Origin of the sequence: Oceanospirillum sp. (assembly GCF_048265165.1) — a bacterium.
GTDB lineage: Bacteria > Pseudomonadota > Gammaproteobacteria > Pseudomonadales > Halomonadaceae > Oceanospirillum.
This window is the reverse complement of sequence record NZ_JBLXCD010000007.1, coordinates 1-57,671: the sequence shown is the minus strand read 5'-3', so window position 1 is coordinate 57,671 and position 57,671 is coordinate 1. Positions and strand designations below refer to the sequence as shown.

The window sequence follows — 57,671 nt, the reverse complement described above, 5'->3', positions numbered from 1 at the left end:
TAAAGCTGGAGACTTTGACATACTCATCAGCAGAGTGAATCTTGCCACCCTGGACACCCAGGGTGTCGATATTAGGAATACCCGCTGCCGCAAGGTTGTTGCCATCACAGCAACCTCCGGTAGGCAGCCACTGGATCTGCATACCCAGGTCAGCCCCGCAATCTTTAGCCAGCCGGAACAGCCTTTCGTTAGCAGGTGTTAACACTTTAGGTTTGCGGGTAAAACCGCCATGCAGTTCAATCAGAATGCCTTCACGGGCGTGAATGTTAGCAACAATCTCCGCCAGCCGATTCTGACACCAGCGCTCATCCTCAGGTTGTTCCAGTCGGATATTGAATTTAGACACACACAGATCCGGTACAATATTGACCGCCCCGCCGCCTTCGATAAAGCCGGGATTGATCGTCACGCCATCACGCTGACCGTTCAGATCATCCAGCATGACGATAAAGTCCGACATAGCACGAATCGCATTACGCCCCAAATGATGTTCACGCCCCGCATGGGCTGCACGGCCACGGATCACAACACTGAAGTTACCGCTGCCTTTACGCTCACCGGCCAAATTGCCATCGGGGAAACTTGGCTCGTAGATCAAACCTAAATTAACGCGCTGTGCCGCCTCGGCAATAAGAGGCGCACTTGCCGCTGAACCTATCTCTTCATCGGGGTTAAACAGAATCTCCCAACCGATACGTTCAGCAAACGGACTACGCTCCAAGGCCTGAATAGCCGTCAACATCACCATCAGGCCGCCTTTAAGATCAGCAACACCGGGGCCGTTCAGCGTATCGTCATCCAGCCAGGTGATGGTCTGGAAGTGGTGATCAATGGCAAATACGGTATCCATATGGCCGCAGAAAAAAATCTGCAACGGCGCTTCCGGGCGCTTACGAATACGGATCGCATCCCCCAGAGGAAACTCTTCAACAACGCCTTGATTATTAACGCTTTGGAAGGGAGCCACCTTAATGCGCTCAACCTCGCCAGCTAAAGGCTCGCAAATACGGATCAGCTCATCGCCCACACGGTTTACACCGGCGGCATTCAGGCTGCCTGAGTTGATTTCAGAAAGGGCAATGGTATTGGCCAGCATGGTGTCGTGCTGTGAATCGATCCACTCAAGCCATTGGGTAAAGTCGTTACTCATCTCAAGACATCCTATTTTGCGTTGTCTCCATTATTGTTGAAGCGCGCAAGAGTTTCTGTCCGGGATGCGACCTTTTTTTTAGATTGGGGACATAGGGGGGGAAAATAAAGGGGAGATGAAGAACGTCTTTTTACACCTAACATTCACGGAAACAGCTTGTTCATGAATTATGAACATTTGCATTCTGCAGGTAAAAGTTATCAACATCGGAATCAATAACTGGGTTATAAATTCTTTTCGAAAGGCGTAGCACACTACTATCGTCTTTCAGGTCTGACAAAAGCACATTATCCAGTAAATGCTCTCGCCAGTAACCATCTGTGCACAGGATAAGATCTTGGCTCCCATTCCATTGAAATGGAACAAGCTCAGGTGAATCAAAACGTTTCGCTTTATAGCAGCGTGTAAGCTGGTGCCGTGCGCTTACTGCCATCTCAGTTGCAGAATCATGTTGAAGAAACTGAAACTCCACTGTGTGTGGCAGGTTTAACCAATCGATACCCTCACCTTCCGCCCTTAAACCAGCCCTGACATCCCCTACAAACATCAGCAAACCTTTCCGAGCCTTTGTATCTACAACCACTAGAGAATAACTCGCTTTTTCGTAAAGGTATTGCAAACGAAGGGATCGCCATTGACTCTGGATTTTCAGTATCAAAGATTCTGAGGAGAAAAGATCCTCCGGTTCAACAAGCTCAACACAGCGCTTAGCCCATAAATTTGCAAATTCATAACTTTGTCCGCTTTCAGCTGCATCCACAACAACAATCCCGATCACAGACCCGAATGAAACTATTGCCGCCGCATCAGAATTATTTAATCTTTCCTGCCCCTTCTGACTGCGCCACTCCATGTGCATTTTTATACCCCTGCCATTTCTTCAATACGCTGATAGAGGATATTTTCACGCTCATCAGAACCATCAGCCTGACTGGAAACAGCATATTCAAACATGCTATTTTCAAGTAAAGTTCTGAACTCTTCTGCTATATACGCTCTTACATCTTCAGGTCCTTGATGGATTTCATCAGTAAGTTCTGGGCGACCATCAACAACATTCAGAATGTCCTCAAGATCACGACTCCCCAAAGTATCGCCACCGCCTCTTCCTTTCCAAGCCTCTAACTTAGTGGCAACAAAATATACCGGGTCAACAAGGCGAATAACCACATCATCATTCAATCGATGATCTTCAGCGTGCTCAAGAGCATTTCTATACCAGCGGTTTGTAAACCCCAAAACGGCTTCATCATCCGGCATAAAATCAACTCTCAGCTGACCTAGCTTCATTGCACAAATAGGCTCATCCTCATCCCCTGGTTCAGGCATAGCGTTTCTGAAGCCATTCACCTGAAGTTGACGCTGAAGCTGGTTGAAACCGCTATATCCAATAACATGGATAATCAAATCGACATCATCTGTACTACGGATATTTTCCAACGTCACTTCATCTGTAACAAACAATGCTGTTGTACAACCTCCGACAAAGGCCACCTCTTTCCGTAAGTCGCTCCCTAATGCCTCTGCAACCTGAATCAACATCTGTCTTTGCGTGACGTACTGGCTCATGCGGGTTTCATCCTTTTCTGAAGCATCTCTTTGGCAAGGTTAGCTTCCCTGGGCTGACCAATTCTAATAGCATCAACAAGTGCTAATAGAGCATACAGTTCAGGATCTTTTCGAACAGCAAAAGGAACCGACTTATGCAAAGGCTCAATAGCAAGCCCCTTACTATGACCCGATGCATCTGGCCATACAGGAATTAAGTCACCTGCACTAATAAGCATTTCATGCAAAACTGGAGCAGCGAATGCGGTTCCTATACCCCTTACTAGAGTCCCGGGTTTTACATGAAAAAAATACTTAGCCCCCGAGATCAAAACCTCTTCCAGAGCTACATAATTACAACGCGGGACACCATATTTTCTGTCTTTTTTGGCAAGCCCTATATCAATACAGCGCTTCAATGATTCATTGACTTGAGTCTTACTAATCCCTGTTTCCAATTCTAAAGCGCGAGCTGTATACACCGTTGCCCTGAATTGCTCTGCATTTACACTATCTAAGAGGCCTCTATCTTCCAATTCCTCATCCCAATCGCACCAATCCAACGGCCAAGCATCACGCACCCTATCAAAGCTTGATCGAGGCACTTCTTGTTTTTGCAAAGAAATCAGTTTCAGCATCAGAACAACATCTTGACTTTTCATCACTCCTCCAACAACAGACGTCCTAAAAACCGGGACACAGGACAAAAGTTACCTATAGCACAGAAAAAAGCAAGACCTAACATACCCAAAAAAACGGCCATGGGTTTTCACCCATGGCCGTTTTAGTATTACCGCTTTATTCGGGCTAGATTCTTACGCCTCAGCAGCTTCCACTACCTTAGCAATGGCTTCAGCCAGTTTTGCCATACCTTCACGGATATCCGCTTCCGGGATAATCAGAGATGGTGCAAAACGCAGTACGTTAGGGCCTGCGACCAGCATCATCAGACCTTCCGCGCGAGCTGCAGCCAGGAATTCACCCGCCTTACCGTGCCATGCTTCGATCAGTTCTGCACCGATTAGCAGGCCGCTGCCACGGACTTCTTTGAAGATGCCGAAACGCTCATTCAGTTTATTCAGTTCTTCATTGAAAATTGCATTACGGGTTGCAACGCCGGACAGCACTTCAGGAGTGTTGATAATATCCAGAACTTTCTCAGCGACGGCACAGGCCAGTGGGTTGCCACCGTAGGTGCTGCCGTGAGTGCCAAAGCCCAGGCTTGGAGCCACTTTATCGCTGCACAACATCGCGCCGATTGGGAAGCCACCACCCAGAGACTTAGCGGTTGTCAGTACATCCGGTACTACGCCACTTTCCATATAGGCATACAGATGACCCGTACGACCTACGCCGGTCTGTACTTCATCAAATACCAGCAGTGCATTGTGCTGATCGCACAGCTCACGAACCCCTTTCAGGAATTCAGCATTACCTGGAATCACACCGCCTTCACCTTGAGTTGGCTCAAGTACGACGCCACAGGTTTTATCGGAGATGAGGGCTTTAAGTGAGTCCAGATTATTAAACTCAGCGTGCTCAATAGCTCCCGGTGCCGGTTCAAAACCTTCACGGTATTTTGGCTGACCACCGACAGAAACAGTAAACAGCGTACGACCGTGGAAGCCCTGCTTAAAGGAGATAATCTCGTTCTTCTCGGCACCAAAGTTATCGTAAGAATACTTACGTACTAGCTTGAAGGCCGCTTCGTTAGCTTCTGCACCGGAGTTACAGAAGAAAACCTTGTCCGCGAAGGTGGCATCGGTCAGTTTCTTCGCCAGACGCAGCGCAGGCTCATTAGTGAAGACGTTACTCAGGTGCCACAGCGTATCAGCCTGTTCTTTCAAAACCGACACCAGCTCAGGGTGACAGTGACCCAAAGCATTTACCGCAATACCACCGGCAAAATCGATATATTCGTTGTTGTCCTGATCCCATACGCGAGAGCCTGCTCCGCGAACCGGCACCATCTGCTGAGGGTTGTAGTTCGGCACCATAACATCATCAAAAAGAGCGCGGTTCACTTGCTGTGTAGTCATATCAACCTTTACCTTGTTAGCTCGAATGCCATAATCGAGCGAGCTGTTTTATCATTTTCAGCGCAGACACTTTGGGGTGAAAATGGCAGCCTGGTTCTGCACTGAGTTATTGTAAAGCACGTGGTTAAAATTTCGTGCCTTCTGATTGAGCCTGAAACGACTATGCTTTCCAGATAAAACCAGAAGATTTTCTGGTTACAGTATCGGTAAAAGTGAGCTGGGATAACATAGCCAGATTTGTTATAGCGCGACACAAACTTGCTCTAAGCTGACATTTGTTAATCTGTCAGCGGCTATCAGTTCCGTAAAACGGTATTCTACAGTTGGTTTGAACCAAATATGCCAAATACGCTCATCCAAGTACGCTGTCTGAGACGAACATTCAGGAGATAGCCCCGTTGCAAGCCAGTCAGTCAGGACGAACCAAGAGTTTCACCGCTAAAGCCCGGCCAAAGCGCTATGGTTTTTTGCTTGTACCCAACTACTCCCTGATCGCTTTTTCATCAGCGATTGAGCCTTTGCGTATGGCAAACTGGATAACCGGTGACGATTTATACGAAACGACACTGATCAGTCATGACGGCGAAGCGGTCGCCAGTAGTTTTGGGGTGCAAACACTCGTTAATCACAGCCTGAATGACCTGCCAGAGTTAGATGCTATTTTTGTCTGTGGCGCAAGTCCTATCGCTAGAACCGGTAATGATGCCATTATCGCCTGGCTACGTCAGCAAAGAGACAACCAAATGGCTATCGGAGGCATAGGAACCGGTTCTTATATTCTCGCCTGCGCTGGACTTTTAAACAATCATAAAGCAACGATTCACTGGTGGGATATCGACAGCCTACGGGAAGATTTCCCGCATACTCAGGTCACTAATAACCTGTTTGAAATCGACGATAAACGCTACACCTGCAGTGGTGGCACGGCGGCTATGGATATGATGCTGTTTCTGATCCGCCAGCAGCATGGGATGGATCTGGCTGCATCTATTTCAGAGCAGTTTGTTTGCGAACGTATGCGCACCGGAGATGACCCCCAGCGTATCCCATTGAAAGCCCGGATTGGTGCCAGCCAGCCCAAGCTGATCGAGGCCGTCCAGCTAATCGAAGCCAATATTGAAGAGCCTTTAAGTGCTGATGACCTAGCTCGGCATGTAGGCGTTTCCCGACGCCACCTGGAACGCCTCTTCAAAAAACATCTGCAAACCGTACCTTCCAAATATTATCTGGAACTGCGACTGGAACAGGCCCGTAAACTGCTACGCCAAACTGACAAACCGATTCTTCAGGTTGGGTTATCCTGCGGTTTTGCCAGTGCCTCCTACTTCAGCACTGCATACCGTAATCACTACGGTCTGACACCCAGAGAAGAACGTAAACGCCTGCAGGACCAGGAGGAAAATATAAATCCACATCCTGTGGTAACTCAGCGCTCTCAGCTCATCTGATAAAAGTCTTCATAACGCGGCATTTATCAGCAGCGGCCTGATATCTCGACAGAGTGGCGCCGATCCTCTACATTTGGTCTCTATTACCCCTGAATATCAGCCCCATAAACCTTAGAAGGATCTGCCGTGTCCCGGTCTACTAACTCTGTTCTTTTTTTCACTTTTTTTACGACGCTGTTGCTGAACGGTTGTGCTGGCATACCGTCAACAAGTAAGCAGTCTGTTAGCATTGAACAGATTCCTTTTCAGGATGAAAATTTTAAAGCCTGTGTACTTGAACAGAAGACTTCCGACCCGGCTGAAATCACCGAGCTAGACTGCAGCCTGCGCAATATTCAGTCTGCAGATGAACTTTTTTACTTTCCAAACCTTCGGAAACTGGACCTGAGCCTTAATGAGATCAGCTGGCTGGATATTCGGGCAAACAGTCAACTCGAGAGTCTGAAGCTGTTTCCGTCAAATAACCTGAAGGCAATGAAGTTCAGCCATTACCCTCAGCTAAGAACTCTGGCTCTTGACGGCAGAGATGGAGAAATTGCTGAAGATGCTCTGAAGACTATGCCTGCACTGGAAGAGCTGACATTAGGCTTTGAAGACATGACAAAGCTGAAAATCCATCAACCTGAACTCCGCTCACTTAGTCTTCTTAACAGCAAATCCCTGAACAAACTGATCCTTAACACGCCGTCTCTGGAAGACTTTTACAGCGACCGATCCCAGCTTAAATGGCTGGATCTTTCCAGCACTCAGAAACTGGTCAATCTGGAGGTTCGGAAAACGCCTTTGCAGAAGCTCACATTGGATACGCAGCCAGATCTGGAAAAGCTCTGGTTGCAGGAAGGTAATCTGACAACTATTGAACTGGGAGCGACTCCAAAACTGAAGCAACTAGCGATCAGTCATCAACAACTAAAGACGATTGACCTGAGCCAGGCCCCCAATATCCGCGAACTGGAGCTGAATAACAACCGACTGACAGCGTTGAATTTAAACGGCCTGCGACAGCTGAATCGCCTGAATGTAAAAAATAACCCTTTGCCAGACCTGTACAAGGCTCTGGGTAACAGCAGTTTATTTCTGTATTGTATTGATGCAAACCAGCTGGACTACACCGTTGAGGTTTTCAGCCTGGACTGCCGCTTAGGGGCTGATATAGACCCTCATGCGTTTAAAGTACTCAGCAATCTTCGCAGCCTGAAACTCCGCCTTTCTCCAGGTGTTGAGCAGCTTAACCTGAGCCACCTTTCGGGTCTTGAATCTCTGGTTATCCATAGCCAGAAGCAGGCATTAAAAAAGGTGCTTCTGCCTTCCAGTCGTTATCTGACCGACATTGATCTGAGTAATAATCTGCTGAAAAGCATTACGTTGCCAACACTCCCTAAATTGCAAAAACTAAATCTGCTGGAGAATAATCTGACTGGGTTCAGGTTATCAGCCCAGCCTCAACTAAAGCAGCTGAGGCTTACTGGAAACCCTTTGAAACATGCGCGGTTCGCAACGCAGCCTAATCTGGAAGCCCTGTTTATCAATCAGACAGCAATTAAAAACCTGCAGCTTACTAACCAGCCTAAACTTAAAAAGCTGATTTTGAGTAAAGGAAAGCTTGAAAAACTAAAACTGGATCTACCTGAGCTAAAAGAGTTGGATCTGCGCTGGAACCCTAACCTGAAAAAAGAAGAAATACTGATAAGCCCCGCCACAATAATGTCACTGACACCACAGAAAGAGACACCGACAAAAAATGAAGCAGGCAATCCTTCTCCATCACCACCACCGATTGCCTCAAACTAAGATACCATTTCACCTGCAGGCACCCATCAGGGGGTGAGCACTTCAACAGGCTGAATCCTCTGACAGAATAAGATCTGCCGCTTTGCTCGCAATAGCCAGTGTCGCGGCAGTCGTATTGCCACTAACGAGGTTTGGCATCACAGATGCGTCAACCACTCTCAGGTTATCCATGCCGTGAACCCTTAGTTGATGATCAACAACCGCATCGGTGCCACTTCCCATTTTACAGGTGCCAACGGGATGGTAGATGCTTTCGGCAAACTGCCGAATGTAAGCTTCTTTTTCCTTATGGGTCTGACACGCCTTACCCGGTCGCCACTCTTTTTTACCAAGCCGTCTTATTTCCGGCTGATTCAATAACTCCCGAGCGCTGTCCAGTGCCCGCACCATACCTTTTATATCTTCGCCTTCCTCATCACTCAGATAGTCAGGTTGTAACAACGGCGCATCCTGATACTGATCAGAGCGCAATCCGACATATCCTCGACTTTTAGGGCGTAGCAAACAGGCTCTCAGGGTATAACCGAAATAACGTATAGTTGGTGCCAGATTCAAACCATGCTCTACTTCCAGAGCCGGTAAAAAGTGGTGCTGAACATCTGCTCTGGACTGATTAGGGTCAGTCGCTAAAAAAGCACCGGCTTCTGCAAAATTCGAAGTTAGCACGCCCTTGCGTTTCGGGTAGTCCAGTACACCTTTAATTCCCTTTGGCCAAAAAACAGGATTAAGGGAGACCGACCGACAGCCTTTCTCCAGCCAACTCACACTGATATCCAGATGATCCTGAAGATTTTTCCCGACACCCTCCAGCTTATGCTGCACGCTGATATTGTGCTCTGCTAACATCTGCTCCGGCCCAATACCGGAGAGCATAAGAAGCTGAGGGGTGTGCAGAGCGCCCGCTGAAAGAATGATCTCTCCGCTGACCGGAATATATAGCTCATGACCCGCGACCTTATAATAAAGGCCACAAACACGCTGATTCCGTATTTTTAAGCGTTGTACACGAGCGTTGGTAATCACCGTCAAATTACGCCGCTCAGAAGTTGGGGCGAGGAAAGCTTTAGCGCTACTGCAGCGGCTACCATCACGCTGCATCACCTGATAAGGGCCGACACCCCACTGATCCTGACCATTAAAATCATGATTCAAAGGCAACCCTAATTGTTGTCCGGCTCTAAGGTAAGCTTCAGATAAGGGGTTAAAATGCCGCAATGCCTGTACCGACAGCTCACCGCCTGCACCGTGCCAGGGATCTGCACCGCGTTCAAAATCCTCTATTCGTTTAAAGTGAGGCAAAAGCTCCTGATAGTGCCAGTCATGCCGGATATCAGGATTGAAACTTTCTGCCCAAAGATCAAAATCTTCCGGCTGCCCCCGTGTATAGCACATCGCATTAATAGAGCTACTTCCCCCCAGCGTTTTGCCTCTGGGCCAGAATAGCCGGCGCTGATTCAGCCCTTTCTGGGGTTCAGTATAAAGCGCCCAGTTCAGCCGCTTACTACGCATTAATGCAAGAATTCCGGCCGGAATATGAATCAGGGGACTCGTATCAGCAGCCCCTGCCTCCAAAAGCGTAACCTGGCAATCCGGGTTACGGCTTAAACGTTCAGCAAGAAGGCAACCTGCAGCACCGCCGCCTACAATCACATAATCCATCATGGTTTCTTCGGTCTCTTGTTATTGTTATCACTATAGTCCGTTTTTTGTCTGCACCTGAAGTCATCGACGGCTAGCGTCATATCAGAGTAATCAATGCCATGGAAACAATCAAACATACGTTCGATTAGTACAGCTATCAGCATAGGCACTCTCTCCAGAGCCCTATCTAAAAGCACACCAGCTTTGCTAGCCAGCGCGACAATTTGTCTTAGCTTTAAAATATAATAAGATGCTAAAGTAACAGGGAATACTATAGGTGAGCACAGTAATGACTTTCTTTACCGAGTTAAAACAGATCTCTCGTAAGGCCCTGTTATTGTTACTGATAGCTGGGGGAGTTATCGGATATGCTCTGGCACCAGATGAGGGTTTTGGCGTGCGCTTTGAAAACCGAAGTGCGCAAATGATCACAGCTATCAAGCTGGACTTTGGCAGTGCCGACGGCCAGTCCAGCCTGCAAACATTCCGCCTTGCTTCCGGAGAGTCCCGTACACTATTTCTGAATCACCCTTCAGGGGCCGGGTTTAATGTTCAGGTATTCTACGCAGATGGACAGAAAAGAGAGTTCTGTGCACTGAAAGGCAATAAAGATTTAAGGCCAACCCTGGTGTTGCAACCCTGAGCACACAAGACGTTAGCTTTGCAGAGCGAAGATATCTGGCACACAAGTAGCAGACCTCTCCTCCAAAAGAACGATCTGCATAGCATCAGGTATACCGTGCTTTCGGAGGAGGGGAAAAATATATCAGCTATTTGTTGATTCAAAAATCTTATCCGCATTTGCTTCAACAAATCCTTGATATACCACACCATCAGAGTCTGGATAACGCAGGGCAAACTCGTAAAAGCAGGTCGGAATTTCGTGTTTCTCACCACCGGAAAACTCGATCTGTTTACGGTCAGCCATAGTTGAGCCCTGCTCCAGCAGTGCAGCAGGTGATCCTTTCACTTCACCCCCCACAGTATTCACAGCATAGCCCGCTACTTTAACACGACCGAGGACATGTTGAATCTTATCCGTTGCCTGGAAGTCCGTCACGCTATTCAGGTGATTGATACTAACCGTAAAGTGATTCACGCGAATACCGATCGCCAGTAGCCAGGCACCGTATTCAGTTTCCTGCATCAACTCGTTGTAATCATCAAAGCTTGGGGCGCTCCAGTGACGTGAGGACCAAAATACACTCTGATCAACCGGCTCTGCAGTGATCTCTGTAATGTATTTCGCCAGGATCTTTTGGGCGGATTCACTCAGTTGCTCAGTGAGTAGCTCAGAGATAAAAATTTTCGGTACAGAGGAATCCGGATGGATATAACTACGGGCACGCAATTTCTTTGCTTTAAACTGATATTCATCCTGCAGGCTGTATCCCATCGCCAGTACCAGAGGTTCTAGATTTTCCAGCTGCAGCGGTGTATGGGCAAAGGTGCGAAAAGCAACATGATCATTAATCACTTCGCCATCCGTGTTTTCAAATACCTTACGGATCACCTCTGCCTGAGGTGTGATAGCAATATAGTCCTGCCAAAGATTGTCAAAAAACTGAACCGGATTCATAGGTCACCTGGAGTTGTACGGCTGATAGCCTTTTTGTTTTAAATGTCACTTTAAGCGTAGCTGCCGCTTAAATATAGCCTGTTAGCAGAACAGGCTGTTCACGGCGATTGCACTTCTATTCTGATAACAAATAAATCCATCAACAAACAAAAAAACTTAACCCCATAATCAATATAAATTTACCCTTACAGCTCTAGGATGATCTTGTAACCAGTCCTGCATCCAATCAATAAACGCTTTGACCCTGGCATTTTCAGGTGCGATCTCTTTATGGGCCAGCCAGTACCCCGGCATCAGCGCAGGATTTAATCGACTGATTGGTTGCTCACCTAATGGCGCAACAAGTCGCCCTGCTGCAATACCATCCAACGCATCGCCTGTTGATATCATAGCGACTCCCAACCCCCGGTTTGCCGCTTCAAGAAGCCCAGCATGACTGTCTAAAGGAAGAACTTGCTGGTCTACTGCAGCATCGACCTTCAGTATATCCAACACACGTCCCCATAGCGGAACAGATAACGGAGTGCACAGTAGTCGGTGATAAATCAGATCACCCGCCTGACTCAGGGGAATACGCTTCGGTAGCTCTGGTGCACAGACAATCAGCTTATCATCCGTTAACAGCAGCTGCTGTGACTCAAAACCCCACTCACCAAATCCCCACTGAATGGCAAGGTCCAGACCTTGAGCTTCAAAATCCGGAAAAGCTACAGAGGTTGATACCTGAACAAGGCAATCAGGGTAAGCGGCTTCAAATTCCGACAGGCGAGGTAACAGGCAATTCACCGCAAACCAGGGCGATGAACTGACTCGAATGACAGGTCTATGGTGCTGGCCGCAAACTTCATCCACACCACGCTGCATCAATGCCAGGCCTCGCTCCACATAATCCAACAGTTGCTGACCGGAATTCGTAATGACGATGCCGGACGGCTTCCGTTCAAACAACTTCAGGCCCAGCTGATCTTCAAGGGACTTAATCTGTAAACTTACGGCCTGAGGCGTAATGAAGAGTTGCTGGGACGCATGTTTAAAGCTGCCTAACCGGGCAGCAACCGAAAAGATCTGAAGGGCACGCAGTGATGGAAGATATTTAGGCATAGCGGATTAACCTGATAGCGCACGGCAGGTGTGACTCTTGCAACTTCTGTCTCCTGCCAAAACGTAAAAACCCGATGCTTTCACATCGGGTTTTCTTAACGTAAACGTAGGTACTTCACTTAGGATTAAGCTTTGTACGGATCACGCAATACGATGGTTTCTTCGCGATCTGGGCCAGTAGATACAATATCAACCGGAGCACCAACCTGCTCTTCCAGGAAGGCTACGTAATCGCGGGCAGCCTGAGGCAGCTCATCCATAGTTTTTGCACCAACCGTGGACTCAGTCCAGCCCGGCATCTCAACATAAACCGGCTCAACGTCACCAAAAGCAGATGCATCAACGGGCAGATCCAGTAAGGTGCCATCTTTCAGCTTATAGTGCGTGCAAATCTTAATCGTTTCCAGGCCATCCAGTACATCCAGTTTTGTCAGACAGATACCAGAGATAGAGTTAACCTGAACAGAGTAGCGCAAGGCGACAGCATCAAACCAACCGCAGCGACGTGAACGCCCTGTTGTTGTGCCAAACTCATGGCCTTTTGTTGCCAAATGCTCACCACAGCTATCAAACAGCTCCGTTGGGAACGGGCCGGAACCTACGCGAGTGGTATAAGCCTTGGTAATACCCAGAATATAATCCAGATACAAAGGGCCAAAACCGGAACCTGTCGCAGCACCACCAGCGGTGGTGTTAGAGCTGGTTACAAACGGGTAAGTACCATGGTCGATATCCAGAAGGGAGCCCTGGGCACCTTCAAACATGACATTATCACCGTTCTTACGGTAGGCATGCAGCTCGCTGGTTGCATCGCAAACCATCGGGCGCAGCTCTTTTGCCATTTCCGTGCAATCTGCGATCACTTTTTCTGCATCTACCGGCTCTTCTTTATAGAAGTTTTCCAGCATAAAGTTATGATAGGAGACGATCTCACGCACTTTCGCGTCAAATATTTCCGCATTCATCATGTCGCCAAGACGCAGGCCACGACGAGCAACTTTATCTTCATACGCTGGACCGATACCACGACCTGTTGTACCGATTTTATCAGCACCACGGGCACGTTCACGAGCCTGATCCAAGCGCACATGGTATTCCAGAATCAATGGGCATGACGCACTCAGACGTAAACGATCACGTACCGGTACACCACGCTCTTCCAGCATACGAATCTCTTCTAACAGAGCATCAGGAGCCAGTACAACGCCATTGCCAATTATGCAATTCACGTTGTCGCGCAGAATGCCTGAAGGAATCAGGTGCAGCGCTGTTTTTTCGCCATTAACCACCAGAGTGTGGCCGGCGTTGTGGCCGCCCTGAAAACGGACAACTGCAGCAGCGGATTCTGTTAACAGATCAACTACTTTACCCTTACCTTCGTCACCCCATTGGGTGCCTAGTACTACGACGTTTTTACCCATTACTGCTTTCTCATTCACTCGAACTCAGACTGTAAACAGTCTCGCCCATGCAGGCTGATTAAAAAATTCGGTTAATTGGTTCAACAACCCACTGGCCATCATCTTTAAGGACCAGCTCACTGTCGCAACCCATCTCAAGTGCACTGACATTCTGATCAGGTAAACCACTCACCACCCGGGTGCCTTCACTGCGCAAAGCCCGAATCGTAGAGAGAAGCTCCTGATCATCGCTGTAACCTGCCGGCGCATACACACCGGATACGGGATCATTTTTTTGTAAGAGTTTTGCCAGAATTTTCAGGTCAGCACTAAAGCCTGTTGCAGGCCGTGCGCGTCCAAATACTTTTCCGGTTTCATCATATCGACCACCTTGGGCAATCGCATGTGAATAACCTGGAATATATGCCGCAAATACCATCCCTGTGTGGTAGTTATAACCACGCAGTTCCGCAAGATCAAAGTTTATCTCAACATTTGGATACTGGTTTTTAATGACGTTAGCCGTCTGCTCCAAACTGGTCAGGGCCTCTTTAACAGATGCCGGAGCATCAGCCAGCTCAATCTGAGCCTGGGCCAAAATATCTACACCACCGTTCAAACGCGCAAGACGTGAAATCATACCTCTCACAGACTCATTAGCAATATCTCTTGCCACTATTTGATCAATTTCGCCATAAGCTTTATGCAAAATTGCATCAAACAGTGTTTTTTCCTGATCTGAACTAAGGTTTGCTTCACGAATAAGCGCCCGATAAATGCCTACATGGCCCATATCCAGATAAATCTTTCCGGCACCCGCTGTAATAAGCGCGGAGATCATCAGCCCCAGAATCTCGCTATCACTTTCCAGCCCCTCATGACCAAAAAGTTCAGCTCCAAGCTGCATAGGACTACGTGAACCCAGCATGCTGCCAGCTTTTGTCCGCAGCACATTAGCACAATAGCAGAAACGAGCAGCACCTTGTCGCTTCATGGAATGAGCATCCATCCGGGCAACCTGAGGTGTGATATCCGCTGCAACACCCATCATCCGACCCGTCATCTGGTCGGTCACTTTGAAGGTTTGCAGATCCAGATCGTTACCACTGCCGGTCAACAGAGACTCAAGATATTCAGCTGGAGGCGGGAAAACAAGGTCATAGCCCCAGCTATGGAACAGATCCAACAATTCACGACGAAGCTCTTCAATCTGCCGTGCCTGAGGCGGCAGCACCTCTTCCATGCCATCTGGAAGTAACCAACGATCTGCAATGGTCATAATTCAGCCTGTTTTTTTATCTGTATCTATCCATCACCGGTCAGACTAGAAGCCTTTCCAACCCAGATATATCCGAGTCTAAAGCAATGACTTACCCGTTATTTTTTCGGTACCCGATGGTCATTAAAGCTGATACTGACGCCTGATCAACTCCGCACCAGGTACAGTATGATCAGGCCGATCAACATGCTGATCGCCCCCATCATACGAAGATGCTGATCCGGCACCTCAGCGATTGTTGCAACCAACCGGCGCCAGCGGGAAGGATTTGCAAAGGGGATAATCCCCTCTATAACAAACACCAGGGCCAGCGCACTAACCAAAACCTGCCAATCCAACAGAGTATCTCCACAAAAGCGGGCTAATTTAAGGGGCAGCCTAGTACTGCTTATCCACCCTTTTGCCGGAATCTGCACACAAAAAAACCGGGATGAACCCGGTTCGACACATTCTACCACGATTAGGATTTACAACCATGGTTTGCCAGTGGCTTTTATTAAAAAAATACAACAGGCATAGCCTTCCGGCGGACAAAAAAATACCCCGCAGCCAAAAAACTACGGGGTATTTCTAATCGTGATTAAACCTTATTGCGATTTTTTCATATAGTTGAAGAATTCACTTTCAGGCTTAAGCACCATCACATCGCTCTTACTGGAGAAACTATTACGGTATGCCTCCAGGCTGCGGATAAACGAATAAAACTCAGGGTTTTTGGTATAAGCATTGGCATAGGTTGCAGCAGCAACCGCATCGCCTTCACCACGAATACGCTCAGACTCACGGAACGCCTCTGCCAAAACCACCTGACGCTGACGATCTGCATCCGCACGGATACCTTCGGCAATCTCTTTACCTTCAGAGCGGTGCTCACGAGCCTCACGCTGACGTTCCGTATTCATTCGCTCAAATACGGCATGACTTACTTCAGGTGGCAGATCGATACGTTTCACACGTATATCGCGAATCTCAATACCCAGTTCATCCTGAGTAATGGTATTCAATCTGACCGTCAGTTCATCCATTAACTCGTCACGCTCACCGGAGATCACTTCATACATGGTGCGCTCACCGAACTGGTTACGCAGACCTTCATCCATACGAGGTGCCAGCAGACGGGCCGCTACTAACTCGTCACCGGAGGTGGCTTCATAGTATTGCTGCACGTCAGCAATACGCCATTTAATGAAGGAATCAACAATGACCGCCTTCTTCTCCAGCGTCAGATAACGCTGAGGACGGGAGTCCATGGTAAGAATACGGGCATCAAATTTACGGATTGTATGAAGAACCGGCAGCTTAAAATGCAGACCGGGCTTGATATCTGAATCGATGATTTCACCAAACTTCAGTTTAATGGCACGCTCAGTTTCATTAACGATATAAAGACTGTTCGAACCGACTAAAGCCAGAATGGCAATCAGGATAAGTGCCGAAAAAGACTTAGATTGCATTAGCGACCCTCCCTACGAGTTGAAGTGGCATTGGAATTAGCACTTTTTTCGCGCAGACGCTGCAGAACGCGATCAGCCAGTTCATCAATTTCAGTGTCAGAACTCAGAGACGGAGCGGCTCCGGAGAAGCGACTCTGATCGGTTGAGCTCATACCCGCACTACGGGATGAAGCACTGCCTCCGACCATTTTATCCAGAGGGATATACATCATGTTGTTGCCACCATCAACATCAACAAGAACCTTACTGGAGTTGGCCATTACCTCTTCCATCGTTTGCAGATACAAACGATCACGGGTTACTTCAGGTGCTTTTTCGTACTCAGTCAGAAGCTGCACAAAGCGATCGGCTTCACCCTCGGCCCGGGCTATGATCTCTTCTTTGTAACCATTAGCCTCTTCGATAACACGTTGAGCTTTACCGCGCGCTTCAGGGATGATGCCATTAGCATAAGCTTCAGCCTGATTTTTCACACGCTGCTCATCCTCACGTGCTTTAATTACATCATCAAAAGCAGCCTGTACTTCATCCGGTGCCGATGTGCTCTCTACGTTAACAGAACGCACTTCAAGGCCTACATCATAGCTATCCAGGTACTGCTGCAGCCGTGCTCTCACGCCCTGACCTAAAGCTTCACGCCCTTCAGTCAGAATATCATTCATTTCTGAAGAGCCAACTTCATGACGCAGAGCAGAGTCTGTCGCATTCTCAAGACTCTGCTCGGGATTACGCACATTAAGCACAAAGTCTCTCGGGCTGCCAACACGGTACTGAACCGACAGGTTAACCTGTACGATATTTTCATCTTCAGTCAGCATCAGTGCACGGCGACTCAGGGAACGAACCTTCGTCACGTTCACAGTCTGTACGGTATCGATCAAAGCCGGATTCCAGTTCAGACCTGCACCCACTGTTTCATAATATTCACCAAAGCGTAAAACAACCGCACGCTCTGCCTGATCTACACGATAGAAACCTGCCACAGCCCAAACAGATGCGGCAACCACCAGAATGATACCAAGCAGGCCGAAGCTGGCAGACGGAGATGGACTGTTGCCACCACTACTGCTTCCGCCATTGCCACCGCTACCACCTTTTTTGCCGCCAAGAATACCACCAAGACGGTCATTAAACTTCTTCAGGGCTTCATCAAGATCCGGTGGTCCCTGGTCGTTGCGGCCACCATTTTTGTTATCGTTACCCCAGGGATCACGATTATCATCTTTATTGCCACCCGGCTCATTCCAAGCCATATCTATCTCCACTCTCCGAGAAAACTGACAACAGCTTCCGTTAAAGTTACGAATTGTTTTATGGCACAGCGGGAAGCTCAGATCAGCTCCCACTGCGCAAAAATGGCTTACTGTCTATGCGGGCTCCATACAGACTCAGGAAAGCTCTGCATCAGAATCCAGCATAAAATCCTCAACACCATAGTTTGGAAAATAACGCTTAGGATCAACACCCACACGACAAAGCATCTGGATAAAGTCTGCTTCCGGCAAACGCACCTGAAGCACAAACTCCCCCTGATCGCTGACGTTTTCATCGATGATAGCGCCCTGCTGATATAAAAGCGCGCGCAAACGGCCTTCAGAAGGCTCAAGCGTCAGCTCACCTTTGAAAATATCATCACACAGACGCTCACCAACCGCCTGCAAAACCAGATCAAGCCCTTCACCATTGACCGCAGAAATCCAAACCCGTTCAGGCTCACCCTGATCATTACGTTCGATACGGGGTTCATAACCGGGCATACGGTCAATCTTGTTATAGATCAGAAGGCAGGGAATATCGTCAGCCTGAATCTCCTGCAGAACTTTGTTCACTTCGCGAATATTGCCATCACGATCATCATCTGCAGCATCAATCACATGCACCAGAAGCGTTGCTTCCTGAGCCTCCTGCAAGGTTGCCCGAAAAGCTTCCACCAATTTATGGGGTAAGTGACGAATAAAGCCAACGGTATCCGCCAATACAACTGGCCCGATATCCGGCATAACAATACGACGCAGAGTCGGATCAAGCGTTGCGAACAGTTGATCCGCAGCATAAACATCAGACTCTGTTAGTGCATTAAAGAGCGTTGATTTACCCGCATTGGTATACCCTACCAATGAAACAGATGGAATATCAGCGCGGCGCCGGGAGCGACGGTTCTGATCCCGTTGTTTGCGGACTTTGTCCAGACGCTTATTGATCTGACGGATGCGCTCCCGCAACAATCGGCGATCTGTTTCCAGCTGAGTTTCACCTGGCCCGCGAAGGCCAATACCACCTTTCTGACGCTCAAGGTGTGTCCAGCCACGAACCAGACGGGTAGACATATACTCAAGCTGAGCGAGCTCAACCTGAAGCTTCCCTTCGTGGGTACGGGCACGCTGGGCAAAAATATCCAGAATCAGACCAGTACGATCCAGCACCCGACACTGCAGTGCCTGCTCAACATTACGTTGCTGGGATGGAGATAAGGCGTGGTTGAAAAGAACAACTTCAGCTTCATGGGAGGTCACAGCATCACGAATCTCTTCGAGTTTGCCATCACCAACAAAATATTTCGGGCTGGGCTGAGACCGGCTACCTTCAATTAAGGCAACCGGGTCTGCACCTGCTGAACGCACCAGCTCCAGAAATTCACCCGGGTCTTCCCGGTCTTTCTCATCCGGTAAATGGATATGGACAAGAACAGCTACTTCACCAGAATCAGGACGTTCGAAAAACAAGTATTACTCCGAAGATTATTCAGTACCCGCTTCGCCCGGGGCTTTTTCCTGCGCCGGCAGACGAACATTACGGGAAGGTACAACAGTTGAAATTGCGTGTTTGTAAACCATTTGGCTTACCGTATTACGCAGCAGAATAACAAACTGATCAAAAGACTCAATCTGGCCCTGTAATTTAATACCGTTGACCAAAAAGATAGATACCGGCACACGTTCTTTACGAAGGATGTTCAGGTAAGGGTCTTGTAGAGACTGCCCTTTTGACATACCGCTCTCCCTAATTTTAATTTTTGATTATTAGATTTAATTTTGAGGTGATCAACAATAACAGCTTTATCGATAAGCCTTAACAAACCACCAATTACCACAATCCGCTTTGGACAGAACAGAGCACCTGCCTGGAGGGGTACTTGCAGCAATTTTTATCATACCAGTTTAAATAAGGCTTGACTCTAATTTTTTCAACGCTAAATCCCTAAGATTCGGGGCCTCCGCTGGCAGCCAATTCAACTCAGGCCAACTTCTCAACCAGGTTATCTGTCGCTTAGCCAGCTGCCGGGTAGACACAATACCTTTGTGGACCAGGGTATCATAGTCATACTGACCATCTAGGTATTCCCAGGCCTGCCGATAACCCACTGAGCGTATTGACGGCAAACCAAGATGAAGGTCTTTTCTTGCTCGCAGCGTTTCCACTTCAGCAAGAAAATTTTGTGCCAGCATCAAATGAAAACGTTGCGCAATTCGCTCGTGCAGCAGCCGTCGATCCGTCGGATTGACCGCCAGGGATAGCACCCGAAACGGAAAGCTCTCCCGGTTTTGTTTCTGCTCATGCCAGTGCTCAGTCAGGCTTTTACCACTAAGCTCATACACCTCTAAGGCACGCTGCAGGCGTTGAGGATCATTAGGGTGAATCCGTTCAGCAGAAACCGGGTCGATCTCTTTCAGACGATCATGCAGTGCTTTGAGACCATCTTTTTCTGCCCAGGCATCCAGTTGCTCGCGAACCTCTGCATTAGCAGAGGGCAGGTCCGCAACACCATCGTATAGACGCTTGTAATACATCATAGTTCCGCCAGTTAATAACGGAATTTTTCCTGACGCCTGAATATCAGACATTTCCCGTAAAGCATCCTCCCGGAACTCTGCTGCAGAGTATGACTCAGCAGGGTCTCTGATATCGATCAGACGATGAGGAGCACGGGCCAGCGTTTCGGCATCCGGCTTTGCTGTGCCAATATCCATCCCCCGATAGATAAGCGCAGAATCGACACTGATAATATCGCAATTATGTTCTTCACTCAGATGCACAGCTAAGTCTGTTTTCCCTGCGGCTGTTGGCCCCATCAGAAATACGGCCAATGGCTTTTGCCTAAACGACGAAGTATCAGAATCGTGTTGCATAAAAACTCTACTTATTATGAGTTATTCGGGGACAGGTCCGTCGGGCGCAAAGATCTTTATTGACCGCGCAAAAACAGCTTATCCAGCTCATTCATGGTCAGGCGAGTCCAGGTTGGACGCCCATGATTACATTGACCACTCCGCTCCGTTCGCTCCATATCTCGCAGCAATGCGTTCATTTCAGGTAACGTTAGTTTACGGTTTGCGCGTACGGAGCCATGGCAGGCCATCGTCGCAAAGATTTCATTAATATGCGCCTGAATCCGGTCACTGGAACCATATTGCAAAAGATCCGACAGCATATCTCGCAGTAAAGGCTCCACATCCGACTCCATCAGCATGACAGGCAACTGACGAACCACCAGAGACTCGGGCCCCATCACCTGTAGCTCAACGCCAAGTTGCTGAAAAACATGCTGGTGCTGTTCCGCGCAATCCGTTTCTTTGCGACTCACGGCTATCGACAGAGGAACCAGCATCGGTTGGGATTTCAACCCTCCCTCCTGATAAGAGGTTTTCAGGCGCTCATAGATGATACGCTCATGGGCAGCATGCATATCCACCAAAATCAGACCATCTTTCGCTTCAGACAGAATATACACACCATGCAGTTGTGCGATCGCAAAACCGAGGGGCGGAGCACCGGTGGGGTCATCTTCCGGGAGCCTCTGCGGAGCCACGCCAGTATTCCAGGGCTCAATTGCTGCCCCTGAATCCGCCACGTTCTCAGTCTGCATCGCGCCAGCCTGGCGAGAGATCTGCTGATAGCTGTTCAGGTAATCTGAAATACCACCCGGGCTACTCTGAGCCTGAGAGCGATACGGCAAAGCAGAATGATCACCTGAAAATCCATTCCGGTCAAAGCTGTCGGAAGCAGGGCTAATCCCGGACGTTGAACCGTCGCTAAAAGCGATAGCGGTCTGATCCTGCATCGGCTGTTCTGTCGCCACCTCCTGACCCGCCACTCCCGCATGGGTCATATTCGTGGGCGCGGTTGAACCATCCGCTTCCGGGCGAACCTCGGCCAGAGCCCGGTGCAGAGTGCGGAACAGAAAATCATGTACCAGCCGGCCATCCCGAAAGCGAACCTCATGCTTGGTCGGGTGCACATTCACATCCACTACCGCCGGGTCCAGTTCAAGGTAAAGCACGAAAACCGGATGACGGCCATGAAAGAGAACATCACGATAGGCCTGCCGGATGGCATGAACCACCAGGCGATCCTTAACCACCCGGCGATTTACAAAAAAGTACTGCTGATCTGCCTGGCTTCTGGAGTGTGTTGGCAATCCAACCCAGCCCCAAAGCCGAAGCCCGGTCGCTTCGACATCAATATATAACGACTGATTCATCAGGTTCTTACCCAGCAGAGAAGCCAGACGCTTCTCCTGCTCCGCCTGACGGGTTCCTGCTGGCAGCTGGTGGATCGCTTTCTGATTGTGCCGCAAACTCAGGGCTATATCCGGTCGGCTTAAGGCTAAACGCCGGAATGTCTCCTCAATATGACCAAACTCGGTTTTTTCAGTGCGCATAAACTTTCGGCGGGCTGGCGTGTTAAAGAAAAGATCTTTAACCTGAACACTGGTGCCTTTCGGATGGGGAGCTGGTGTGACCTGGGTCGCCATATCACGCCCCTCAGCAATAACACGCCACCCTTCGCCGGTATCCTGAGTACTTGACGTCAGATCCAACCGGGAGACAGAGCTGATAGACGCCAGGGCTTCACCACGAAAACCCAGACTGTGAACACCTTCAAGGTCATCAAGAGTGATAATTTTACTGGTGGCATGTCGGCTCAAAGCCAGCGGCAGATCATCCGGCCCAATACCGGAACCGTTATCCCGAATACGGATAAGCTTAGTGCCGCCTTTCTCCACATCGATATCAATGCGGGTTGCACCGGCATCAATGGCATTCTCCACTAACTCTTTGATAACGGATGAAGGACGCTCAACAACTTCACCCGCTGCAATCTGGTTGGCAAGCCGAGGGCTCAGGACATGGATTTTACTCATATAAACTCTTTTCTATCTGCTTATCCAACACACCGGGGCTATAAAAAAAACAGCCTGAACCAGGATTCGGTTCAGGCTAGATATACTCGGCTTGAGTCTCGGGCTGTCAGGAGCGTGGAATCTGCAATCTCTGCCCTACATATAAGGTGTCTGAGCTCAGCTTATTGGCTTTGCGTAAACTACCTACTGAAATCCTGTTCCGGGATGCAATCCCGGAGAGTGTATCGCCTCTACTGACAACATAAAGGCGATCCTGTTTACTTTTTTCATATGCCAGCAATGTTCCCGGTGGCGGGTTCTTACTGAAGTGTTCTTTTACGCCCTTAACGATTGAGCGTGCCATTTTCCATTGATAACTGGAGCTTTGCAGTTTCTTTGCTTCACCGGGGTTAGAGATAAAGCCGGTTTCGATCAGAATAGAGGGGATATCCGGCGACTTCAGCACCACAAAACCAGCTTGCTCAACATCCCGTTTATGCAGTTTATTAACCCCCCCCATGGAGCGCAGTACACTTTGGCCTACCTTCAGACTATCCGACAAGGTTGCAGTCATCGTCAGGTCCAGCAGCACCTCAGCCAATACTCTGTCTTTATCATCCAGCTTCAGAGAACCTTCAACACCACCGATCAGGTCAGCACTGTTTTCAGAATCTGCCAACCAGCGAGCTGTTTCCGAGGTAGCTCCCCGTTGCGACAGGGCAAAAACAGAAGACCCCCGTGGACGATGATCTTTAAAGGCATCTGCGTGTATGGAAACAAGAAGGTCCGAGCGGAATTTACGTGCTCTCTCTGTACGGGCACGCAAGCCTACATAATAGTCCCCCGTTCGAATCATAGCCGGCGTATAACCGCGCTCTTTTTTCAGCAGGGATTCAACTTTTTTCGAAATGGCCAAAACAACCGTTTTTTCACGTACCCGACCAGGGCCTATTGCCCCAGGGTCTTCCCCCCCATGGCCGGCATCAATGGCGATAATAATATCGCGACCACCAGAGGGGTTTTCCGCAAGCTGACGAACGACTTTAGTTCGTTTAATCTTTTTCCTGTGAACCAGATCAATCACCAAACGGTCGCCATACTGCTTGTTAGGCTTAAGCAGAAAGCTTCGCGGCTGGACTTTGCTATTCAGATCCAGAACCACCCGCATGCCAGTACGATTCTTGACTGCAGTTCGAATTTTTCCAATCGGCGTATCTTTAAGTGATAGCGTCTCAAGGTTCGCTTTTGAGGATACATTATCCAGATCCACCACCAGACGATCAGGCCCACTGAGGCTAAAAACTTTATGCCCGACAGGCTGATCCAAATCAAAAACAATACGCGTATGATCAGGAGCAGGCCAAACACGCACATTTTCAATCTTCGCGGCATGGGCGAAGACAGTCGTCATTATGCAGACCAGCAGCAAAATAAAGGTCTGCAATCCTGATGGTATAGGGCTGTTTTTCCAAGCAGTCATAAATATTTGCCAGGCAGTGATAACGGTTTCATAGATTCTCTATCGGAAGGATGATTACAGCATTGTACGGAGCTGAGCCAAAATTTCAGCCCCTTTTGCCGTATAGGCTTTAAGTGCTGCAGCTCTGCCATCACCCTCCTTTGTCAGTGTCAACTCAATATCAGGTACAGGCAGTATGCCTTCCCCTTTATCCGGCCACTCGATGACACAAAGCGCCTGCTCATCGAAATAGTCGCGAATTCCCATATATTCAAGCTCTTCAGGGTCCGCAAGGCGGTAAAGATCAAAATGGTAAACCTGAGCCATTTCCGTCTCATAAGGTTCCACCAGGGTATATGTCGGGCTTTTTACCGCACCCTGATGGCCATAAGCTGCCAAAATCCCCCGGGTCATGGTGGTCTTTCCCATACCGAGAGTTCCCTGCAAAAAGAGAACACCACTTCCGGCGCATGCCCGGCCAAGTTTTTCACCAAACATCACCTGAGCCTGCTCATTCGGCAGTAGAATATTAACCATATCAGAACTCATTTTTTGTACACTCCGGATTCAGTAACACCCGTATTGGACGGATCAGATCTGCAGCCAGCAGCCCCCGTTCACCAAACTGAGTCGCTAACTGATCCGCTGCCAACCCATGAACCTGCGTCCCTACACACGCCGCATCATAACCGGACAGCCCCTGAGCCCGAAGAGCACCAATCAACCCCGCCAGAACATCACCCATACCACCACTTGCCATGCCAGGGTTACCACTGTTGTTTACCGACAGCAGGTTGCCATCAAAGATCAGAGTACCCGCACCCTTTAACAGAACAGACCCGCCAAATTTTTGCTGAATTCTTCGCACGGCACCCGGTCGATCCTGTTCAATCTCAGCCACAGAACACTCCAGAAGGCGGGCAGCCTCACCGGGATGAGGTGTCAGCACCCAGTTTTTAGCGCTGTCAGACAGTTGCTGCATAAAAGCCGGTTTAGTTGCCATCAGATTCAGAGCATCTGCATCGATAATTTTGGCACATGTCGCCAACATCGCTTTTTGCCACAGCTGCTGCCCCCAGCCTCCCTGACCAAGACCTGGGCCCAGCACAACCACATCACACCACTCAAGCCACTCATCCAGTTGGTGCATTGACGTTAAACCACTCACCATCAACTCTGGCTGACGGCTGATCAGTGCCGTAACATGCTCCGGACGGGTCATCACCTTGACCAACCCGGCCCCGGACCGGGCCGCAGTCTGTGACGCTAACATAATGGCACCGGCAAACCCCAGATCACCACCCACCAACAGAATACGTCCGCAATCACCTTTATGGGCCGTGCGGCGCCGGGGTTTAATCAGGCGGGCAATATCTTCCTGAGAGATCATCTCCGCTGTTTCGCTGACCTGTGCGCGCACCAACTCAGGCACCAAAAGCGGTTCAAAACGACGAATCCCCGCCAGAGCAGGCCCCTCTCCGGTCCAAAGCCCAATTTTTTTGCCGATAAAAGTTACCGTCAGATCCGCCTGAACCGCACAGCCCAGGGGAATTCCCCGATCCGCACACAGACCGGAGGGTACATCCACCGACAACACTGGCTTTTCGGAGCTGTTGATCTGGTCAATGACCGTATCAAAAGGTGCCTTAACCTCGCCGGACAGGCCAATACCCAACAGGGCATCAACAACCACCTGGCCGGTTATCACTGATTCAGGCTGCCAGCGCGTAACCACCACACCACGTTGTAGCGCCCACTGATAGGCCTCCTCAGCTTCACCGGATAAGGTTTTCGGGTCCGTTACCGCCAACACCTGAACCCGCATCGTACGCTTTGCCAGAGCTGCGATCACATAGCCATCCCCACCATTATTACCTCCACCACAAACCACTGTAATGGAGCGGGTATCAGGCCACTGGCGGGTCAAATGACGAAAAGCGGTTCGCCCCGCTTGCTGCATCAGATCGAATCCCGTGGTTCCGGCAGCAATAGTTAAACGATCCAGTTCACGAACCTGTTCTGCACGATATAGACGTTCATGGGAGGGCCAAACGATCATTTAGCGATATTCCTGTAACGTTGGTGAATGGCTTCAGATATTAGCGCCAACATCTGGTTTATTTCTGTGATGTCAGAATTCCGGTTTCTTCGATATCAGGGTGCCGGCTTGTTTTGCCGGGGGGATACGTTAAGCTTAGCGCCGAAAAAGACGCCCTGAATAATGATTAAATTATAGCCTGAGCGCAATCTCTGCCATAGTCGTTTCCCGGTTCATCTTAAGATATTTGTCTCAGGGGAAGCTCATAAGGCCTCACATTGCAGATAGCACCAAACGGTTCCTTCATGTCTGATCCAACCTCTCAGTCCGACCTTAAATTATTGCCCACAAGCAGTGCGCTATCATCTCAAATGCGCCAGCAACTCAGAGAGCAGATCAAAGTCTGGGGCCGTGAACTCGGCTTTCAGCAGATTGGCTTTGCCGATCCGGATCTGGGTGAACATGAACAGCACCTGCAGGACTGGCTGGACGCCGGTTATCACGGTGAGATGGACTATATGGCGAGCCACGGCACAAAGCGTAGCCGCCCGGACGAATTGGTGGAGGGCACTCGTACGGTGATCACCGCCCGCATGGATTATCTGCCCGCCGATGTGGAAACCACACGGTTGCTAAGTCAGGGAGAGAAAGCCTATATCTCCCGCTACGCCCTGGGGCGTGATTATCACAAACTGATTCGCAAACGCCTGACGCAACTGGCGAAAAAGATCGAAGCGGAAATCGGCCCCTACGGATACCGGGCTTTTGTCGACAGCGCTCCAGTACTGGAACGGGCGCTGGCAATGCGCTCGGGCCTTGGCTGGGTCGGCAAAAACGCCATGGTGATTCACCCCAAGGCAGGTTCTTTCTTTTTTCTGGGGGAGGTCATGGTCGAGCTGGATCTGCCTAAAGACTCGGCCTACCCAAAGGATCACTGCGGCTCCTGCAACGCCTGTCAAGTTGCCTGCCCCACCCAGGCCATTGTCGGCGACAAAGTTGTTGATGGTCGCCGCTGTATCTCCTATCTGACCATAGAGCTGAAAGGATCCATCCCTGAATCACTCCGCCCCGGCATCGGTAACCGTATCTTCGGTTGCGATGATTGCCAGCTGGTCTGCCCCTGGAATCGATTTACCAAACCCACTCAGGAATCCGATTTCACACCCAGACACAGCCTCGACAGCGCAGGCTTAGTAGATCTCTTTCTGTGGGATGAAGAAACCTTCCTCAGTAAAACTGAAGGCACTCCTATCCGCCGGGCCGGTTACGAGCGCTGGCTACGCAATATCGCCGTAGCCCTTGGCAACGCGCCGTCAACATCTGACGTTCTTACCGCCCTTATAAGTCGTCAACAGGATGACTCCGAAATGGTCAAAGAGCATGTCGAGTGGGCTTTAGCAATACACAAAGCCTCGCTGCCGGACTAACGACCTTTTTTACTCCCCTCACATCTCCATCTGGCATGACTCCTGCGACAGAGATTCAACAAGGCCAGTATCCGATGCAAATACCCCATTGGAGTGGACTTCTACGCCCTAAAAAAGTGCGCAACCACCAAGCCAACAGAGTAATGCACCTGACAGGTGCAATTTCAAGTTCATGGCCCAAAAACCACCCGTGAGCCCAGACGATTCGAAGCAACCCAGACGATACCGACATGCCAGCATCCCAAAAAGTTTTTAAGGTACGCCGCCATTACAACAAATGGGTTGCGAACCAGACCTTAGAAGATTTTGCCCTACGCTTCACGGCACGTTCAGCCCGGAATATGAGTATTGAGCGGGTCGCCCAAACCGCTCTTGGGGCTACCGCTTTTCTGGCTCTTGAGGGCATCGCCGCTGCCGTAACGTTAAATTATGGCTTTATCAACACCCTGACCGCCATGCTGTCGGTGTGCCTATTGTTTTTTATCACCGGCTTTCCCATCGCCTATTACAGTGCCAAGCACGGCCTGGATATCGACCTTCTGACGCGGGGAGCAGGCTTTGGTTATTTGGGTTCCACTATTACGTCGCTGATCTACGCTTCGTTTACCTTTATCTTTTTTGCCATTGAAGCAGTTATTCTCGCCTCAGCGCTGAATGCTCTGTTGGGAGTGCCTCTGGCGGTGGGCTACTTTATCTGTGCCATTGCAGTCATTCCCATCGTCACCCATGGCATCACCGCCATCAGCAAGTTTCAGGTGGGCACACAGGGACTATGGCTACTGCTTCAGTGCGCAGCTTTGGTCGTTGTGGTTCTCTTTGAATCAGGAGCCGTGCCCGGCTGGATGAGTTATGCCGGTGAGAGTGCCAAACTGCATAACCCTTCATCAGCACCACCTCTGGATGAATTCAATATTCTGATGTTTGGTGCTGCCGCCTCTGTATTTTTTGCCATGGCAGCCCAGATTGGCGAACAGGTGGATTACCTGAGGTTTATGCCGGAGAAAACACGGGAAAACCGAAAGCGCTGGTGGTTCTGGCTGATTATGGCAGGTCCCGGCTGGGTGTTTACCGGCGTGATCAAGATGCTGCTGGGCTCCTTTCTCGCCTATCTCGCCATTACCCGGGGGGTCAGCTTTGAGCAGGCAACCGACCCGACCTATATGTACCAGAAAGTCTTTTACTACCTGACCCACTCCGACGGTTTGTCATTAGTGCTGGCGGCACTAATGGTGATCATCTCCCAGATGAAAATCAACGTCACCAATGCCTATGCGGGCTCCATCGCCTGGTCGAATTTCTTCTCCCGCCTGACTCATTCACACCCCGGTCGCGTGGTCTGGCTGGTGTTCAATGTCACCATCGCACTACTGCTGATGGAGCTGGGCATCTATCAGGCCCTGGAAGCGATTCTTGGCATTTTTGCTATTGTAGCAGTAGCTTGGCTGGGCTCCCTATCCGCCGATCTTCTGATCAACAAGCCCCTTGGATTAAGCCCTTCCTATGTAGAGTTTAAACGGGCCCATCTCTACGATATCAATCCCGTTGGCGTCGGGTCCATGATGCTGGCAACGCTGTCAGGTATCCTCTGCTATCTTGGCTTTTTTGGTGACATTAGCCAGAGCCTGAGCCACTTTATTACCCTGCTGACCTGCTTTATCTCTGCGCCTCTGATCGCCTTTATCACCAGAGGTAAGTACTATCTGGCCCGCACATCACCGGAACTCATGCTAACGCCCTCAGACAACACAACATCTGCCGGTAAACCTCATGGGCACACTCTGCTTCAGTGTGGTGTCTGCGAGAACCATTTTGAAAACGAAGATATGAGTTACTGTCCCGCTTATGCCCTGCCGATCTGCTCCCTGTGCTGCACCTTGGATGTGCGCTGTATGGACAGCTGTAAACCCCACGCCAGGGTTTCCCGACAGGCGATTCACTTTTTATCCCTGTTTTTGCCCCGCAAACTGGTTCGGCAGATTAACTCACGACTCGGGCGTTTTGTCGGTATCCTATTGACTGTTAACCTGATGAATGCAGCCTTGCTGGCTGTTATTTATCGCCAGATGACACCTAAGACACTGGGTGAAACACTGCTGTTAACCCAGACAATCTGGACACTTTTCTTTACCCTGCTGATCGCATCTGGGGTTATCTCCTGGCTTTTCCTGCTGGCCCATGAAAGCCGGGTGGTTGCTCAGAAAGAATCTAACCGTCAGACCCGGAAACTTACCCGGGAGATCGACGCGCACAAAGAAACCGATCTGGCTCTGCAACAGGCCAAAGAGCTGGCTGAGCGGGCCAACGACGCTAAAAGCCGTTATCTGACCGGTATCAGCCATGAATTGAGAACGCCGCTGCAGTCGGTTATGGGTTACGCCCAACTTCTGTCGGATAAACCGAATACTCCCGCAAGCCACCAGAACGGACTAACAATTATTCAGCGAAGCGGGCAATACCTGACCGACCTGATTGAGGGACTGCTGGATATATCCCGCATTGAAGCGGGTCGTCTGGATCTGTTTAAGGGACGGGTGAACCTGCCCCAACTGATTGACCAGCTCACTGCCATGTTTGAGATGCAGGCCAGTCAGAAAAACATCCGCTTTCACTGCCGGATACAGGGGCCGCTCCCCCAGTGGGTCTCTACCGATGAAAAACGCCTGCGTCAGATTCTGATCAACCTGCTCTCCAATGCGGTGAAATATACCCAGAGTGGTCAGGTGGTATTCGAGGTCCGATACCGGAATCAGGTGGCGGAGTTCTCCATTGAAGACACAGGGCCCGGCATCTCAGAATCGGACCTGAGCCGGATATTTGATCCCTTCGAACGGGTCAGAAATTACGATACCGCTCAGCTACCGGGAACCGGACTTGGCTTGACTATCGTTCGTCTGCTCACCGATATCATGGGTGGCGACCTGCAGCATAAGAGCGAACCGGGTAAAGGCAGCTGTTTTCGGGTTTCACTGATGCTGCCTTGGATCAGTGAGCAAAGCCTTTCAGGGTCGGAACCGGTTCAGGATAACCGTCAACTGATCGGCTACGACGGATACCAGCGCACCCTCTGTATTGTCGATGATGACCCGGTCTTACGGGGGCTACTGTCAGATCTTCTGCAGCCCTTGGGCTTTATCATCCTTGAAGCCCATGATGGTGAAAACTGCCTGCGTATTCTGGAAGAGTTGCCCGGCAACCGAACCCCAGACCTGTTTCTGCTGGATATCTCCATGCCTGGTATAAATGGTCTGGAATTAGCCGCTCGGTTGCGCCAGAAAAATATTCAATCGCCCATTGTCATGCTGTCGGCAGATGCTCAGGAACATAACCGCAGCCCGGAATACAAAGCCGCCTTTAACGACTATCTGGTGAAACCCGTCAGCAACAGCGTCCTGCTGAAACGCCTCGGTGAACAGCTGGATCTGGAATGGGTTTATCAGGCGGAAGACGCTCAAATTCAGAGCCCAGAATTAAAAAAATCTGAACAGGGGGCACAAGAAAAATCTGAACAACCGCAGCCCGTCCCGCCAGCTGCTGACGAATCCGGGAGCAATCCTCTATGTGATCATCCGCTACTGCATGAACTAAAAGCCTTTGCCGAGATGGGCTATAAAAAAGGCGTTCAACGGTGTTTGGAACAACTCCGCAGTGAAATCAGCGCCAGCCAATACGACAACTACAAACAGCTGGCGGATAGCTTCCGCTTTCCGGACTTGGCGACAAAACTGACCCAGGATCTGAGTGGACCGGAATCCCCCAACAGCAACAACAATAACAAGGAGCTTCAACAATGACTCTCCCGGTCCTGCAAAAGGAATCATCCGTCATAAGCCGCAGTGATATCATCTTAGTAGTGGATGATTCGCCGGATGCCCTCAGCCTGATCAATGATGCACTGGAAGATGCGGGCATGGATGTACTGGTAGCTCTGGAGGGTCGTCAGGCGCTGAATATCGCCCGCAAGATGAAGCCGGATATGATTCTGATGGATGCCATCATGCCGCACATGGACGGCTTTGAAGCCTGCCGACAGATCAAAACAGACCCAGAGCTGGCTGCTATTCCCGTGATCTTTATGACAGGCCTGAACGACACCGATGATGTCGTACGCGGGCTGGAAGCCGGAGGGGTAGATTATCTGGTGAAACCGATCAACCCCCATGAATTGCTCGCTCGGATGAAGGTGCATCTGACCAATGCCCGACTGACCAATAGCGCACAGTCCGCTCTGGACAGCACCGGTCAGCACCTGATGACAGTCAATAAAAGCGGCACCATTCAGTGGGCTACACCGCAGTCTTACGGCCTTTTGGCCAAAGCCCGTGCCGATGAACATTGGCTGCAGCAGCACTTCACACCCCAGGTTAATCACTGGCTCAACCATCAGCCGGAACCGGATCATCAGTTACGCCTGACCGATCTGGATTACAAGCTGACCGTGCGCCTTGTCAGCCATCAGAGCAACGGCGATATCCTGCTCAAGCTACTGGACGGTGAGCGCCCCACCGGAGCTGCTCTGCTCAAACAGGCCTTACAGCTGACAGAGCGGGAATCGGAAGTGCTCTATTGGATCGCCAATGGCAAAACCAACCGCGATATCGGCGAAATTCTGGAGATGAGTCCCAGAACCGTCAACAAACACCTTGAGCAGATCTTCCCCAAACTGGGTGTGGAAAACCGAACCTCAGCCGCCGCTGTAGCACTGAAAGAGCTGACACACGCCGAGGGCTGAATACTTAACTGCTTAATGTTCCTATAAGTGCACATTAAGGGCGCATAGGTACATTAATGTCCCCGATGAGGCACTTTAAGCCAACTACGTCAAATGACGTACCCCGGTGCGTCATCCTCCCCATACCGCATCTGTGTGCCTTAGCCAATAATCGAATCAACTTCAGAAGATGCTTTTAAGCATCCCAACATTTTGATTGGCACGGGAAGGTACAGCATGAAAATGAAAACTATGGTTGCAGGTGTTGCTCTGGCAATGGGAACCAGTCTGGTGAGTTTTGGTGCACTGGCAGCAGATACCATTAAGGTGGGTGTTCTGCACTCTTTGTCCGGTACGATGGCAATCAGTGAAACCACACTGAAAGACACCGTTCTGATGATGGTGGAAGAGCAAAACAAAAAAGGTGGTCTACTGGGTAAACAACTGGAAGCCGTCGTGGTTGACCCGGCATCTAATTGGCCGCTGTTTGCTGAAAAAGCCCGTGAGCTGCTGACCAAAGAGAAGGTTGATGTAATCTTCGGCAGCTGGACCTCTGTTTCCCGTAAATCCGCTCTGCCGGTTCTTGAAGAACTGAACGGCCTGATGTTCTATCCGGTTCAGTATGAAGGCGAAGAATCTTCCAAAAACGTTTTCTACACCGGCGCGGCGCCAAACCAACAGGCGATTCCAGCGGTGGACTATCTGATGGATGAGCTGGAAGTGGAACGCTGGGTACTGGCGGGTACCGACTATGTTTATCCCCGTACCACCAACAAAATCCTGGAAGCCTACCTGAAATCTAAAGGTGTGGCCGAAAAAGACATTATGGTGAACTACACACCTTTTGGTCACTCCGACTGGCAGTCCATTGTTTCCGATATCAGCAAGTTCGGCAGCATGGGTAAAAAGACCGCGGTGGTTTCCACCATCAACGGCGATGCCAACGTGCCTTTCTACAAAGAACTGGGCAACCAGGGCATCTCCTCTGAAGATATCCCGGTTGTCGCCTTCTCCGTCGGTGAAGAAGAGCTTTCCGGTATCGATACCAAACCGCTTGTTGGCCACCTGGCCGCCTGGAACTATTTCCAAAGCGTGGATACCGAAGCGAACGAAGCCTTTATTAAAAAATGGAAAGCCTTTATCGGTGATAACAAACGAGTCACCAATGATCCGATGGAAGCGACCTATATTGGCTTCAAAATGTGGACTCAGGCAGTACAGAAAGCAGGCACCACAGATGTTGATTCTGTCGAGCAGGCGATGATCGGCCAGACAACAGCTAACCTGACCGGTGGTACTGCCAAGATGAACAAAAACCACCACCTGAGCAAACCGGTTCTGATCGGTGAAATTCAGGATAACGGCCAGTTTGAAGTCGTTTGGGAGACCGAAGGGGTTGTACCTGGTGACGCTTGGTCTGACTTCCTGCCGGGTTCCAAAGATCTGATCTCGGACTGGACGGCACCGATCTCCTGCGGCAACTACAACGTTGTGACCCGTACCTGCTCCGGTCAGAACTACTAACCCTCTCCTCACTGACTGCTCCTTAGGAGCAGTGCTGCGGTAGCTCCTGAGATCCTTGCTCTTCACAAGGATTTCAGGCTTTTCGCGGTCATTTTTCAGCCTTTCCTCTACCCTTCATCGTTTCCCGAACACCGATGAACCAGCAGGAAAACCTAAGGCAATAAGGAAAAGTGACCGCCGTTTTTCTGGAGTCCTGTTGTGAAACGATTTCTCACCCTTTGTGCTTTGCTCAGCGTCTGTCTGAGTTTTGGCCTGACCCAATCCGCTCAGGCCAGCTCTGCCACGGTTAAGCCTTTGCTGGCTGAACTGACCGAAAAGAGCCTGACCAAGGCGATCCCTGTGCTGGAACAACTTGAAGCCACAGGCTCCGACCGCGTGCTGCCGATTTTTCAGGCGATGCTCGGCGGTGATCTCTACTACATTAAAGCAGACCGACAGGTGATTGCTGTTAATGAGCTGAACGGAGAAAGTCAATTTGTCCGCATGCTCAATGGCGAGGTGATTCCTGCGCTGAATAAAAGAGCCATCAAAAAGATTCGGGTCAACAACAGACTTCGCAGCTACCTCAGAGGGGCGATTGCCCGTTTGCAGCTGGCATCAGATTCGGCCTCTGTGCGGGAAAGTGCCGTACGCAGCCTGTTGGCTGACCTGGATGCCGACACAGTTTCCATGATCAGCGAGCGCCGCCTTGTTGAAGAAAACATAAGTGTTAAAGCGATGATGGATCTGGCGCTGGCGATCCACAAGCTGAGCAGTGCACCTGAGGCTGTGGATAAACTGAACGCCATCAAAACTCTGGAAGGTAGTCTGGAAAATGATGTCCGCAATCTGCTGAACCGCTATGCCACCATGTCACCGGAGCACGTTGATTATCATAAAAGTGTCAGCGCAGCGGCGGCAAAAGCTCTGGTGAGCATTGAAGACAAAATCGAGTTTTACGCCTTTATCGATCAACTGTTTTTCGGCCTGAGCCTGGGCTCGGTTCTACTGCTGGCTGCGATCGGTCTGGCTATCACCTTCGGTGTGATGGGGGTCATCAATATGGCCCACGGTGAGATGATTATGCTGGGGGCTTACACCACCTATGTGGTTCAGCTGCTGATGCCGAATCATATTGAGTACTCGCTATGGGTTGCACTTCCTGCCGCCTTCGTAGTTTCGGGCCTGATGGGTATCGCAATTGAGCGTGGCGTTATTCGGCATCTCCATGGCCGTCCACTGGAAACCCTGCTGGCAACCTTTGGTATCAGTCTGATTTTACAGCAACTGGTTCGTACCATCTTCTCCCCCCTGAATCGGCAGGTAGCATCGCCGGAGTGGATGAGTGGCTCACTGGAAATCAACCCTGTGCTCTCTCTGACGCTGAACCGGCTTTATATTCTGGCCTTCGCCCTGATCGTTTTCTTTCTGCTACAGCTGATTCTGAAAAAAACCAATCTGGGTCTGAATGTGCGGGCGGTTTCCCAGAACCGCAATATGGCCCGGGCCATGGGCGTTCGTTCCGCCCGGGTTGATGCTATGACCTTTGGTCTGGGTTCCGGAATCGCCGGAATCGCCGGTGTAGCCCTCAGCCAACTAACCAATGTCGGTCCGAATCTAGGACAGGCTTACATCATCGACTCTTTTATGGTGGTGGTGTTTGGTGGTGTCGGCAATCTTCTCGGTACCCTGGTAGCGGCTTTCTCACTGGGTATCGCCAATAAGTTCCTGGAGCCGGTTACCGGTGCGGTTCTGGCCAGTATTCTGGTTCTGGTCTTTATCATCCTCTTTATTCAGAAGCGCCCTAAAGGCCTCTTCCCGCAAAAAGGGAGGGCTGCAGAATGAGTACCTCAACGATGATGCAATCCCTGTTTAATCCTCTATTTAAAGACCGAGGGCAACCTGGTGGCCGTGTCGCTCCTTTTGTCATCATTCTGTTTGTCGTCACAGCTCTGGCCTCCGCGTCTAACCTGTTGTTGCCAGAGTCCTCGGCGCTGCATGTCAGCACCTACAGCATCACACTGCTGGGTAAATACCTCAGTTACGCCATGCTGGCTCTGGCGGTGGATGTAATCTGGGGTTATTGCGGCATTCTGAGTTTGGGGCACGGTGCTTTCTTCGCCCTAGGCGGCTACGGCATGGGTATGTACCTGATGCGCCAAATTGGTGACCGCGGTGTGTACGGTCACCCAGAACTGCCGGATTTTATGGTGTTTCTCGACTGGCAAGAGCTACCTTGGTTCTGGCTGGGCATGGATCAGTTCTGGTTTGCCATGCTGATAACGTTACTGGTGCCCGGTGTTCTGGCCTATATCTTTGGTTGGCTCGCGTTCCGTTCACGGGTGACCGGGGTTTACCTTTCCATCATGACCCAGGCACTAACCTATGCGCTGATGCTGGCATTCTTTCGTAATGAGATGGGTTTTGGCGGTAACAACGGCCTGACGGACTTTAAAGATCTGCTGGGTTTCGATCTGCAGGCGGACAGCACCCGCATCGGCCTGTTTATCACCACCGCCGTGCTTCTCGCCCTGACTTTTATCACCAGCAGCTGGATCATGAAATCCCGCCTCGGTAAGGTCGTCGTTGCCATTCGGGACGGAGAAGCTCGTGCCCGCTTTCTGGGTTATCGCACCGACACCTATAAGGTGTGGTTGTTTGTCTATTCGGCGGTGATCGCAGCCATTGCCGGGGCGCTGTATGTGCCTCAGGTAGGCATTATCAACCCCGGCGAGTTCTCTCCCATCAACTCCATCGAGATCGTGATCTGGGTTGCCGTTGGTGGTCGCGGCACGCTGATCGGTGCCATTATCGGTGCCCTGCTGGTGAACTACGCCAAAACCCGCTTCACCGCCATCATGCCGGACGGCTGGCTGTTTGCCCTCGGTGCGCTCTTTGTACTGGTTACCCTGTATCTGCCGAAAGGGCTGGTGGGTGTTTATGACCAATTTAAGCAACGTGTCATAAGCAGCAACCAACCGTCAAAACAGCATGCGTCTAATACAAACCATCAGCCTGAGGAGGTTCAGCCATGAGCAACCTGACCCAACTAAAAGAGAGTGGCAAAGAGCTGATGCGGCGCGATCAGGTCTGGCCCTTCCTGATGCCACGTCAAAAAAACATCGATGTCTCCCATCAAATGATTCTCTATGTGGAAGATCTCAACCTGAGTTTTGATGGCTTTAAAGCACTGAATAATCTCAACCTGTACATCAATGATGGCGAGCTACGCTGCCTGATCGGCGCTAATGGAGCGGGGAAAACCACTCTGATGGATGTCATTACCGGTAAAACGACACCGGATTCAGGCAGTGTCTATTTTGGCCAGAACCACAACCTGCTGGAACACCAGGAACCGGCCATTGCAGAACTGGGGATCGGACGTAAGTTTCAGAAGCCTACGGTGTTTGAGGCCCATACGGTATTCGACAACCTTGAGCTGTCTTTAAAGACCAGCAAACGCGTCCTATCGGTTCTGATGGCTAAGCTCACCCCCAGCGAGATCGACCGTATCGATCATGTGTTGGGAATTATCGGCCTGAAAGAACAGCGCTTTATGGCAGCCGGTTCACTCTCCCACGGCCAGAAACAGTGGCTGGAGATCGGCATGCTGCTCATGGCTGAGCCCCGTCTGCTGCTGATCGACGAACCTGTCGCGGGTATGACCGCAGAAGAGACCGAACGAACCGCGGAGCTGCTCCAGTCTCTGGCGGGTAAGCACACCGTTATTGTGGTGGAGCATGATATGGAATTTGTGCGCAGTATCGCCCGTACCGTCACCGTACTGCATCAGGGGTCGGTACTGGCCGAAGGCACCATGGATCAGATACAGAGCAACAAAGATGTGATCGAAGTTTATCTGGGGGAAGAAGCATGATCGCCATTAATAACGTTAACCAGCTCTATGGTGGAACCCAGATTCTGTGGGATCTGAACCTGGATATCGAAGCTGGCTCCTGCACCTGCATTATGGGTCGTAACGGTGTTGGCAAAACCACTCTGCTGAAATGCCTGATGGGACTGTTACCGATCTCAAGTGGCGAAATTCTGCTGGATGGCAAGCCCTTGCACACCCAAAGCGCTGAAAACCGTGCCCCCGGCGGCATCGGTTATGTACCACAGGGACGGGATATTTTCCCCATGCTCACCGTGGAAGAGAACCTGCGTATCGGCCTGCCGGTGCGTAAAAGCCGAACCGGCGATAGCACAGGGGAGATACCGGAAAAGATCTTCGAACTGTTCCCGGTGCTGAAAGAGATGCTGCACCGCCGCGGTGGCGACCTGTCCGGAGGCCAACAGCAGCAGCTGGCCATAGGCCGCGCATTGGTGCTGGAACCCAAGGTGCTGATTCTGGATGAGCCCAACGAAGGGATTCAGCCCAATATCGTTAAACAGATCGGTGATGTGATCCTCAAGCTCAATGAAGAGGAGGGACTAACCGTGATTCTGGTGGAGCAGAAACTGGGCTTTGCCCGCCGGGTGGGCAAAGAGTTTCGTCTGATGGAAAAAGGTCGTGTCGTCGCCAGCGACAAAATGGCCAATCTCAATGATGAACTGATCCGACAGTATCTGGCGGTTTAGGACATAGAAGGTTCAAAGCTTAGCGCGGCTTTAGAGTGTCTTCACTTTTGGCCGCATTATTGCATCAATAGGTAACAACAAACGGCTATCAACGCGCTTTAAAAATATAAAAATCAATAAAAACAGATAGTTATAGAACAAAAACAGCGCACCAAGAAATCTATCCATAATAAAAAAGCACCATAATAGTGCAACCATAAAGCAGGCACCTTATGAACCAGCCCGTAATCACAACACAGAAACAGGCTTCCCATTGGGAAGCCCGACTGATGCTTAAACTGGCTCGTACACCCCGTGGATCAGTACTGAAAGGTTGTGAGCATAAGGGCCCGCTATATGTGCAGAAACCCTTTTACCCGGAAGGGCGCAACCTGGCGCATCTCTATCTGCTGCATCCACCGGGAGGCATGGTATCAGGCGATACCCTGACCATTTCTGCCGATGTGGACGAGCACGCCTCAACACTTATCACCACGCCGGGAGCCGGTCGGGTCTATAAAGCCCGGGCCGATAAAAGCCTGCAGCATCAGATATTACGCTTTGATCTGGCGGATAATGCCACCCTCGAATGGCTGCCACTGGAAGGCATTATCTACCCCGGAGCCCAAACGCAGCTGGATACCCAGGTTCATCTGAGCGGCAGCGCCCGCTATATCGGCTGGGAGATCACCAGCCTGGGCCTGCCCGCCTGCCAACAACCCTTCTCCCCCGGCAGTCTGATGAAGCAAAACCTGCAGATTTTTCGCGATGGCAAACTCTGTCTGAGGGAGCGCCTGGTGGTGGATGGCGATCAGCAGAATAACGGCATGCTGCAAAGTCTGGCAGGTCTGAGGGGTTACCCGATCACCTCCATGATGGTAGCCGGGCCGTTCGACGCACCCTCTTTTGACGTTGCGATAGACGATGATGAAACCCGGCTGGAGAACCTGATTCACCGTTTGCGTGAGTGCTGCGCACAGCACAAAGCCCTGGATGATGATTTTCTCGCGGGTGTCACCCTGAATCACGGCTTTCTGATGGTGCGATATCTGGGCCGCTGCTCGGAAAAAGCCCGCAAACTCTTTATCGAATGCTGGCGACAGATTCGCCCTGAACTGCTCAATCGGAGCGCCTGTGAACCGAGGATATGGGCCACCTGAATTTAAGCTTTCGGCCAAATAGCGCCTTAGGCGAATAACAAAATTACCTGTCTATCCAGAGTCAAATTGCAAGAGGTCACTATGGAACTACTGCCAAGAGAGAAAGATAAGCTGTTGATCTTTACTGCAGCCCTGCTGGCTGAGCGTCGCCTGAATCGGGGGCTGAAGCTGAATTATCCCGAGGCCATCGCCTTTATCACCATGGAGATTATCGAGGGAGCCCGGGACGGTAAAACCGTAGCCGAGCTAATGAGCTACGGCAAAACCCTGCTGAATGCCGATCAGGTGATGGAGGGCGTACCGGAACTGATCCATGAGGTTCAGGTAGAAGCCACCTTCCCCGACGGCACCAAGCTTGTCACTGTTCACCAGCCTATCTGCTAAGGAGAGATCATCATGACCGCTAAGGATTCCCATACGTCTGACCTCTTTATTCCCGGTGAAGTCCAGGCTGCAAAAGGACAGATCACCCTCAACGAAGGCCGCAAAGTGATTACCCTTCGGGTGGCAAATACCGGTGACCGGCCGATTCAGGTGGGCTCCCACTACCATTTTTCGGAAACCAATCCGGCACTGAGTTTTGATCGCGAGGCCGCCAAAGGCTTTCACCTGAATATCGCCTCAGGCACCGCTGTACGTTTTGAACCCGGTCAGGGTCGTGACGTTCAACTGGTGGAGTTTGCCGGCAGCAAAACCATTTATGGATTCCGCGGTGACGTGATGGGCCCCCTTGAAAATCACAGCAGCACCGATGCCAGCAGTGAAACCTCATCCGTTACCATGGATCGCACCGCCTATGCCCAGATGTTCGGCCCAACGGTGGGAGACAAGGTCAGGCTCGGTGATACCGACCTCTGGATTCAGGTAGAGAAAGATTTCACCGTTTATGGGGATGAGGTGAAGTTTGGCGGCGGCAAGGTGATCCGCGACGGCATGGGTCAGAGCCAACAGGTGAATGAACCTTCTGACGGCAGCGAAGGCGCAATGGACCTGGTGATCACCAATGCTCTGATTCTGGATCACTGGGGCATCGTTAAAGGTGATGTGGGTATTAAAGGCGGACGTATTGTGCGCATCGGTAAAGCCGGTAACCCGGATGTACAGGCTAACGTGGATATCGTGATCGGGCCGGGTACCGAGGTGATCGCCGGTGAAGGCTCTATCCTGACCGCCGGAGGCATCGATGCTCACATTCATTTTATCTGCCCGCAGCAGATCGAAGAAGCCCTGATGAGTGGTGTAACCACCATGATCGGCGGCGGCACCGGGCCCGCCACCGGCACCAATGCCACCACCTGTACACCGGGGCCCTGGTATATCGGTAAAATGCTGCAGAGTACCGACGATATGCCGATGAACCTGGGTTTTCTGGGTAAGGGGAACGCCTCACAGCCAGAGGCACTGGAAGAACAGTTGGAGGCCGGTGTCTGTGGCCTGAAACTGCATGAAGACTGGGGGACAACTCCAGCATCCATCGACTGCTGTCTGACGGTGGCAGAGAAATACGATGTGCAGGTGGCGATCCATACCGATACCCTGAATGAATCCGGTTTTGTTGATGACACTCTAGGTGCCTTCAAAGGCCGCGTGATCCACACCTATCACACCGAAGGAGCAGGCGGCGGCCACGCACCGGATATTATCCGTGCCTGTGCTTATCCCAATGTACTGCCCTCCTCCACTAACCCGACCCGGCCCTACACGGTTAATACCGTGGATGAGCATCTGGATATGCTGATGGTTTGTCACCATCTCGACAGCTCGATTCCTGAAGATGTGGCGTTTGCCGATTCCCGTATCCGCAAGGAAACCATTGCTGCTGAAGATATTTTCCATGATCGCGGTGCCTTCTCCATGATCTCCTCTGACTCCCAGGCGATGGGGCGTGTCGGAGAGGTTGTCACCCGCACTTGGCAAACGGCTCATAAGATGAAAACCCAGTTTGGTCTCTTGCCGGAAGACCAGGAAGTCGGTTGCGATAACTACCGCGCCCGTCGCTATATCGCCAAATACACCATCAACCCAGCGATCACACACGGTGTCTCCCATGAAGTGGGTTCCATTGAGCCGGGCAAGCTGGCGGATCTGGTGCTCTGGAAACCGGCCTTTTTCGCCACTAAGCCCTCGATGATTATCAAAGGCGGCATGATCGCAGCCGCCCCTATGGGTGACCCGAACGCTTCCATTCCGACACCCCAGCCGGTGCACTATCGCCCGATGTTTGGCGCCCACGGCAAAGCCGCCAGCCAAACCTCGGTCACCTTTGTTTCCAAAGCGGCTCTTGATAACGGCCTGAAAGAGAAGCTGGGGCTTAACCGTGAACTGGTGGCCTGTGGCAACACCCGCAACATCAGTAAAAATGACATGGTACTGAACAACTGGCAGCCGGATATCACCGTTGATCCACAAACCTATGAGGTACGTGCCGACGGTGAACAGCTGACCTGTGAGCCAGCAACGGAGCTGCCATTAGCTCAGCGCTTTAACCTGTTCTGATGCCGCCCGGAAAATTCTTAAAGGAGCACCAAGATGCTTGAGATTTACGAACGCCTGGGCACCGAAAAAGCAGGCCCGATTTACGCTACGGTGACCCTGAATCACGAACAACGGGATCGTGGTCGCCTTCGTCTCACCAGTACCGACGGCGAAGAGGTTCGGGTGTTTCTGGAACGGGGCACAGCACTTCAGGTGGGTGAGTATCTGAAATCCCACTGCGGCAAAATTGTGCAGGTGGAAGGAGCGGTCGAGCCGGTAACCGAAGCCCGCTGTGATGACTGGCACACCTTTGCCCGCGCCTGTTACCACCTGGGCAACCGTCATGTGAAATTACAGGTGGGGGAGCGCTTGCTGCGCATTACACCGGATCATGTGCTGGAAGAGATGCTGGAACTGCTGGAGTTAACCATCGTGCATACCGAAGCGGTGTTTGTGCCGGAGAATGGTGCCTACTTCAAGGGTCTGGGCGGACATTCCCACGGCCATGATCATGGACACAGCCACGACCATTCGCACAGTCATGATCATGGACATAGCCAAGAACACTCGCACAGCCACGAGCATTCCCATGAACACTGAGCCGGTTAACGTCTCTGAACCAATAGCGCCAGCTCTGACCGGTCTGAGTCTGGTGCGCCTGATGCATCTGGCTTCGGTCAGTCTGCCGGTGGGTGGCTACGCCTTCTCCCACGGCATGGAATACGCCATTGAAGCGGGCTGGATTCGCAAGGCCGATCAAGTGGAACACTGGGTGCGGGAACAGCTACATCTGAGCCTTTCCGGTACTGATCTTCCTTTGCTGCGGCTCTCAATGCAAGCCTGTGCCCAAGAGAACTGGCCCGATTCGAAGTATATCAAAGAGTTGAAGCGCATTAATGAGCTGACACTGGCCTGCCGGGAAACCCATGAACTGACCCTGACCGATACCGCCATGGGCGAAGCCCTGATGCGCCTGATGAACAGTCTGCAGATGTCCCAGCCCTTCAGCAAAGGTGAGCCGGTAAGCTTTATCGGTTTGTTCGCTTTAGCGGCATCGCTGTGGCAGATCCCCTACCGGGCAGCAGCCAATGGCTTTCTTTGGTCCTGGCTGGAAAACCAGATCGCGGCAGCGACTAAACTGGTGCCTCTGGGGCAGACGCAGGCACAACAGCTGCTGGTCGCCCTACAACCGGAGCTGGAGACCGCCATCGAACAGGCAGAACTTATTGCTGAAGAGGAGATTGGCGCAGGCTTACCCGCTTTAGCCATCGCCAGCTCACAACATGAACATATGTATTCACGACTCTTCCGCTCCTGATCCTTGTTCACTATCAGCCCGGAAAGCGTCTCACGATAAGAAATTAAGCACGAGGATACGTCATGACAAAACCAAAACAGACACTGCGGGTCGGCGTTGGCGGCCCGGTGGGCTCCGGTAAAACGGCCCTGCTACGCTCGCTCTGTGCCGCACTGCGGGATCACTATGAGATCGCTGTAGTAACCAACGATATTTACACCAAAGAGGATGCGAAATTTCTCACCGAGCATAAAGCCCTGAATGCTGATCGGATTCTGGGTGTGGAAACCGGTGGCTGCCCCCATACCGCCATTCGTGAGGATGCCTCCATGAACCTGGCGGCCATCGACCAGCTGGTTGAGCGCCACGGTGCACTGGATGTGGTCTTTGTGGAGAGCGGTGGTGATAACCTGAGCGCCACCTTTAGCCCTGAACTCTCCGACCTGACCATCTATGTGATCGATGTATCTGCAGGTGACAAAATCCCCCGTAAAGGTGGCCCTGGGATCACCAAATCTGACCTGCTGATTATCAACAAAACCGACCTGGCACCAATTGTGGGGGCATCACTTGAGGTGATGGACCGGGACGCAAAACGGATGCGCGGTGACCGTCCCTTTGTTTTCTCTAACCTGAAGCAGGCTCAGGGATTGGATCAGATCATTCAGTTTATCGTTACCGAAGGCATGCTGGAATCAAAAGCGATTCCACCCGCTGAAGCCGTGGTTTAACACGCCGGGTAATAGAAAACCCGATGACGAACCCGAACAACGCCAACGTATTTTTGTTTCAAAAGGACAATCAGGATGAAGAAGACAACACTTTCCAAAGCACTACTGATGGGCGCCAGCCTGCTACCAACCTCAGCCATGGCCCACACCGGCCACGAGGTTTCCGGCCTGATGGCCGGTTTAACGCACCCGCTGCTGGGGCTCGATCACCTGCTGGCGATGCTAGCGGTGGGTATCTGGGCCGCAAAAATGGGGGGTAACGCCCGCTGGCAACTGCCCGTAACCTTTGTGGGCATGATGCTGCTAGCTGCTGTTGTGGCAGCAGCAGGTGTACAGTTCCCGTTCGTGGAAGCCGGTATCAGCGCATCTGTGATTATTGCAGGCCTGCTGGTGGCATTTTCGGCTCGCTTCAGCACTCCAGTAAGTTCCCTGCTGGTTGCAGCAATGGCTATTTTCCATGGGGCCGCTCACGGCGCAGAGCTTCCATCCGGTGCACTGCTAAGCACTTACCTGCTGGGCTTTAGCGTGGCTACAATGGCACTGCATCTGACGGGTATCGGTCTGATCCAGAAAGTGAAAGCCTTCCGTGCCGAGATTGCCGGCGGCCTGATCGCTCTGACAGGAGTTGTGCTCGCGGTTTAAAGCTAACCACTCACCTTTGCTCTTATTTGAACAAAGGTGAGCGCTTATCCGCCCAACGGTTTTCCGATACCGGCAAACAAAGTCTCTTTCTCTGTAGATAATTATTTTGTTCCAATGCATTCTCTTGCCAGACTAATGACGACAGAGGGTTCCGGATGGCAGACGCAGGGCTTATAACAGATACTCACGGTGTTAAACGCTGTTGGTGGTGCGGTGAAAATGATGAGCTGTACCGCAACTACCACGATACCGAATGGGGTTTTCCAGTTACAGATGATATTCGTTTGTTTGAAAAGATCTGTCTGGAAGGCTTTCAGGCAGGGCTAAGCTGGATCACCATTCTGCGTAAACGGGAGAATTTTCGGGCCGCGTTTGCAGGTTTTGATTTTCATAAGGTCGCGCAATTCACGGTGCAGGATGTGGATAACTTACTGCTAGACGCAGGGATTATCCGGCACAAGGGTAAGATCGAAGCGACCATCAATAATGCGAAACGGGCAATTGAGCTGCAGAAGGAATTTGGCTCCCTGGCGGCTTATTTTTGGCATTACGAGGCCAGCCCTGAGCAGCGGCCTGCGCAGGCAGATTACGCAAGCATCAGCCCCATCGCCCAAACAGAACTTTCAAAACAACTCAGCAAAGATCTGAAAAAGCGAGGCTGGAAATTTGTCGGGCCAACAACCTGCTATGCCTTTATGCAGGCGATGGGCTTAGTGAACGATCACTTAGAAGGCTGCTTCAAGCGCGATGCCGTTCTAGAAGCACGCGCCAATCTGAAAAAAAACCTGCTCACACAGAGCTAGGGCTTTGCGATCCGTTAGCAGGTAGCCGCTTATTTAGCGGCTGCCTGTTTGGCCTGCTTCTCTTTCTGCTGCTGTTTTTGCTTTTGCTTCAGTTCACGGTTCAGTTCCGCATGGGTCTTGGCTTCGCCACCCACATGTTCAATACCACGGACACGGGCCAGCTGAATCTGCTTTTCGCGATCACGAAAACGCTTCAGCTGCTCTTCAGTGTGGGTGCCGTGACATTTCGGACAGCTGACACCGGCCTCATATTTATCCGACGCTTTGTCTTCTTCGGTAATCGGCAAACGGCAGGCATTACACATATCATACAGGCCTTTCTCCAGCTGATGATTCACCGATACGCGCCCGTCAAAAACATAGCACTCGCCCTGCCAAAGTGACGCTTCTTCCGGCACCTCTTCCAGATATTTCAAAATACCGCCTTCCAGATGATAGACCTCATCAAAGCCCTGCTCTTTCATATAGGCCGTAGATTTTTCGCAGCGAATACCACCGGTACAAAACATGGCGACTTTCTTGTGCTTGGCCGGATCCAGGTTCTCTTTGACATAATCCGGAAACTCGCGGAAGGTCTCAGTATCTGGATTCAGTGCATCTTTAAACGTTCCGATCTCAACCTCGTAGTCGTTACGGGTATCCACCAGTAGTACCTCAGGATCTGAGATCAGGGCGTTCCAGTCTTTCGGCTGAACGTAAGTACCCACTACATGGCGAGGATCGATACCCTCAACGCCCATGGTGACAATCTCTTTCTTCAGCTTCACCTTGGTGCGGTTGAACGGGTTTTCCTCATGGAAGGATTCTTTAGTGACAATATCGGCCAGGTCAGGTTGCTGCGCCAGCCAGTTCAGAACTGCTTTGATACCGTCTGCCGGCCCGGCAATCGTACCGTTAATACCTTCAGCAGCCAGTAGCAGAGTACCTTTTACCCCATGATCCAGCATCACCTGATGCAGAGGTTCACGCAGGGACTCAAAGTGGTCGAGACGAACAAACTTATAGAGCGCACAAACAGTAATCATCGATTTCTCCTGCTAAACGAATCGTAAATCCGCCGCATTATATTGATCAGAAAGTACCCATGAAAAACCTATGGTTTTAATCAGGTATATTAACAAGGCGCCATTGTAATGATCTCTGCTAAAACTGGAAGCACTGAACACAATCAGCTAGTAAGGTTTTTCAGCAGCTGATCACATAAGTATTTCATCTGCGTCAGCTCATCAAGCGGCATACAAGTCTGGCAAATAACCTGCTCCGGTACCGTCTCGGCCCGAACCTTAAGCAACTGCCCCGCATCCGTCAGAGTGATCACACGCACCCGCTCATCATCGGGGCTGCGGCCCCGGACAATCAGGGTCTTTGCTTCCAGTCTTTTCAGTAGCGGCGTTAACGTACCAGAATCCAGATGCAGGCGCTCACCCAATCGTTTCACGCTGACCTTCTGCTCTTCCCAAAGTACCATCATCGCCATGTATTGCAGATAGGTCAGGTCCAGTGCATCCAATAAGGGGCGATAAGCCCGGGTGATGGCATTTGTCGCACTATAAAGAGAAAAACAGAGCTGATTATCCAGCTTAAGTAAACTGCTGTTTGCCTCTGAATTATCAACTGATGACATATAAATAGCCTCAAACCGATCAATTAAATTGCGCACAATATACTTGCAAACAACCCTATGGTCGAAATATAGTTGCTAGCAATTAAATTGTGCACAACTTAATTTCATCAAAATAATCAGGAGTTCATCCCATGCAAACAATCTACAACACATCAGCAACAGCATCTGCTGGTCGTAATGGCCAGGTGAAAACAGATGATGGTTTACTGGAGGTCAGCCTGACCTACCCGAAAGAGATGGGCGGCGCCGGCAATGCGACTAACCCGGAACAGCTCTTTGCTGCCGGTTATGCCGCCTGCTTTTCAAATGCAGTTCTGCATGTTGCCCGCGAAGCCAAAGTGAAACTAAACGAAGCGCCTGTCACCGCTGAAGTTGGTATAGGCCCGAATAATGGTGGAGGTTTTGCCCTGGCCGTTGCGCTGCTGGTAACACTGGACCTCGAGCAGGAAACAGCTCTGAATCTGGTACGCGCCGCCCATCAGGTTTGCCCATACTCCAATGCAATCCGGGGCAACATTGATGTTCAGGTTAGCGTTAACGGCGCGGCAATCTAAGTACTGCCTATCATATTCAGATATGGCATAAAGTAAAAAGGCGCATAAGAATGCGCCTTTTGCCTTAATCTCTACTGAACTGCTTATTTCAGCATATGCTCACGGTAATGCTTAAGCTCATTGATGGAGTCTTTGATATCATCCATTGCCAAATGAGAACCACCTTTCTGAACACTTTTTGCCACCTCCGGATACCAGTTCTTCGCGAGAACTTTCAAAGAACTCACATCCAGATGCCGGTAGTTAAACAACCTCTCCAGACGCGGCATCTCTTTGACAAGAAAACGGCGATCCTGCTGGATACTGTTACCACACATTGGCGACTCACCCGGCTCAACATACTGCAGCAAAAACTCTATCGTTTTCTGCTCTGCTTCCTGCATGCTGGTTGTACTTTCAAGCACTCGCTGAGTAAGCCCTGAAGAGCCGTGCTGCTTAGTACACCACTCACCCATTTCATCCATGACAGCCTTTGGTTTAGCAATCGCAAAAGTCGGGCCTTCGGCGATGATATTTAATTCAGGATCGGTAACAACGGTGGCGATCTCAATAATGGTATCGCGCTCTGGCTCAAGGCCCGTCATCTCCAGATCGATCCAGATCAGATTACTCTTTTTTTTCGATTCTGCTGCCTGTGCCATAGTGCCCGGGGCTCCTTTCTCTTAACAGTTAACCGACAGCGATCACCACAGGCTGTGCCTGATTCTGGCTTGTCGATCAGAGAGAATATTAGTCAATTTAGCGTTAATGTTTATGTTGCTGCAAAGTATAAGGATATTTATCAGACAAACCCAATGTTGCGCCTATTATTTTCAGTGTTAATCCTTATCCTTCGTCGGAAGGGCCCGCCACCAGTTAACATACTTTCGGTAGCGGTTTTTAGCTTAGGCTAAAAATAAGGGGGTTTTTGTCGATTATGTTAGAATCAGAATCTCATTCAGCAGCGCCTTATCAAATAGTGATAACCCACATCCATGAGCAAACGTAAATTAAATCGCCGTCAGCAATGGCGTGTTGAGAAAATTCAAAAAGAGCGGGCATCCCGGGTCAGTCGTAAAGATCAGGAGATTGATGAGAAGCTGAGCGCCGGAGAGCTTGGTACGGAACAGGAAGGCCAGATCATCGCTCATTATGGCCGTCAGGTTGATGTCGAAGGCACAACCAGCGCAGACCATGACAAGCAGTATCAGGGGAAGGTTCACCGCTGCTACATGCGTGCCAATATCGATGCACTGGTAACGGGTGATAAAGTTGTCTGGCGGCCCGGCCCAGATGGTGATGGTGTTGTCGTGGCGCGCCTTGAGCGCGAAAATGCTCTGATGCGGCCGGATACTCGCGGTCAGCTGAAACCCGTAGCAGCGAATATCGATTACATTGTGATCGTTTTTGCCCCTGAGCCTTATGCCCATGCGAACCTGATCGACCGCTATATTGTCGCCGCTGAAAGCACCGGTATTGAGCCGGTTTTGCTGTTAAATAAAACTGATCTTTTAAATGCTGACAATGCACCTCGCCTGCTGGAAATGGCAGAGCGCTATCAGAATATCGGTTATAAGGTACTGACGGCATCCACCGTCGATGAAGATGGTCTGACGGTGCTGAACCAATTACTGGATAATCGCGTCAGTGTTTTTGTCGGCCAATCCGGTGTGGGCAAATCTTCTCTGGTGAATGTTCTGCTACCAGGCATCAATTTGCGTGTTGGTGAGCTCTCAGAGCAAACCCGCAAAGGCATGCACACCACAACCACGGCCATGCTGTTCCATTTACCGGATGGAGGCGATCTGATCGACTCGCCGGGGATTCGTGAGTTTGGCCTTTGGCACATTGATGAACGCCAAGTCGCAGAAGGCTTCAGGGAGTTCGATGGCCTGCTGGGAGGCTGTAAGTTCCGTGATTGCACTCACCGCCAGGAACCAGGTTGCGCCCTTCGGGAGGCACTTGAAGCAGGTAAGATAAGCCCTGAACGCTTTGACAGCTATCACCGCATTATTGCATCTCTGGATGAATTCTAATCGGACCAAAAACGGATAACATCATGTCTTATGACCGATTGTTTGAATTTATACAGAAGCATCCTCGCCTGTTAATTCTTACCGGAGCCGGAATCAGCACCGATTCCGGTATTCCCGATTACCGGGATCAGAAAGGCCAATGGAAACGCAAACAACCTGTACAACATGGCGACTTTATGAAAAGTGAGTCGGTTCGCCAGCGATATTGGGGACGCAGCCTGATTGGCTGGCCTGTTATCAGAGATGCTCAGCCGAATACAGCACACAACGCATTAGCTATGCTGGAAACCATGGGGCATGTTGAACTCCTGGTCACACAAAATGTTGACCGGCTGCACCAGCAGGCAGGGAGTCAGAATGTAATTGATCTGCATGGTCGCTCCGATGAAGTCATCTGCATGAGCTGTAATTACAGAGCTAAAAGAGATCAGATTCATAACCAGAGTGCGCAGCTTAATCCTGAATTTACCGGTTACTCCGCCGATACGGCACCTGATGGCGATGCCGACCTGGAAGTGAACTTCTCTGATTTTAAAGTTCCCGCCTGCCCGCAATGCTCCGGCATTCTTAAACCTGATGTCGTATTCTTTGGTGATAATGTACCCAGAGAGCGGGTAAACCGGGTTTCAGAGGCACTGGATCGGGCCGATGGATTGCTGATCATAGGATCATCATTAATGGTGTTTTCCGGCTTTCGCTTCTGTCGCTATGCCGAAGAACGCAATAAACCTATGGCAGCTCTGACACTGGGGAAAACCCGGGCCGATGATATTCTTCAGTTAAAAGTAGATGCGGCTATCGGACCAACACTGAAAGACCTGACGCGGCAGCTAAGCCTCTAGCCCTAAGCCATTTCTGAATCCGAAAGACTCAAACTGACATACTCTCAATAGAGGATATCAGTATTGATGGTATTTATTTCAAAGCAGGCAGAGACTTGACTGGGCCACCCTTTCGCCCATACGCAAATCCCTGCCTCCTTAGTGACTACTCTACTTCCGGAGGAGGAACATAAGGAGAGTCCGGTTGAGATAGCAGACCGTTCAGAGAGTTGAGAACCTCTTCAGGGGCAATCTGCTCAGGCGTTGCCTCAGGTTGCGATGATGCTCTCGGTCTCGCTTGCTCTATAGGTTCTCCGCCAGGCCCAAGCCGTTCCGTACCATAGCTACTTTCTGCTCGGTTAGGACGGATAACGTTATTTGTATCCAGTGGATTATAACGAGGGATCTCCTGAAAAGGAGATTCGTTTAACAAACGCTCAGCCTCATCCAGCTCACTTTCACCACCAGCCTCTACCCCATTGCCTTCCGGGATAGTATCCGGGCTCAGTTCACGCTCTACAGGCTTATTCATAACGACGATCTCAATACGCCGATTGATTGGATCTAAAGGATCATCCGGCTTATAGAGCTGCGAGCTGGAGTAACCTACCACCTGGGCGACATTATTCTGAGGCAAGCCACCTTCAATGAGCATACGACGGGCAGCGTTGGCACGCTCAGAGGAAAGCTCCCAGTTACTGTAGTAATCAGTATCACCAAAAGCAGCTGCATCCGTATGCCCATTAACACTGATCTTATTGTTTACCTGAGAAATAACAGGAGCCAGTTGCAGCAAAATCTCAGCAAAATAATTTTTGATCTTGTCACTACCCGGGTCAAACATAGGACGCAGCTTATTATCCACGATCTGGATATGCAGGCCATCCGGGCGTATATCAATAGAAAGCTGATCTTTAAACTTCTGTAGTGTCTCACTTTCACTAACAGTTTTAATCAACACACTTTGCAGAGAATCCATCACTTCGGTATTAGACTCAATACTCGCAGCAAGCTGTTCCGGGTCATCCTTGTTCAGCATCTGCGCCTGCTCGATCTGCTCCGTATCTGCACTGGTGTTAATCTGTTTGATGATTGAAGGTGAACCACCTAGGTCGATTGGGGTTAACCGCCCAACTTTATCCATATAGCCCACAGGGTCTGAGAAAAACTGTTCCAGTTCGATTTTCTGATCTTCTGTTGTGTTAGCCAATAGCCACATAAGAAGGAAAAAGGCCATCATCGCAATAGCAAAGTCTGCCATCGCAATCTTCCAGGAACCGCCATGGTGACCAGCGGCAACTTTCTTAACACGTTTAATGACAATATTATTTTGTTCTTCCATGCCGGACTCCGTTAGCGGGAACGTACATGTTCTTCCAGCTCATTAAAGCTGGGTCGAACACTGGAGAACAACATCTTACGACCAAATTCGATAGACATCTGAGGCGCCAGACCGCTCATATTCGCAATCAAGCAAGCTTTAACACATTCAAACGCTTTGATCTTTTCATGAACTTCATTGTTCATCGCCGCAGCCATGGGGCTCACAAAGCCATAAGAAAGTAAAATACCGAGAAAAGTACCCACCAAAGCCGCTGCAATGTGTAAGCCAAGAACCTCAGGCGGGGCAGCAATGTCTTTCATAGTGATCGTGATACCCAAAACTGCCGCCACAATACCAAAGCCAGGCAGGGCATCACCAACACTGGTTACCGCATGGGCAGGCTCAGACATTTCATGCTGCAAGGTTTCGATCTCTGCATCCATTAAACTTTCCAGTTCATGGGGCTGCATATTGCCGGAACTGATAAGACGTACATAATCACAAACAAACTCAACCAATTCTTTATGCTTTACAATTGCGGGATAACCATTAAAGACCGCACTACTGTCAGGGTCTTCAATATCCTCCTCAATTGCAATAATGCCCTCTTTGCGAATCTTGGCAAAAAGGTCATGCATTAAGCTTAGAAGATCCATATAAAAATCCCGGTTAAAACCGGAACCCATAACGAGCTTAGGGACACTCTTCATCACTTCGACGATAGTATGCTTACTGTTGGCTATCACAAAAGCACCGAAGGCCGCACCACAAATAATAATCATCTCGTACGGCTGCCAGAGCATCGGCAGGTAACCATGAGACAGCACATAACCACCACCTACACTGGCCAGAACAATTAATGTACCAATAATCAATAACATGTCAGGATCCTTAACTCTGTCAAGACAGCTGCAATCTGCTTTACACTCTACACTCGGAAGAACAATTATCGTCCAAAAGAACAATATCTTTAATAGTCTGGTCAGGTAATAAACACAACAGGGCCTAGTTCTCTGTAAATCACTTTTAAAAGTGATTGCCAACCCTTGAATACCCCTGCTTCATTGTGCACCCTCTATGCTACCGAAGAAAGTAACATTATTCATGAAACTTTATTTTTTGTAAGCACAATGGTATCAATTCACTAATACTACGTCCTAATGAGAGAAGAAAATGAGCTCTGAAGACAACCTGCTAAGCCTTCTGATTGACTCCGATCAGCTGGAGGCAAACTTGGGTAAGACAAATCTGCTGGTTATTGATGTGTCCTGCTCCCGTGAAAGCTACGATAATGGACATATCCCCGGTGCAATTTTTCTGGACTATCGACGTCTTTTCAATGGCCATAGTCCTGTCCCGAACAAATTACCAACGCAGGAGCAACTCAGCCTTCTTTTCTCTGAGCTGGGGCTGAACCGGGATACACATGTTGTCGCCTATGATGATGAAGGTGGTGGCTGGGCAGGACGCTTACTATGGACTCTTGATGTTATAGGTCACGCCCGTTACTCCTACCTTAATGGCGGCATCCTTGCCTGGCGTGCTGATGGCAAAGCCCAGGACCAAGAGGAAAGCTTACCGCAAGCCAGTCACTACCAAGCAGAGTATATCAATCTGCATGAACGTATAGAGCTTGATGAGCTAAAATCCAAAATTGGTACCGAAGATTTTGCAGTGTGGGACTCCCGTTCCCGCGGCGAGTATGAAGGAACATCGTCTAAAGCAGAGCGTGCAGGGCACATTCCAACAGCCATTCACTATGAGTGGACAGAAGCGATGGATAAGGAGAACGGACTCCGCATTCGTGATATGGCTGAGATTATCACTGAGCTGCAAACTAAGGGACTAAACATAGATCAGGAAATTGCCACCTACTGTCAATCTCATCACCGCTCGGGTTTTACCTGGTTATTAGGTAAAATACTTGGCTTTAAGCAGGTTCGCGCTTATGACGGTTCCTGGAATGAATGGGGCAACCGCTCCGACACACCGATTGAAACCTAAGGCTCATACGTGAATAAAAAGACGTTGTTTGCAGCAATTCAGTACCCACTTCCTCACCATCTTATCTCCCGGCTGGTAGGGTTTCTGGCCCAGAGCCGTATTGGCTGGCTGAAAAATACCCTGATTAGCCAGTTTATCAAAACATTTAAGGTGGATATGGAGGAGGCTGACCAGCCAAATCCAAAAGCCTACGAGAGCTTTAATGAGTTCTTTACCCGCCCGCTGAAGAATGATGTCCGTCCGGTCGTGGCGCTGGAAAACAGCATGGCCTGCCCCGTTGATGGTACGGTAAGTCAGCTGGGAGACATTGATTATGGTCGTATTTTTCAGGCGAAAGGGCACAGCTACTCCGTACTGGAACTGCTCGGCGGTGATGTCGAGCGTGCTGCGCCTTTCATGGGCGGAAAGTTTGCAACGATTTATCTGTCGCCAAAAGATTATCACCGCATCCATATGCCGGTAACCGGTACACTCCGCCAAATGGTGCATGTACCGGGGCGTCTTTTTTCGGTCAATCCTGCAACCACAGAAAATGTTGACGGCCTGTTTGCCCGCAATGAGCGTGTTGTTGCAATTTTTGATACCGAGTATGGCCCAATGGCGATGGTGCTAGTTGGGGCTATGATCGTTGCCAGCATTGAAACAGTTTGGAGTGGTCAGGTAACACCACTGAACCGCGAAGTCGCTGTCAGTAACTACTCTGAGCAACCTCAGGCGATTACTCTGGAGAAAGGGGCCGAATTGGGTCGCTTTAAGTTAGGCTCAACCATTGTCATGTTATATGGCCCTGAGATGGCAGAATTTCTCGATCGCTTCGAAGCAGGCACTCCAACCCTTATGGGTGAATACTTCGGCCAGTTCCTGACAGACTCAGATAAGCCTGAAAGCGCATCCCCTGACGCAAAAACCTCTGAAACAGAGTAATCTCTAGCCTTACAAGCCCAAAATAAAAAGCGTAGCTCTGTTGGCTACGCTTTTTTATCCCTGAAAAGCAGCTCAAAACTGCGGGCTAAGCTCGATCAATACTGAAGCTGATCACATCTGACAGTCGCTCAGCACCGGCCTTAAGCATCAGCAAGCGATCAAAACCAAGTGCAACACCCGCACACTCCGGTATCCCCGAATCCAGAGCATCAATAAGGTACTGATCCACCGTCACCGTTGGTAGACTCAGGGCTTGTCTTTGTTCATTATCTGCCGCAAAGCGTTTTGCCTGCTCTTTGGCATCCGTCAGCTCATGATAACCATTAGCCAACTCGATACCCTGATAGTAGCACTCAAACCGGGCCGCAACCTGATCACCTTCATCATCCGTTTTCACCTTGGCAAGTGCTGCCTGAGAGGCAGGGTAATCGATAACAAAGGTTATTTCATCACGTCCCAGCAAAGGCTCAATACAACCACTCATTAAAAGATCACAGCAAGCATCCCGATCTAGGTCTTCCGCAGTGATTCCCGTTTTATCATGGGACAACCGCTGTAATTGAGATAGCTCAGAGGTAAACGGATCAACATCAAGATGTTGACGAAACAGTGACCGATAGCTTTGGCAGCTAAAGCGTTCGACCTCAAGTACTTCTGAAATCAGCGCCTGGACCTCCGCCATCAGCTCATGCAGATCATAGCCCGGCTGATACCATTCCAGCATGGCAAACTCAGGATTATGCCGTTCACTATATTCCCCGTTACGGAAACTGGTCGACAGCTGCCAAATAGCACCACTACCGGCAGCTAGCAATCGCTTCATATGGAACTCAGGAGATGTTTGCAAATAAAGATCCAACGGCTCATTTAAGCCACCACCCGAGCAACGACTCTGCATAGAGCTCAGATAAGCATCTGTGCTTCCTGCTCGGCCAAGAACCGGTGTTTGTACTTCAAGAACACCACACTCTTCAAAGAAGTTTCTGATATGCCTGAGCAGATCAGCACGCAAACGAAGGTTCTCAATACTGGCTGAAGGTTTCCAAAACGATTGTTTCTGTGTCATGCCACGTCTCACAAGTCATTTTTTAAGCGGTAAAGCAGAAAGAAAAAAACCGGCCTGAGCCGGTTATTTTTACTGGAGCACTGCGTTATTTAAGCACGGCTTACATAGTCACCAGTACGGGTATCAATCTTCAGGTTGTCGCCAATGTTCACAAACAGAGGAACACGCACAACCGCTCCGGTTACCAAAGTAGCCGGTTTGGAACCGCCCTGAGCGGTATCACCTTTCAGACCCGGATCAGTCTCCGTCACTTCAAGAACAATAAAGTTTGGTGGGGTTACTGAGATCGGAGCGCCATTAAACAGAGTTACTGTATACTTTTCTTGCTCTTTCAACCATTTAACCGTTTCACCAACCGCTTTTTCATCCGCCGGGTGTTGGTCAAAAGAACCATCTGTCGCCATGAAATACCAAAATTCACCATCGGTGTAGAGGTACTCCATGTCATATTCCATAACATCGGCACCTTCTAGGCTTTCCCCTGACTTAAAGGTACGCTCCCATACACGACCGGTATTCAGGTTACGCAGCTTCACACGGTTAAAGGCTTGCCCCTTACCTGGTTTAACATAATCATTCTCCAGTATGGAGCACGGATCGCCCTCAAGCATTACCTTAAGACCCGACTTGAATTCGTTGGTAGAATAGTTCGCCATAAAATATCACCAATATCTCTTAATTTAGTCGGAAAGGCAGACGACCTTTCCTGATCAACAAAATCTGGTTGCCAATGATACCTGTTTCTGAATCCTCTGTGCAGTTTACTGCCAATAAAACACATGAAAAGCCCGTGGAAAGCGATTGGCAGACTCTTATAAAAGGGAGCCTTATTTCTGCGACAGAATTAATTTCGTACCTGGAGCTACCTAAATCATTTTTACCAGGTGCCGAGAGCGGTCATCAACTATTTGAGCTCCGCGCGCCTAAGCCTTACCTTGATCGTATTGAAAAAGGGAATCCAGATGACCCCTTACTGCTTCAAATACTTCCTATGCAGCAGGAATCCCTTAAAGTTCCCGGCTACATAACAGATCCTCTGGAGGAAATGGATAGCAACCCAATTCCGGGGCTCATCCATAAATACAAAAGCCGGGTACTCTTAGTCGGATCAGGAGCCTGTGCTATTAATTGCCGCTACTGTTTTCGCAGGCACTTTCCCTACCAGGACAACGGGCTGTCTAATGATCGTATTGATCAGGTCATCCAGTATCTGCAGGCAAAAAAAGAGGTGAACGAAGTGATACTCAGCGGAGGTGACCCTCTGGCAACACCAGATCGCCGCCTACAACAATTGGTAGAACAGCTTGCAGCTGTGCCCCATATTAAACGACTCAGAATTCATACCAGGCTGCCAGTCGTCATCCCTCAGCGTATTACTGATCAGCTTGTCAGCCTGCTCAGCCAGAGTCGACTTAAAGTCGTCTGGGTTCTGCATATCAATCACAGTAATGAAATTGACGATCAGGTAGCAGCAGCTGTCAGTAAGCTTAAAGATAACAGGATGACGGTACTGAATCAGTCTGTCATCCTTAAGGGAATTAACGACAGTGTTCAGGTATTAAAAGATCTGAGCGAATCGCTTTTTGACGCCGGTATTTTACCCTACTACCTGCATGCATTTGACCCTGTACGGGGAGCAAGTCACTTTGACGTGCCGGATCATCAGCTTATAAAAATCTGGCGTGAACTCCAGGGCGAGTTACCGGGCTTTCTGGTTCCTAAGCTAACTCGGGAAGAGCCTGGCAAAGTATCCAAAACGTTACTCTTTTAACAGAACATTATTGTTCTAAGCCACCACCGAGAAGTTCAGGCAGAAATGCCCCAGTGCACCGTCTTATCAGTGAGACGGTGCGCAGAGTACATAAGCTTTAAGGAATTTCCTTTCTGCCTTTCTCCCAAGTATACAAACATAAATCCCAGGCATAAAAAAACCCCGCTTCTTGGAAGCGGGGTTCTTTTGGGCTGCTTGCTTACGCAGTCAGCCG

52 protein-coding genes (1 of these 52 running past the window's edge) are annotated in these 57,671 nt (G+C 50.2%); 25 read left to right on the top strand and 27 right to left on the bottom strand.

Going from position 1 to position 57,671, the window contains the following annotated elements; translation table 11 throughout:
* From ACN0R8_RS13255 to ACN0R8_RS13235, 5 genes are all read right to left on the bottom strand, one after another.
* Positions 1–1,150 carry the 5' portion of a hydrolase gene (locus ACN0R8_RS13255; protein ID WP_417598194.1) on the bottom strand. 92 nt of this gene lie to the left of the window's left edge, so 1,150 of the gene's 1,242 nt are visible here — the first part of the coding sequence; its start codon is at positions 1,148–1,150; the stop codon falls past the left edge of the window.
* A gap of 160 nt (positions 1,151–1,310) precedes the next feature.
* On the bottom strand, positions 1,311–2,003 hold the full coding sequence (locus ACN0R8_RS13250) for a hypothetical protein (RefSeq protein ID WP_417598192.1): 693 nt from the start codon (positions 2,001–2,003) through the stop codon (positions 1,311–1,313).
* An 8-nt stretch (positions 2,004–2,011) separates the two neighbouring features.
* A complete protein-coding gene (locus tag ACN0R8_RS13245; protein ID WP_417598191.1) occupies positions 2,012–2,719 on the bottom strand; it encodes a hypothetical protein in 708 nt (235 codons plus the stop codon).
* Positions 2,716–3,360 carry a hypothetical protein gene (locus tag ACN0R8_RS13240; protein WP_417598189.1) on the bottom strand — a complete coding sequence of 215 codons (645 nt, stop codon included), beginning with the start codon at positions 3,358–3,360 and terminating at the stop codon, positions 2,716–2,718. Before ACN0R8_RS13240 ends, ACN0R8_RS13245 begins: the two co-directional genes overlap by 4 nt.
* 153 nt (positions 3,361–3,513) lie before the next feature.
* The gene (locus ACN0R8_RS13235; protein ID WP_417598187.1) at positions 3,514–4,737 is read right to left on the bottom strand and encodes an aspartate aminotransferase family protein; all 1,224 of its coding nucleotides are present in this window, start codon (positions 4,735–4,737) and stop codon (positions 3,514–3,516) included.
* A 398-nt stretch (positions 4,738–5,135) separates the two neighbouring features.
* Here ACN0R8_RS13235 and ACN0R8_RS13230 point away from each other — a divergent pair, with 398 nt between their 5' ends.
* Positions 5,136–6,185, top strand: coding sequence for a GlxA family transcriptional regulator (locus ACN0R8_RS13230; RefSeq protein WP_417598185.1), 1,050 nt, complete (start codon positions 5,136–5,138; stop codon positions 6,183–6,185).
* A gap of 126 nt (positions 6,186–6,311) precedes the next feature.
* Positions 6,312–7,976 (top strand): hypothetical protein, encoded by a 1,665-nt coding sequence (locus ACN0R8_RS13225; RefSeq protein ID WP_417598183.1) that lies wholly within the window; start codon positions 6,312–6,314, stop codon positions 7,974–7,976.
* A gap of 42 nt (positions 7,977–8,018) precedes the next feature.
* On the opposite strand, the gene ACN0R8_RS13220 is transcribed toward ACN0R8_RS13225, so the two are convergent.
* On the bottom strand, positions 8,019–9,638 hold the full coding sequence (locus ACN0R8_RS13220; protein ID WP_417598181.1) for a GMC family oxidoreductase: 1,620 nt from the start codon (positions 9,636–9,638) through the stop codon (positions 8,019–8,021).
* A gap of 256 nt (positions 9,639–9,894) precedes the next feature.
* On the opposite strand from ACN0R8_RS13220, the gene ACN0R8_RS13215 reads away from it, so the two are divergent.
* Positions 9,895–10,260, top strand: coding sequence for a hypothetical protein (locus tag ACN0R8_RS13215; RefSeq protein ID WP_417598179.1), 366 nt, complete (start codon positions 9,895–9,897; stop codon positions 10,258–10,260).
* 123 nt (positions 10,261–10,383) lie between these two features.
* On the opposite strand, the gene ACN0R8_RS13210 is transcribed toward ACN0R8_RS13215, so the two are convergent.
* From ACN0R8_RS13210 to ACN0R8_RS13145, 14 genes are all read right to left on the bottom strand, one after another.
* Entirely contained in the window at positions 10,384–11,196 is an 813-nt protein-coding gene (locus ACN0R8_RS13210; RefSeq protein WP_417598177.1) for a DUF1338 domain-containing protein, read from the bottom strand.
* Positions 11,197–11,364: 168 nt separating this feature from the next.
* Positions 11,365–12,297 carry a LysR substrate-binding domain-containing protein gene (locus tag ACN0R8_RS13205; protein WP_417598175.1) on the bottom strand — a complete coding sequence of 311 codons (933 nt, stop codon included), beginning with the start codon at positions 12,295–12,297 and terminating at the stop codon, positions 11,365–11,367.
* A 125-nt stretch (positions 12,298–12,422) separates the two neighbouring features.
* Complete coding sequence (locus tag ACN0R8_RS13200) at positions 12,423–13,718, bottom strand: adenylosuccinate synthase (protein ID WP_417598440.1); 1,296 nt, start codon at positions 13,716–13,718, stop codon at positions 12,423–12,425.
* A 58-nt stretch (positions 13,719–13,776) separates the two neighbouring features.
* Positions 13,777–14,976 carry an ATP phosphoribosyltransferase regulatory subunit gene (locus tag ACN0R8_RS13195; RefSeq protein ID WP_417598173.1) on the bottom strand — a complete coding sequence of 400 codons (1,200 nt, stop codon included), beginning with the start codon at positions 14,974–14,976 and terminating at the stop codon, positions 13,777–13,779.
* 146 nt (positions 14,977–15,122) lie between these two features.
* Entirely contained in the window at positions 15,123–15,314 is a 192-nt protein-coding gene (locus ACN0R8_RS13190; RefSeq protein WP_417598171.1) for a DUF2065 domain-containing protein, read from the bottom strand.
* A gap of 249 nt (positions 15,315–15,563) precedes the next feature.
* Positions 15,564–16,430 (bottom strand): protease modulator HflC, encoded by an 867-nt coding sequence (hflC, locus tag ACN0R8_RS13185; protein WP_417598169.1) that lies wholly within the window; start codon positions 16,428–16,430, stop codon positions 15,564–15,566.
* A complete protein-coding gene (gene hflK, locus ACN0R8_RS13180; protein WP_417598167.1) occupies positions 16,430–17,683 on the bottom strand; it encodes an FtsH protease activity modulator HflK in 1,254 nt (417 codons plus the stop codon). Before hflK ends, hflC begins: the two co-directional genes overlap by 1 nt.
* Positions 17,684–17,818: 135 nt before the next feature.
* Positions 17,819–19,153, bottom strand: coding sequence for a ribosome rescue GTPase HflX (gene hflX, locus ACN0R8_RS13175; protein ID WP_417598165.1), 1,335 nt, complete (start codon positions 19,151–19,153; stop codon positions 17,819–17,821).
* Between the two features lie 15 nt (positions 19,154–19,168).
* Complete coding sequence (hfq, locus tag ACN0R8_RS13170) at positions 19,169–19,420, bottom strand: RNA chaperone Hfq (protein WP_078320221.1); 252 nt, start codon at positions 19,418–19,420, stop codon at positions 19,169–19,171.
* 168 nt (positions 19,421–19,588) lie between these two features.
* Positions 19,589–20,557 carry a tRNA (adenosine(37)-N6)-dimethylallyltransferase MiaA gene (gene miaA, locus ACN0R8_RS13165; RefSeq protein WP_417598161.1) on the bottom strand — a complete coding sequence of 323 codons (969 nt, stop codon included), beginning with the start codon at positions 20,555–20,557 and terminating at the stop codon, positions 19,589–19,591.
* Between the two features lie 56 nt (positions 20,558–20,613).
* Positions 20,614–22,572 (bottom strand): DNA mismatch repair endonuclease MutL, encoded by a 1,959-nt coding sequence (gene mutL, locus ACN0R8_RS13160; RefSeq protein WP_417598159.1) that lies wholly within the window; start codon positions 22,570–22,572, stop codon positions 20,614–20,616.
* A 106-nt stretch (positions 22,573–22,678) separates the two neighbouring features.
* Entirely contained in the window at positions 22,679–23,962 is a 1,284-nt protein-coding gene (locus ACN0R8_RS13155) for an N-acetylmuramoyl-L-alanine amidase (RefSeq protein ID WP_417598157.1), read from the bottom strand.
* 123 nt (positions 23,963–24,085) lie between these two features.
* On the bottom strand, positions 24,086–24,559 hold the full coding sequence (gene tsaE / locus ACN0R8_RS13150) for a tRNA (adenosine(37)-N6)-threonylcarbamoyltransferase complex ATPase subunit type 1 TsaE (RefSeq protein WP_417598155.1): 474 nt from the start codon (positions 24,557–24,559) through the stop codon (positions 24,086–24,088).
* Positions 24,549–26,069 (bottom strand): NAD(P)H-hydrate dehydratase, encoded by a 1,521-nt coding sequence (locus tag ACN0R8_RS13145; protein WP_417598153.1) that lies wholly within the window; start codon positions 26,067–26,069, stop codon positions 24,549–24,551. The genes tsaE and ACN0R8_RS13145 overlap by 11 nt, the downstream gene beginning before the upstream one ends.
* Before the next feature lie 284 nt (positions 26,070–26,353).
* Here ACN0R8_RS13145 and queG point away from each other — a divergent pair, with 284 nt between their 5' ends.
* The 16 genes from queG to ACN0R8_RS13065 all read left to right on the top strand — a co-directional run bounded on the left by queG (position 26,354) and on the right by ACN0R8_RS13065 (position 45,354).
* The gene (queG, locus tag ACN0R8_RS13140) at positions 26,354–27,475 is read left to right on the top strand and encodes a tRNA epoxyqueuosine(34) reductase QueG (RefSeq protein WP_417598152.1); all 1,122 of its coding nucleotides are present in this window, start codon (positions 26,354–26,356) and stop codon (positions 27,473–27,475) included.
* A gap of 230 nt (positions 27,476–27,705) precedes the next feature.
* Entirely contained in the window at positions 27,706–31,266 is a 3,561-nt protein-coding gene (locus ACN0R8_RS13135) for an ATP-binding protein (protein WP_417598151.1), read from the top strand.
* The gene (locus tag ACN0R8_RS13130) at positions 31,263–32,204 is read left to right on the top strand and encodes a response regulator (protein WP_417598149.1); all 942 of its coding nucleotides are present in this window, start codon (positions 31,263–31,265) and stop codon (positions 32,202–32,204) included. The genes ACN0R8_RS13135 and ACN0R8_RS13130 overlap by 4 nt, the downstream gene beginning before the upstream one ends.
* A 216-nt stretch (positions 32,205–32,420) precedes the next feature.
* Positions 32,421–33,707 (top strand): urea ABC transporter substrate-binding protein, encoded by a 1,287-nt coding sequence (gene urtA, locus ACN0R8_RS13125; protein WP_417598147.1) that lies wholly within the window; start codon positions 32,421–32,423, stop codon positions 33,705–33,707.
* 198 nt (positions 33,708–33,905) lie between these two features.
* The gene (gene urtB / locus ACN0R8_RS13120; RefSeq protein ID WP_417598144.1) at positions 33,906–35,531 is read left to right on the top strand and encodes an urea ABC transporter permease subunit UrtB; all 1,626 of its coding nucleotides are present in this window, start codon (positions 33,906–33,908) and stop codon (positions 35,529–35,531) included.
* Positions 35,532–35,542: 11 nt separating this feature from the next.
* Positions 35,543–36,721, top strand: a complete 1,179-nt coding sequence (gene urtC, locus ACN0R8_RS13115; protein WP_417598438.1) for an urea ABC transporter permease subunit UrtC — start codon at positions 35,543–35,545, stop codon at positions 36,719–36,721.
* Positions 36,718–37,563: an urea ABC transporter ATP-binding protein UrtD gene (urtD, locus tag ACN0R8_RS13110; protein WP_417598142.1), complete on the top strand. Its 846-nt coding sequence runs from the start codon at positions 36,718–36,720 to the stop codon at positions 37,561–37,563. Before urtC ends, urtD begins: the two co-directional genes overlap by 4 nt.
* On the top strand, positions 37,560–38,267 hold the full coding sequence (urtE, locus tag ACN0R8_RS13105) for an urea ABC transporter ATP-binding subunit UrtE (protein ID WP_417598140.1): 708 nt from the start codon (positions 37,560–37,562) through the stop codon (positions 38,265–38,267). The genes urtD and urtE overlap by 4 nt, the downstream gene beginning before the upstream one ends.
* Before the next feature lie 212 nt (positions 38,268–38,479).
* Positions 38,480–39,406 carry an urease accessory protein UreD gene (locus tag ACN0R8_RS13100; RefSeq protein ID WP_417598138.1) on the top strand — a complete coding sequence of 309 codons (927 nt, stop codon included), beginning with the start codon at positions 38,480–38,482 and terminating at the stop codon, positions 39,404–39,406.
* Between the two features lie 81 nt (positions 39,407–39,487).
* Positions 39,488–39,790: an urease subunit gamma gene (locus tag ACN0R8_RS13095; protein ID WP_417598136.1), complete on the top strand. Its 303-nt coding sequence runs from the start codon at positions 39,488–39,490 to the stop codon at positions 39,788–39,790.
* A 12-nt stretch (positions 39,791–39,802) separates the two neighbouring features.
* A complete protein-coding gene (gene ureC / locus ACN0R8_RS13090; protein ID WP_417598134.1) occupies positions 39,803–41,902 on the top strand; it encodes an urease subunit alpha in 2,100 nt (699 codons plus the stop codon).
* A 33-nt stretch (positions 41,903–41,935) separates the two neighbouring features.
* The gene (gene ureE, locus ACN0R8_RS13085) at positions 41,936–42,481 is read left to right on the top strand and encodes an urease accessory protein UreE (protein WP_417598132.1); all 546 of its coding nucleotides are present in this window, start codon (positions 41,936–41,938) and stop codon (positions 42,479–42,481) included.
* The gene (locus ACN0R8_RS13080) at positions 42,471–43,199 is read left to right on the top strand and encodes an urease accessory protein UreF (protein WP_417598130.1); all 729 of its coding nucleotides are present in this window, start codon (positions 42,471–42,473) and stop codon (positions 43,197–43,199) included. Before ureE ends, ACN0R8_RS13080 begins: the two co-directional genes overlap by 11 nt.
* A 62-nt stretch (positions 43,200–43,261) precedes the next feature.
* Entirely contained in the window at positions 43,262–43,909 is a 648-nt protein-coding gene (gene ureG / locus ACN0R8_RS13075) for an urease accessory protein UreG (RefSeq protein ID WP_417598128.1), read from the top strand.
* A 75-nt stretch (positions 43,910–43,984) separates the two neighbouring features.
* Positions 43,985–44,551, top strand: coding sequence for a HupE/UreJ family protein (locus ACN0R8_RS13070; RefSeq protein WP_417598126.1), 567 nt, complete (start codon positions 43,985–43,987; stop codon positions 44,549–44,551).
* A 155-nt stretch (positions 44,552–44,706) separates the two neighbouring features.
* Complete coding sequence (locus ACN0R8_RS13065) at positions 44,707–45,354, top strand: DNA-3-methyladenine glycosylase I (protein WP_417598124.1); 648 nt, start codon at positions 44,707–44,709, stop codon at positions 45,352–45,354.
* Positions 45,355–45,383: 29 nt separating this feature from the next.
* Here the strand turns inward: ACN0R8_RS13065 and ACN0R8_RS13060 are convergent, their stop codons facing one another.
* Positions 45,384–46,379 carry a rhodanese-related sulfurtransferase gene (locus ACN0R8_RS13060; RefSeq protein WP_417598122.1) on the bottom strand — a complete coding sequence of 332 codons (996 nt, stop codon included), beginning with the start codon at positions 46,377–46,379 and terminating at the stop codon, positions 45,384–45,386.
* Positions 46,380–46,522: 143 nt separating this feature from the next.
* Entirely contained in the window at positions 46,523–46,978 is a 456-nt protein-coding gene (locus tag ACN0R8_RS13055) for a MarR family winged helix-turn-helix transcriptional regulator (RefSeq protein WP_417598121.1), read from the bottom strand.
* Between the two features lie 131 nt (positions 46,979–47,109).
* Between ACN0R8_RS13055 and ACN0R8_RS13050 the strand changes: the two genes are divergently transcribed.
* Positions 47,110–47,532, top strand: a complete 423-nt coding sequence (locus tag ACN0R8_RS13050) for an organic hydroperoxide resistance protein (protein ID WP_417598119.1) — start codon at positions 47,110–47,112, stop codon at positions 47,530–47,532.
* Between the two features lie 83 nt (positions 47,533–47,615).
* Here the strand turns inward: ACN0R8_RS13050 and orn are convergent, their stop codons facing one another.
* A complete protein-coding gene (gene orn, locus ACN0R8_RS13045; protein ID WP_417598117.1) occupies positions 47,616–48,173 on the bottom strand; it encodes an oligoribonuclease in 558 nt (185 codons plus the stop codon).
* A 333-nt stretch (positions 48,174–48,506) separates the two neighbouring features.
* On the opposite strand from orn, the gene rsgA reads away from it, so the two are divergent.
* Together rsgA and ACN0R8_RS13035 are read left to right on the top strand one after the other, a co-directional pair.
* Positions 48,507–49,547, top strand: a complete 1,041-nt coding sequence (rsgA, locus tag ACN0R8_RS13040) for a small ribosomal subunit biogenesis GTPase RsgA (protein WP_417598115.1) — start codon at positions 48,507–48,509, stop codon at positions 49,545–49,547.
* A gap of 23 nt (positions 49,548–49,570) precedes the next feature.
* Entirely contained in the window at positions 49,571–50,389 is an 819-nt protein-coding gene (locus tag ACN0R8_RS13035; protein ID WP_417598113.1) for an NAD-dependent protein deacetylase, read from the top strand.
* A 145-nt stretch (positions 50,390–50,534) separates the two neighbouring features.
* On the opposite strand, the gene motB is transcribed toward ACN0R8_RS13035, so the two are convergent.
* Together motB and motA are read right to left on the bottom strand one after the other, a co-directional pair.
* Positions 50,535–51,710 carry a flagellar motor protein MotB gene (gene motB, locus ACN0R8_RS13030; RefSeq protein WP_417598111.1) on the bottom strand — a complete coding sequence of 392 codons (1,176 nt, stop codon included), beginning with the start codon at positions 51,708–51,710 and terminating at the stop codon, positions 50,535–50,537.
* Positions 51,711–51,721: 11 nt separating this feature from the next.
* Entirely contained in the window at positions 51,722–52,573 is an 852-nt protein-coding gene (gene motA / locus ACN0R8_RS13025; RefSeq protein WP_417598109.1) for a flagellar motor stator protein MotA, read from the bottom strand.
* A 292-nt stretch (positions 52,574–52,865) separates the two neighbouring features.
* On the opposite strand from motA, the gene ACN0R8_RS13020 reads away from it, so the two are divergent.
* The gene (locus tag ACN0R8_RS13020; protein ID WP_417598107.1) at positions 52,866–53,696 is read left to right on the top strand and encodes a sulfurtransferase; all 831 of its coding nucleotides are present in this window, start codon (positions 52,866–52,868) and stop codon (positions 53,694–53,696) included.
* Between the two features lie 9 nt (positions 53,697–53,705).
* The gene (asd, locus tag ACN0R8_RS13015) at positions 53,706–54,620 is read left to right on the top strand and encodes an archaetidylserine decarboxylase (RefSeq protein WP_417598105.1); all 915 of its coding nucleotides are present in this window, start codon (positions 53,706–53,708) and stop codon (positions 54,618–54,620) included.
* Positions 54,621–54,705: 85 nt separating this feature from the next.
* Here the strand turns inward: asd and epmA are convergent, their stop codons facing one another.
* Both epmA and efp read right to left on the bottom strand, forming a co-directional pair.
* Positions 54,706–55,686 (bottom strand): elongation factor P--(R)-beta-lysine ligase, encoded by a 981-nt coding sequence (gene epmA / locus ACN0R8_RS13010; protein WP_417598103.1) that lies wholly within the window; start codon positions 55,684–55,686, stop codon positions 54,706–54,708.
* An 89-nt stretch (positions 55,687–55,775) separates the two neighbouring features.
* A complete protein-coding gene (gene efp, locus ACN0R8_RS13005; protein ID WP_417598101.1) occupies positions 55,776–56,342 on the bottom strand; it encodes an elongation factor P in 567 nt (188 codons plus the stop codon).
* 134 nt (positions 56,343–56,476) lie between these two features.
* On the opposite strand from efp, the gene epmB reads away from it, so the two are divergent.
* Positions 56,477–57,457, top strand: coding sequence for an EF-P beta-lysylation protein EpmB (gene epmB / locus ACN0R8_RS13000; RefSeq protein WP_417598099.1), 981 nt, complete (start codon positions 56,477–56,479; stop codon positions 57,455–57,457).
* Positions 57,458–57,671 lie beyond the last annotated feature (214 nt).

What these genes read in the sequence shown, in the direction of transcription:
- ACN0R8_RS13100 (WP_417598138.1), top strand. Translation starts at nt 38,480, where the DNA reads ATGAACCAGCCCGTAATCACAACACAGAAACAGGCTTCCCATTGGGAA.
- urtA (WP_417598147.1), top strand. Translation starts at nt 32,421, where the DNA reads ATGAAAATGAAAACTATGGTTGCAGGTGTTGCTCTGGCAATGGGAACC.
- hflK (WP_417598167.1), bottom strand. Translation starts at nt 17,683, where the DNA reads ATGGCTTGGAATGAGCCGGGTGGCAATAAAGATGATAATCGTGATCCC.
- ureC (WP_417598134.1), top strand. Translation starts at nt 39,803, where the DNA reads ATGACCGCTAAGGATTCCCATACGTCTGACCTCTTTATTCCCGGTGAA.
- ACN0R8_RS13240 (WP_417598189.1), bottom strand. Translation starts at nt 3,360, where the DNA reads ATGAAAAGTCAAGATGTTGTTCTGATGCTGAAACTGATTTCTTTGCAA.
- ACN0R8_RS13060 (WP_417598122.1), bottom strand. Translation starts at nt 46,379, where the DNA reads ATGATTACTGTTTGTGCGCTCTATAAGTTTGTTCGTCTCGACCACTTT.
- ACN0R8_RS13035 (WP_417598113.1), top strand. Translation starts at nt 49,571, where the DNA reads ATGTCTTATGACCGATTGTTTGAATTTATACAGAAGCATCCTCGCCTG.
- urtE (WP_417598140.1), top strand. Translation starts at nt 37,560, where the DNA reads ATGATCGCCATTAATAACGTTAACCAGCTCTATGGTGGAACCCAGATT.
- hflC (WP_417598169.1), bottom strand. Translation starts at nt 16,430, where the DNA reads ATGCAATCTAAGTCTTTTTCGGCACTTATCCTGATTGCCATTCTGGCT.
- mutL (WP_417598159.1), bottom strand. Translation starts at nt 22,572, where the DNA reads ATGAGTAAAATCCATGTCCTGAGCCCTCGGCTTGCCAACCAGATTGCA.
- ureG (WP_417598128.1), top strand. Translation starts at nt 43,262, where the DNA reads ATGACAAAACCAAAACAGACACTGCGGGTCGGCGTTGGCGGCCCGGTG.
- epmA (WP_417598103.1), bottom strand. Translation starts at nt 55,686, where the DNA reads ATGACACAGAAACAATCGTTTTGGAAACCTTCAGCCAGTATTGAGAAC.
- ACN0R8_RS13245 (WP_417598191.1), bottom strand. Translation starts at nt 2,719, where the DNA reads ATGAGCCAGTACGTCACGCAAAGACAGATGTTGATTCAGGTTGCAGAG.
- ACN0R8_RS13145 (WP_417598153.1), bottom strand. Translation starts at nt 26,069, where the DNA reads ATGATCGTTTGGCCCTCCCATGAACGTCTATATCGTGCAGAACAGGTT.
- ACN0R8_RS13130 (WP_417598149.1), top strand. Translation starts at nt 31,263, where the DNA reads ATGACTCTCCCGGTCCTGCAAAAGGAATCATCCGTCATAAGCCGCAGT.
- ACN0R8_RS13250 (WP_417598192.1), bottom strand. Translation starts at nt 2,003, where the DNA reads ATGGAGTGGCGCAGTCAGAAGGGGCAGGAAAGATTAAATAATTCTGAT.
- tsaE (WP_417598155.1), bottom strand. Translation starts at nt 24,559, where the DNA reads ATGAGTTCTGATATGGTTAATATTCTACTGCCGAATGAGCAGGCTCAG.
- ACN0R8_RS13195 (WP_417598173.1), bottom strand. Translation starts at nt 14,976, where the DNA reads ATGACCATTGCAGATCGTTGGTTACTTCCAGATGGCATGGAAGAGGTG.
- ACN0R8_RS13210 (WP_417598177.1), bottom strand. Translation starts at nt 11,196, where the DNA reads ATGAATCCGGTTCAGTTTTTTGACAATCTTTGGCAGGACTATATTGCT.
- ACN0R8_RS13020 (WP_417598107.1), top strand. Translation starts at nt 52,866, where the DNA reads ATGAGCTCTGAAGACAACCTGCTAAGCCTTCTGATTGACTCCGATCAG.
- ACN0R8_RS13205 (WP_417598175.1), bottom strand. Translation starts at nt 12,297, where the DNA reads ATGCCTAAATATCTTCCATCACTGCGTGCCCTTCAGATCTTTTCGGTT.
- motB (WP_417598111.1), bottom strand. Translation starts at nt 51,710, where the DNA reads ATGGAAGAACAAAATAATATTGTCATTAAACGTGTTAAGAAAGTTGCC.
- ACN0R8_RS13220 (WP_417598181.1), bottom strand. Translation starts at nt 9,638, where the DNA reads ATGATGGATTATGTGATTGTAGGCGGCGGTGCTGCAGGTTGCCTTCTT.
- ACN0R8_RS13055 (WP_417598121.1), bottom strand. Translation starts at nt 46,978, where the DNA reads ATGTCATCAGTTGATAATTCAGAGGCAAACAGCAGTTTACTTAAGCTG.
- orn (WP_417598117.1), bottom strand. Translation starts at nt 48,173, where the DNA reads ATGGCACAGGCAGCAGAATCGAAAAAAAAGAGTAATCTGATCTGGATC.
- ureE (WP_417598132.1), top strand. Translation starts at nt 41,936, where the DNA reads ATGCTTGAGATTTACGAACGCCTGGGCACCGAAAAAGCAGGCCCGATT.
- ACN0R8_RS13135 (WP_417598151.1), top strand. Translation starts at nt 27,706, where the DNA reads ATGCCAGCATCCCAAAAAGTTTTTAAGGTACGCCGCCATTACAACAAA.
- efp (WP_417598101.1), bottom strand. Translation starts at nt 56,342, where the DNA reads ATGGCGAACTATTCTACCAACGAATTCAAGTCGGGTCTTAAGGTAATG.
- queG (WP_417598152.1), top strand. Translation starts at nt 26,354, where the DNA reads ATGTCTGATCCAACCTCTCAGTCCGACCTTAAATTATTGCCCACAAGC.
- motA (WP_417598109.1), bottom strand. Translation starts at nt 52,573, where the DNA reads ATGTTATTGATTATTGGTACATTAATTGTTCTGGCCAGTGTAGGTGGT.
- ACN0R8_RS13200 (WP_417598440.1), bottom strand. Translation starts at nt 13,718, where the DNA reads ATGGGTAAAAACGTCGTAGTACTAGGCACCCAATGGGGTGACGAAGGT.
- ACN0R8_RS13070 (WP_417598126.1), top strand. Translation starts at nt 43,985, where the DNA reads ATGAAGAAGACAACACTTTCCAAAGCACTACTGATGGGCGCCAGCCTG.
- ACN0R8_RS13235 (WP_417598187.1), bottom strand. Translation starts at nt 4,737, where the DNA reads ATGACTACACAGCAAGTGAACCGCGCTCTTTTTGATGATGTTATGGTG.
- ACN0R8_RS13080 (WP_417598130.1), top strand. Translation starts at nt 42,471, where the DNA reads ATGAACACTGAGCCGGTTAACGTCTCTGAACCAATAGCGCCAGCTCTG.
- hfq (WP_078320221.1), bottom strand. Translation starts at nt 19,420, where the DNA reads ATGTCAAAAGGGCAGTCTCTACAAGACCCTTACCTGAACATCCTTCGT.
- ACN0R8_RS13095 (WP_417598136.1), top strand. Translation starts at nt 39,488, where the DNA reads ATGGAACTACTGCCAAGAGAGAAAGATAAGCTGTTGATCTTTACTGCA.
- miaA (WP_417598161.1), bottom strand. Translation starts at nt 20,557, where the DNA reads ATGCAACACGATTCTGATACTTCGTCGTTTAGGCAAAAGCCATTGGCC.
- ACN0R8_RS13065 (WP_417598124.1), top strand. Translation starts at nt 44,707, where the DNA reads ATGGCAGACGCAGGGCTTATAACAGATACTCACGGTGTTAAACGCTGT.
- urtC (WP_417598438.1), top strand. Translation starts at nt 35,543, where the DNA reads ATGATGCAATCCCTGTTTAATCCTCTATTTAAAGACCGAGGGCAACCT.
- ACN0R8_RS13155 (WP_417598157.1), bottom strand. Translation starts at nt 23,962, where the DNA reads ATGACGACTGTCTTCGCCCATGCCGCGAAGATTGAAAATGTGCGTGTT.
- urtD (WP_417598142.1), top strand. Translation starts at nt 36,718, where the DNA reads ATGAGCAACCTGACCCAACTAAAAGAGAGTGGCAAAGAGCTGATGCGG.
- ACN0R8_RS13050 (WP_417598119.1), top strand. Translation starts at nt 47,110, where the DNA reads ATGCAAACAATCTACAACACATCAGCAACAGCATCTGCTGGTCGTAAT.
- rsgA (WP_417598115.1), top strand. Translation starts at nt 48,507, where the DNA reads ATGAGCAAACGTAAATTAAATCGCCGTCAGCAATGGCGTGTTGAGAAA.